Annotated in this window: 64 protein-coding genes and 1 tRNA gene (2 of these 65 only partly in view); 22 read left to right on the top strand and 43 right to left on the bottom strand. The window is 70.7% G+C overall.

The genetic code is table 11. The annotated features are described in order from the left end of the window. On the top strand, window positions 1–323 hold the 3' portion of the coding sequence (locus OG965_RS19975) for an NlpC/P60 family protein (protein WP_371656999.1). 694 nt of this gene lie to the left of the window's left edge; 323 of the gene's 1017 nt are visible here — the last part of the coding sequence; the start codon falls outside the window, past its left edge; its stop codon occupies window positions 321–323. Between the two features lie 237 nt (window positions 324–560). Then, on the top strand, window positions 561–2000 hold the full coding sequence (locus OG965_RS19980; RefSeq protein WP_371653450.1) for a PP2C family protein-serine/threonine phosphatase: 1440 nt from the start codon (window positions 561–563) through the stop codon (window positions 1998–2000). Window positions 2001–2024: 24 nt separating this feature from the next. Here OG965_RS19980 and OG965_RS19985 read toward each other — a convergent pair whose 3' ends face one another. The 6 genes from OG965_RS19985 to OG965_RS20010 form a co-directional block, all read right to left on the bottom strand. After that, window positions 2025–2372 carry a DUF2516 family protein gene (locus OG965_RS19985; RefSeq protein ID WP_371657000.1) on the bottom strand — a complete coding sequence of 116 codons (348 nt, stop codon included), beginning with the start codon at window positions 2370–2372 and terminating at the stop codon, window positions 2025–2027. Window positions 2373–2478: 106 nt separating this feature from the next. Next, window positions 2479–3096, bottom strand: a complete 618-nt coding sequence (locus tag OG965_RS19990) for a hypothetical protein (protein ID WP_371653451.1) — start codon at window positions 3094–3096, stop codon at window positions 2479–2481. A gap of 41 nt (window positions 3097–3137) precedes the next feature. Further along, window positions 3138–3575, bottom strand: coding sequence for a helix-turn-helix domain-containing protein (locus tag OG965_RS19995; protein ID WP_371653452.1), 438 nt, complete (start codon window positions 3573–3575; stop codon window positions 3138–3140). A 96-nt stretch (window positions 3576–3671) separates the two neighbouring features. Continuing rightward, complete coding sequence (locus OG965_RS20000) at window positions 3672–4235, bottom strand: YceI family protein (RefSeq protein WP_371653453.1); 564 nt, start codon at window positions 4233–4235, stop codon at window positions 3672–3674. Between the two features lie 136 nt (window positions 4236–4371). Next, window positions 4372–6432, bottom strand: coding sequence for an AAA family ATPase (locus OG965_RS20005; RefSeq protein WP_371653454.1), 2061 nt, complete (start codon window positions 6430–6432; stop codon window positions 4372–4374). A 107-nt stretch (window positions 6433–6539) separates the two neighbouring features. After that, complete coding sequence (locus OG965_RS20010) at window positions 6540–7148, bottom strand: TetR family transcriptional regulator (RefSeq protein ID WP_371653455.1); 609 nt, start codon at window positions 7146–7148, stop codon at window positions 6540–6542. Between the two features lie 111 nt (window positions 7149–7259). Between OG965_RS20010 and OG965_RS20015 the strand changes: the two genes are divergently transcribed. Then, the gene (locus OG965_RS20015) at window positions 7260–8234 is read left to right on the top strand and encodes a zinc-binding dehydrogenase (RefSeq protein WP_371653456.1); all 975 of its coding nucleotides are present in this window, start codon (window positions 7260–7262) and stop codon (window positions 8232–8234) included. Between the two features lie 43 nt (window positions 8235–8277). Here OG965_RS20015 and OG965_RS20020 read toward each other — a convergent pair whose 3' ends face one another. The 3 genes from OG965_RS20020 to OG965_RS20030 form a co-directional block, all read right to left on the bottom strand. After that, window positions 8278–9447 (bottom strand): phosphotransferase, encoded by a 1170-nt coding sequence (locus OG965_RS20020; protein ID WP_371653457.1) that lies wholly within the window; start codon window positions 9445–9447, stop codon window positions 8278–8280. 171 nt (window positions 9448–9618) lie between these two features. Next, window positions 9619–10314 (bottom strand): HAD family hydrolase, encoded by a 696-nt coding sequence (locus OG965_RS20025; protein WP_371653458.1) that lies wholly within the window; start codon window positions 10312–10314, stop codon window positions 9619–9621. Between the two features lie 80 nt (window positions 10315–10394). Further along, complete coding sequence (locus tag OG965_RS20030; RefSeq protein WP_371653459.1) at window positions 10395–11312, bottom strand: winged helix-turn-helix domain-containing protein; 918 nt, start codon at window positions 11310–11312, stop codon at window positions 10395–10397. Between the two features lie 154 nt (window positions 11313–11466). Here OG965_RS20030 and OG965_RS20035 point away from each other — a divergent pair, with 154 nt between their 5' ends. Next, entirely contained in the window at window positions 11467–11658 is a 192-nt protein-coding gene (locus OG965_RS20035) for a hypothetical protein (protein WP_371653460.1), read from the top strand. A gap of 39 nt (window positions 11659–11697) precedes the next feature. Here OG965_RS20035 and OG965_RS20040 read toward each other — a convergent pair whose 3' ends face one another. From OG965_RS20040 to OG965_RS20050, 3 genes are all read right to left on the bottom strand, one after another. After that, complete coding sequence (locus OG965_RS20040) at window positions 11698–12987, bottom strand: GNAT family N-acetyltransferase (protein WP_371653461.1); 1290 nt, start codon at window positions 12985–12987, stop codon at window positions 11698–11700. An 81-nt stretch (window positions 12988–13068) separates the two neighbouring features. Continuing rightward, window positions 13069–14025, bottom strand: coding sequence for an asparaginase (locus OG965_RS20045; protein ID WP_371653462.1), 957 nt, complete (start codon window positions 14023–14025; stop codon window positions 13069–13071). 60 nt (window positions 14026–14085) lie between these two features. Further along, window positions 14086–14694, bottom strand: a complete 609-nt coding sequence (locus tag OG965_RS20050; RefSeq protein WP_371653463.1) for an ABC transporter substrate-binding protein — start codon at window positions 14692–14694, stop codon at window positions 14086–14088. Window positions 14695–14837: 143 nt separating this feature from the next. On the opposite strand from OG965_RS20050, the gene dtd reads away from it, so the two are divergent. Continuing rightward, window positions 14838–15263 carry a D-aminoacyl-tRNA deacylase gene (gene dtd, locus OG965_RS20055; RefSeq protein ID WP_371653464.1) on the top strand — a complete coding sequence of 142 codons (426 nt, stop codon included), beginning with the start codon at window positions 14838–14840 and terminating at the stop codon, window positions 15261–15263. A 42-nt stretch (window positions 15264–15305) separates the two neighbouring features. Here dtd and OG965_RS20060 read toward each other — a convergent pair whose 3' ends face one another. The 6 genes from OG965_RS20060 to OG965_RS20085 all read right to left on the bottom strand — a co-directional run bounded on the left by OG965_RS20060 (window position 15306) and on the right by OG965_RS20085 (window position 20022). After that, window positions 15306–16271: a folate-binding protein YgfZ gene (locus tag OG965_RS20060; protein WP_371653465.1), complete on the bottom strand. Its 966-nt coding sequence runs from the start codon at window positions 16269–16271 to the stop codon at window positions 15306–15308. 10 nt (window positions 16272–16281) lie between these two features. Beyond that, a complete protein-coding gene (locus tag OG965_RS20065; RefSeq protein WP_371653466.1) occupies window positions 16282–16743 on the bottom strand; it encodes a Fur family transcriptional regulator in 462 nt (153 codons plus the stop codon). A gap of 75 nt (window positions 16744–16818) precedes the next feature. Further along, a complete protein-coding gene (locus OG965_RS20070) occupies window positions 16819–17391 on the bottom strand; it encodes an FABP family protein (protein WP_371653467.1) in 573 nt (190 codons plus the stop codon). A gap of 272 nt (window positions 17392–17663) precedes the next feature. Then, a complete protein-coding gene (locus OG965_RS20075) occupies window positions 17664–18533 on the bottom strand; it encodes a hypothetical protein (RefSeq protein ID WP_371653468.1) in 870 nt (289 codons plus the stop codon). Next, window positions 18530–19318: a hypothetical protein gene (locus OG965_RS20080; protein ID WP_371653469.1), complete on the bottom strand. Its 789-nt coding sequence runs from the start codon at window positions 19316–19318 to the stop codon at window positions 18530–18532. The genes OG965_RS20075 and OG965_RS20080 overlap by 4 nt, the downstream gene beginning before the upstream one ends. Beyond that, window positions 19315–20022 carry a hypothetical protein gene (locus tag OG965_RS20085; protein ID WP_371653470.1) on the bottom strand — a complete coding sequence of 236 codons (708 nt, stop codon included), beginning with the start codon at window positions 20020–20022 and terminating at the stop codon, window positions 19315–19317. The genes OG965_RS20080 and OG965_RS20085 overlap by 4 nt, the downstream gene beginning before the upstream one ends. A 128-nt stretch (window positions 20023–20150) precedes the next feature. Between OG965_RS20085 and OG965_RS20090 the strand changes: the two genes are divergently transcribed. Further along, complete coding sequence (locus tag OG965_RS20090) at window positions 20151–20516, top strand: DsrE family protein (RefSeq protein WP_371653471.1); 366 nt, start codon at window positions 20151–20153, stop codon at window positions 20514–20516. A 37-nt stretch (window positions 20517–20553) separates the two neighbouring features. On the opposite strand, the gene OG965_RS20095 is transcribed toward OG965_RS20090, so the two are convergent. The 9 genes from OG965_RS20095 to OG965_RS20135 all read right to left on the bottom strand — a co-directional run bounded on the left by OG965_RS20095 (window position 20554) and on the right by OG965_RS20135 (window position 27686). Then, the gene (locus tag OG965_RS20095; RefSeq protein ID WP_371653472.1) at window positions 20554–20811 is read right to left on the bottom strand and encodes a DUF3099 domain-containing protein; all 258 of its coding nucleotides are present in this window, start codon (window positions 20809–20811) and stop codon (window positions 20554–20556) included. Window positions 20812–20901: 90 nt separating this feature from the next. Further along, window positions 20902–22548: an IS200/IS605 family accessory protein TnpB-related protein gene (locus OG965_RS20100; protein ID WP_371653473.1), complete on the bottom strand. Its 1647-nt coding sequence runs from the start codon at window positions 22546–22548 to the stop codon at window positions 20902–20904. Window positions 22549–22798: 250 nt separating this feature from the next. After that, entirely contained in the window at window positions 22799–23086 is a 288-nt protein-coding gene (locus tag OG965_RS20105) for a DUF1416 domain-containing protein (protein WP_033324392.1), read from the bottom strand. A 42-nt stretch (window positions 23087–23128) separates the two neighbouring features. After that, a complete protein-coding gene (locus OG965_RS20110; RefSeq protein ID WP_371653474.1) occupies window positions 23129–23974 on the bottom strand; it encodes a sulfurtransferase in 846 nt (281 codons plus the stop codon). A gap of 167 nt (window positions 23975–24141) precedes the next feature. Next, entirely contained in the window at window positions 24142–24222 is an 81-nt protein-coding gene (locus tag OG965_RS20115) for a putative leader peptide (protein WP_359104787.1), read from the bottom strand. A 286-nt stretch (window positions 24223–24508) separates the two neighbouring features. Beyond that, on the bottom strand, window positions 24509–25258 hold the full coding sequence (locus tag OG965_RS20120) for a DUF2993 domain-containing protein (RefSeq protein ID WP_371653475.1): 750 nt from the start codon (window positions 25256–25258) through the stop codon (window positions 24509–24511). A gap of 54 nt (window positions 25259–25312) precedes the next feature. Next, a complete protein-coding gene (locus OG965_RS20125) occupies window positions 25313–26581 on the bottom strand; it encodes a hypothetical protein (protein WP_371653476.1) in 1269 nt (422 codons plus the stop codon). Between the two features lie 10 nt (window positions 26582–26591). Further along, a complete protein-coding gene (locus OG965_RS20130; protein WP_283142830.1) occupies window positions 26592–26846 on the bottom strand; it encodes a MoaD/ThiS family protein in 255 nt (84 codons plus the stop codon). Between the two features lie 33 nt (window positions 26847–26879). Then, window positions 26880–27686 (bottom strand): alpha/beta hydrolase, encoded by an 807-nt coding sequence (locus tag OG965_RS20135; RefSeq protein ID WP_371653477.1) that lies wholly within the window; start codon window positions 27684–27686, stop codon window positions 26880–26882. Between the two features lie 232 nt (window positions 27687–27918). Here OG965_RS20135 and OG965_RS20140 point away from each other — a divergent pair, with 232 nt between their 5' ends. Both OG965_RS20140 and OG965_RS20145 read left to right on the top strand, forming a co-directional pair. Next, window positions 27919–28731 (top strand): response regulator transcription factor, encoded by an 813-nt coding sequence (locus OG965_RS20140; protein ID WP_371653478.1) that lies wholly within the window; start codon window positions 27919–27921, stop codon window positions 28729–28731. A gap of 24 nt (window positions 28732–28755) precedes the next feature. Further along, window positions 28756–29775, top strand: a complete 1020-nt coding sequence (locus tag OG965_RS20145) for a LacI family DNA-binding transcriptional regulator (protein WP_371653479.1) — start codon at window positions 28756–28758, stop codon at window positions 29773–29775. 160 nt (window positions 29776–29935) lie between these two features. Here OG965_RS20145 and OG965_RS20150 read toward each other — a convergent pair whose 3' ends face one another. Then, the gene (locus OG965_RS20150; protein WP_371653480.1) at window positions 29936–30403 is read right to left on the bottom strand and encodes a RidA family protein; all 468 of its coding nucleotides are present in this window, start codon (window positions 30401–30403) and stop codon (window positions 29936–29938) included. Further along, window positions 30400–30561 (bottom strand): DUF4177 domain-containing protein, encoded by a 162-nt coding sequence (locus OG965_RS20155; protein ID WP_003975360.1) that lies wholly within the window; start codon window positions 30559–30561, stop codon window positions 30400–30402. The genes OG965_RS20150 and OG965_RS20155 overlap by 4 nt, the downstream gene beginning before the upstream one ends. Before the next feature lie 72 nt (window positions 30562–30633). Between OG965_RS20155 and OG965_RS20160 the strand changes: the two genes are divergently transcribed. Beyond that, window positions 30634–31596 carry an ArsA family ATPase gene (locus OG965_RS20160; RefSeq protein ID WP_371653481.1) on the top strand — a complete coding sequence of 321 codons (963 nt, stop codon included), beginning with the start codon at window positions 30634–30636 and terminating at the stop codon, window positions 31594–31596. Window positions 31597–31598: 2 nt separating this feature from the next. After that, complete coding sequence (locus OG965_RS20165; RefSeq protein WP_371657001.1) at window positions 31599–32879, top strand: ArsA family ATPase; 1281 nt, start codon at window positions 31599–31601, stop codon at window positions 32877–32879. 36 nt (window positions 32880–32915) lie between these two features. Here the strand turns inward: OG965_RS20165 and OG965_RS20170 are convergent, their stop codons facing one another. Further along, window positions 32916–33281 (bottom strand): WhiB family transcriptional regulator, encoded by a 366-nt coding sequence (locus tag OG965_RS20170; RefSeq protein WP_371653482.1) that lies wholly within the window; start codon window positions 33279–33281, stop codon window positions 32916–32918. A gap of 405 nt (window positions 33282–33686) precedes the next feature. On the opposite strand from OG965_RS20170, the gene OG965_RS20175 reads away from it, so the two are divergent. After that, window positions 33687–35945 (top strand): transglycosylase domain-containing protein, encoded by a 2259-nt coding sequence (locus OG965_RS20175; protein ID WP_371653483.1) that lies wholly within the window; start codon window positions 33687–33689, stop codon window positions 35943–35945. Between the two features lie 66 nt (window positions 35946–36011). Here OG965_RS20175 and OG965_RS20180 read toward each other — a convergent pair whose 3' ends face one another. Further along, a complete protein-coding gene (locus OG965_RS20180; protein WP_371653484.1) occupies window positions 36012–36476 on the bottom strand; it encodes a GatB/YqeY domain-containing protein in 465 nt (154 codons plus the stop codon). A gap of 157 nt (window positions 36477–36633) precedes the next feature. Here OG965_RS20180 and OG965_RS20185 point away from each other — a divergent pair, with 157 nt between their 5' ends. Together OG965_RS20185 and OG965_RS20190 are read left to right on the top strand one after the other, a co-directional pair. Next, the gene (locus OG965_RS20185; RefSeq protein WP_371653485.1) at window positions 36634–37575 is read left to right on the top strand and encodes a metallophosphoesterase; all 942 of its coding nucleotides are present in this window, start codon (window positions 36634–36636) and stop codon (window positions 37573–37575) included. Between the two features lie 78 nt (window positions 37576–37653). Beyond that, window positions 37654–37727: transfer RNA gene (locus OG965_RS20190), tRNA-Pro, on the top strand. Window positions 37728–37804: 77 nt separating this feature from the next. On the opposite strand, the gene xerC is transcribed toward OG965_RS20190, so the two are convergent. The 11 genes from xerC to OG965_RS20245 form a co-directional block, all read right to left on the bottom strand. Then, window positions 37805–39007, bottom strand: coding sequence for a tyrosine recombinase XerC (gene xerC / locus OG965_RS20195; protein WP_371653486.1), 1203 nt, complete (start codon window positions 39005–39007; stop codon window positions 37805–37807). Beyond that, window positions 39007–39195: a helix-turn-helix domain-containing protein gene (locus OG965_RS20200; RefSeq protein ID WP_371653487.1), complete on the bottom strand. Its 189-nt coding sequence runs from the start codon at window positions 39193–39195 to the stop codon at window positions 39007–39009. The genes xerC and OG965_RS20200 overlap by 1 nt, the downstream gene beginning before the upstream one ends. Further along, a complete protein-coding gene (repSA, locus tag OG965_RS20205; protein WP_371657002.1) occupies window positions 39192–40604 on the bottom strand; it encodes a replication initiator protein RepSA in 1413 nt (470 codons plus the stop codon). The genes OG965_RS20200 and repSA overlap by 4 nt, the downstream gene beginning before the upstream one ends. 5 nt (window positions 40605–40609) lie before the next feature. After that, a complete protein-coding gene (locus OG965_RS20210; RefSeq protein WP_371653488.1) occupies window positions 40610–40780 on the bottom strand; it encodes a hypothetical protein in 171 nt (56 codons plus the stop codon). A gap of 85 nt (window positions 40781–40865) precedes the next feature. Continuing rightward, the gene (locus OG965_RS20215) at window positions 40866–41171 is read right to left on the bottom strand and encodes a SpdD-like protein (protein WP_371653489.1); all 306 of its coding nucleotides are present in this window, start codon (window positions 41169–41171) and stop codon (window positions 40866–40868) included. A 22-nt stretch (window positions 41172–41193) separates the two neighbouring features. Next, window positions 41194–41349, bottom strand: a complete 156-nt coding sequence (locus OG965_RS20220) for a hypothetical protein (RefSeq protein ID WP_371653490.1) — start codon at window positions 41347–41349, stop codon at window positions 41194–41196. A gap of 16 nt (window positions 41350–41365) precedes the next feature. Beyond that, window positions 41366–41560, bottom strand: a complete 195-nt coding sequence (locus OG965_RS20225; RefSeq protein WP_371653491.1) for a mobile element transfer protein — start codon at window positions 41558–41560, stop codon at window positions 41366–41368. A 21-nt stretch (window positions 41561–41581) separates the two neighbouring features. Next, window positions 41582–42226: a DUF2637 domain-containing protein gene (locus tag OG965_RS20230; RefSeq protein WP_371653492.1), complete on the bottom strand. Its 645-nt coding sequence runs from the start codon at window positions 42224–42226 to the stop codon at window positions 41582–41584. Window positions 42227–42302: 76 nt separating this feature from the next. Next, window positions 42303–42476 carry a hypothetical protein gene (locus OG965_RS20235; RefSeq protein ID WP_371653493.1) on the bottom strand — a complete coding sequence of 58 codons (174 nt, stop codon included), beginning with the start codon at window positions 42474–42476 and terminating at the stop codon, window positions 42303–42305. Between the two features lie 85 nt (window positions 42477–42561). After that, entirely contained in the window at window positions 42562–43836 is a 1275-nt protein-coding gene (locus OG965_RS20240) for an FtsK/SpoIIIE domain-containing protein (protein ID WP_371657003.1), read from the bottom strand. An 83-nt stretch (window positions 43837–43919) separates the two neighbouring features. After that, window positions 43920–44276: a hypothetical protein gene (locus tag OG965_RS20245; protein ID WP_371653494.1), complete on the bottom strand. Its 357-nt coding sequence runs from the start codon at window positions 44274–44276 to the stop codon at window positions 43920–43922. Window positions 44277–44437: 161 nt separating this feature from the next. On the opposite strand from OG965_RS20245, the gene OG965_RS20250 reads away from it, so the two are divergent. The 3 genes from OG965_RS20250 to OG965_RS20260 all read left to right on the top strand — a co-directional run bounded on the left by OG965_RS20250 (window position 44438) and on the right by OG965_RS20260 (window position 46655). Next, on the top strand, window positions 44438–44758 hold the full coding sequence (locus tag OG965_RS20250) for a putative quinol monooxygenase (protein WP_371653495.1): 321 nt from the start codon (window positions 44438–44440) through the stop codon (window positions 44756–44758). After that, window positions 44755–45996: a helix-turn-helix domain-containing protein gene (locus tag OG965_RS20255; RefSeq protein WP_371653496.1), complete on the top strand. Its 1242-nt coding sequence runs from the start codon at window positions 44755–44757 to the stop codon at window positions 45994–45996. Before OG965_RS20250 ends, OG965_RS20255 begins: the two co-directional genes overlap by 4 nt. Window positions 45997–46331: 335 nt before the next feature. Then, complete coding sequence (locus tag OG965_RS20260) at window positions 46332–46655, top strand: hypothetical protein (protein ID WP_371653497.1); 324 nt, start codon at window positions 46332–46334, stop codon at window positions 46653–46655. Between the two features lie 722 nt (window positions 46656–47377). Here the strand turns inward: OG965_RS20260 and OG965_RS20265 are convergent. Continuing rightward, window positions 47378–47749: an STAS domain-containing protein gene (locus OG965_RS20265; protein ID WP_371653498.1), complete on the bottom strand. Its 372-nt coding sequence runs from the start codon at window positions 47747–47749 to the stop codon at window positions 47378–47380. 326 nt (window positions 47750–48075) lie between these two features. Between OG965_RS20265 and OG965_RS20270 the strand changes: the two genes are divergently transcribed. The 6 genes from OG965_RS20270 to OG965_RS20295 all read left to right on the top strand — a co-directional run. Continuing rightward, window positions 48076–48675, top strand: coding sequence for a chemotaxis protein CheB (locus OG965_RS20270; protein WP_371653499.1), 600 nt, complete (start codon window positions 48076–48078; stop codon window positions 48673–48675). A gap of 14 nt (window positions 48676–48689) precedes the next feature. Beyond that, entirely contained in the window at window positions 48690–50555 is a 1866-nt protein-coding gene (locus OG965_RS20275) for a CheR family methyltransferase (protein ID WP_371653500.1), read from the top strand. A 23-nt stretch (window positions 50556–50578) separates the two neighbouring features. Further along, window positions 50579–51433 (top strand): GAF and ANTAR domain-containing protein, encoded by an 855-nt coding sequence (locus OG965_RS20280; protein WP_371653501.1) that lies wholly within the window; start codon window positions 50579–50581, stop codon window positions 51431–51433. Between the two features lie 12 nt (window positions 51434–51445). After that, entirely contained in the window at window positions 51446–52183 is a 738-nt protein-coding gene (locus OG965_RS20285; protein ID WP_371653502.1) for an ANTAR domain-containing protein, read from the top strand. 165 nt (window positions 52184–52348) lie between these two features. Further along, window positions 52349–52507, top strand: coding sequence for a DUF5993 family protein (locus OG965_RS20290; protein ID WP_371653503.1), 159 nt, complete (start codon window positions 52349–52351; stop codon window positions 52505–52507). 1 nt (window position 52508) lies between these two features. Continuing rightward, window positions 52509–53124: the 5' portion of a disulfide bond formation protein B gene (locus OG965_RS20295; protein ID WP_371653504.1), read on the top strand. It continues 41 nt past the right edge of the window; only the first 616 of its 657 coding nucleotides appear in the window; it begins with the start codon at window positions 52509–52511; the stop codon falls past the right edge of the window.

A 53124-nucleotide genomic window follows, 5' to 3' on the forward strand; every position in this document is an offset into this window, starting at 1 on the left:
CGACCGACCAGATCGGCAAGCCGTACCTATGGGGAGCGGAGGGGCCGAAGTCGTACGACTGCTCGGGCCTGACCTCCCAGGCGTGGCTGGCGGCGGGCACGGGCATTCCGCGCACCTCGCAGGAGCAGTGGGCGCAGCTGCCGCATGTCGCCGTCAAGGACATGCGCCCGGGCGATCTCATCATCTACTTCTCGGACGCGACGCACGTCGGGATGTACGTCGGCGACGGCGCGATCGTGCACGCCCCCCGGCCGGGGCGGAACGTGACGGTCGCGGGTGCGGGCACGATGCCGATCCTGGGAGTCGTCCGCCCGGACAGGTGAGACGTCGGCCACCCGGACCGGTGAGACGTCGGTCACCCGGGCGGCGGAGGGCCTGCACCCGGGCGCGTGAGGCGTCATGCGCCCGGACAAGTGCGGCATGTGGCATATGCCATGAGCCATTTGCCGAACAGTCACCGAACGCCATTCCGCTGCGCGGTCCACTGACGCTAGGGTCCGGGACTGGCGGCAACGCAGCCCGGCGTTCCGCGGCGCGCCCTCGGGAGGAGGGAGACCGGAATGCCCGCACCGCATATGTGGTCCCCTCGCACGCCCCCGCCGGGACCGGGCGAACCGGCCCCGGTCGCCCCTGCTGCCCCGGGCCCCCTGACCCCGTCCGCCGGCCTTCCGGGGACGCGTGTGCCCGACGGACTGGTGGGCGCCGGCGGTCCCGATGCCCTCGCGGGCGCGGGTGGAGCGGTCGTGCCGACGGCGCCGGGTGCGCCCGGTACGAGCGGCACGGGGCTGGAGGTGGCTCCCCACGGCACCGCGCCGCAGGCAGCCGCGACCGCCGCCCTCAACCTCCTCGTCATCGAGGACGACCCCGGCGGCCCCTTCACCGTCTCCGAGCTGCTGCACACCGCCGGGACCCGGGTGCGGATCCGTACCGCGCGCAATCTCACCGAGGCCGAGCGGCTGCTCACCGATGACGTGAACTGCATCCTGCTCGACCTCGCGCTGCCCGGCCGCGACCCCGACGACGAGCTCGCCGCGCTGCGGCACCTGCTGCGGCTCGCGCCCCGGCACGCGGTCCTCGCCCTCACCGCCTCCACCCACGCCGAACGCGCCGCCGAGGCCGTCCGCGTCGGCGCGCAGGACTACCTCTTCCGCGACGAGCTGGACGGCAGACTGCTGAGCCGGGCCATCCGGTACGCGGTGGAGCGCAAGCGCGCCGACACGGCGCAGTACAAGCTCGCGGAGTCACGGCTGCGCGCCCAGGAGAACGCCCGCCTGGAGCGCGGGCTGCTCCCGACGCCGCTCCTGGACGGCTCCGACCTGCGGTTCGCCGCCCGCTACCGGCCGGGCCGGTCCCGCGCCCTGCTCGGCGGCGACTTCTACGACACGGTCCGCACCCCCGACGGCACCGTCCACGCGATGATCGGCGACGTCTGCGGCCACGGCCCCGACGAAGCCGCCCTCGGGGTCGAACTCCGCATCGCCTGGCGGACGTTGACGCTGGCGGGCCTGTGCGGCGACGCGCTCCTGACGACCCTTCAGCAGGTCCTGGAGCACGAGCGCGACGGCGACGAGATCTTCGCGACGCTCTGCACGGTCGACATCGCCCCGGACGGCCGGCGCGCCGAACTGAGCCTGGCGGGCCACCCGGCCCCGCTGATCGCCCGCCCGGGCAGCCCCGCGAGCCTGCTCGCGTACGAGAGCGGGGGCCCGGCGCTCGGGCTGCTCCCCCAGACCCGCTGGCCGCGCCGCCGGGTCGAACTGGGCGAGGCGTGGAGCCTGTTGATGTACACGGACGGTCTGATCGAGGGCCGCACCGGCGTCGGCAACCAGCGCCTGGGCCAGGAAGGCATGACCGACATGGTCAACCGTCTGCTGACGACGGGCCTGCGCGGCGAGTCACTCCTGGAGGCGGCGGTCACCGAGGCCCGCGAGCTCAACGGCGGTGAACTCACCGACGATGTGGCGGTGTTGCTGCTCGAAAGGGCACGGCCGGGCGACTGACCCGTACGTACGCGAACGGACGCGCTAGCGGCCGCCGTTGTACGGCCCGTACGGACCGTCGCTGCTCGATCCGCCGCTGCGGCCGCCGCGCCCGCGCCCGCGCCCGCCGCCGATCTGGCGCACCGCCGGGCGGACGTCCACGATGTAGACGATCACCGCCACCGCGCCGATGACCGGCAGGAACGAGAGCAGCGGGAACAGCACGCTGACCAGCAGCGCGATGGCCAGGATGATCAGCCAGAACGGCTTGGTCTGCTTGTCCACCGCACGGAACGCGTCCTCGCGGCGGAGGGCCGCATCCACGAGCGCGAACAGACTCAATGCGGTCAGGGCTGTACTCAGCAGCCACATGAACCCCGTGAATCCCTGCATCAGCACGGTCGTCCACCACCTTTCCCGGAATCGCTCCTACGCGGCCAAGGTACCCGTCAAACGAGGCGGACACCGAAAAGGTGCCCGCCGCCGCGACGGCACCCGCTCACTCCGAGGTCTTGGCCGAGGTCGTGGTCTTCTTGGCCGTGCTCTTGCGCGCGGTCGCCTTCTTGGCGGGCGCGGGCTTGGCCTCGGCGGAGGCGGACGCGTCGGACGGCTCGGCGGAGTCGGCGGCCGGGGCCTCGGCAGCGGGCTCCGGGTCCGGCTCGACGGCCTCGGCGACCTCCAAGATCTCCTCGGCGGCCTCGCCGCGCCACTCCTTGACGACCTCCTGGCCGCGCTCGGCCACCTTGTCGTACCCCTCACGGGCCTTGACCAGGGACTCGGCGGCGAAGCCGACCGCCTGGAGGGCGAGGTGCTGGACGGAGTCGCCCAGCTTCTTCACATCGCCGTCGAGCGCGCCGACGACCTCGTTCACCTTCGCGGTGACGGCGGCCTGGGCCTCCTTGGCCTGGGCGACGACCTTGTCCTGGACGACCTTGGGGTCGGTCTTGCGCACGGCCTCGATCCGCGCCGGGACCTCGGTCTGGATCCGCTCGACAAGCACCGGGATCTTCTCCGGGACCTTCGCGGCCTGCTTGGCGCCGAGGTCGAGCGCGCCGGCGACGAAGAAGAGGGGCTTGGGGTCGGTCAGGGCGTTACGCAGCTCATCGGTGACGGCCATGCTGGTTTCCTCCCGGATCAGTACGTCGATCAGTACGTGGCTCAGCTCTTGGGAGCCGATGGGGCATCGCCCGTGCCGTCGTCCTCGCCCCGGCCCTTGTCCCGGCTCGCGGCCGAAGCAGGTGCGTCCGCGTCGAGCCCGTTCTCCTTGCGGAAGGACTCGTAGATCTGGATCAGCACCTGCTTCTGCCGCTCGTCGAGCGAGGGGTCGGCGAGGATGACACTCCGTGTCCCGGCCGCTTCCGGCGCCCGTTCGTCGAGGATCCCGGCCTGCACGTACAGCGTCTCGGCGGAGATCCGCAGCGCCTTGGCGAGCTGCTGCAGGATGTCCGCGCTCGGCTTGCGCAGCCCGCGCTCGATCTGGCTCAGATACGGATTGGACACCCCGGCGGCATCCGCGAGCTGCCGCAACGAGAGCTGGGCGTTACGCCGCTGCTCGCGCAGGAACCCGCCGAGATTGCCGACGTTGAGTGATGCCATGCCTCGATACTGCCCCTTCCCTGCTAACTATTGCAAGCAGGTGCTTGCAATAGTGTGCAGCGCCACGTCGGTGCGCCCCCGATGCGGCGCGCCCCCTCAGGCCAGGGCCGCCTCGACATCCAGCGTGATCTTGATCGCGTCGCCGAGCATCGCGCCCGTCGCGCCGCCCGTCACCCCGAAGGCCTTGCGGCTGATCTGGGTGGTGGCGGTGAAGCCCGCGACCGGGCGGTCCTGGTAGCCCTTGCCGAAGCCGAGCAGCTCCAGTTCGAGAGTGACGGGGCAGGTGACGCCGTGGACGGTCAGTTCGCCGTCGGCCAGGAAGCCGTCGCCCTCGCCCGCACGGATCCCCGTCGAGCGGAAGGTCATCTCGGGGAACTCCGCCGCGTGCAGGAACTCCTCCGACCGTATGTGGTTGTCACGCTGTTCGTGCGCCGTGGAGACGGACGCGACCTGGATCGTCGCGACCACCGACGACTCCAGCGGGTTCTCGGCGAGTACGATCTCGCCGCTGAATTCGTCGAACCGGCCGCGTACGTTGGCGACGCCCAAGTGACGTACGGCGAAAGCGATTTCGGTGTGGACCGGGTCGATGACCCAGGTGCCCGGGGTGTATCCGGGCAGCGTGGCGGCCGTGGCGGTCGGCTCAGGAGAAGTGGTCATGACGGGTGAGGCCCCCCAGAAGGCGTGAGCGGACAGGTGTCGTGTGTGCCGAGCCTTGCTTGAACCCTCCACAACATAGTGAGTCGGCGTCCCTCGCGCACCCAACTGCCTTATCCCGCAGGGATGTTGAACACCCTCAACCGAGCGCGTCCGGCAGCGGCCTGCTGTGCAGGACCTCCAGCCGGGACACCGCCCTCGTCAGCACCACGTACAGCCGGTGCAGCCCCCGCTCCTCCGCCTCCGCGATCGCGGCCGGCTCCACGGCCACCACATGGTCGTACTCCAGGCCCTTCGCCACCGTCGCGGGCAGCACCGTCACCCGGGCCGCCGCCGTCAGGTCGTCCGCCTCCGCCGTCGCCACGCCCGCCGCCGCGAGGGCCGCGCGCAGCTCCGGCACGTCCGCGTCGGACGCGATCACGCCCACCGAGCCCTCTCGCGCGAGCGCCGCCCGTACGGAGTCCACGAGCGCGGACCGCACGTCCTCGACGCGCCGCAGCGCCAGTTCGCCGTCCCGGCGCAGCGAGCGGGACGGCGGTACGGCGACGTCGAGCGCCCCGAGCAGCCCGTTCGCCAGGGCCACGATCGCCGCCGGGACCCGGAAGCCGGTCGTCAGCGGGACCACCGGGGCATCCGGCTTGCCCAGGTGCGCCAGGTGCTCGGGCCAGTCGCGGGCCGCCCACGGGGTGGTGCCCTGCGCCAGGTCGCCGAGCACGGTCAGCGAGCCGAAGCCGGAGCGGCGGGCGACGGCCCGGCACTGCATCGGGGAGAGGTCCTGCGCCTCGTCGACGACGATGTGGCCGTATCCCTGCGGGCGTTCGACCAGTCCCGCGAGCTCGTCGAGCAGGACCTGGTCGGCCGCCGACCACTTGGCCGACTTGTACGAGCGCGGCGCCCGGCTCCACAGCAGCCGCTTCTGCTCCTCGGCGCCGAGCACGCCGTCGGCGGCCGCCGCCAGCGCGTCCGGGTCGGTGAAGAGCGCCGCCAGGACCTCCTCGGGCGTGACCTTCGGCCAGGCCGCGTCCACGAACGCGGAGACCGGGCGGGCCCGTGAAATCCGTTGCAGCCAGGTGTTGTTCATCGGCCCGGCCCGGCGCTCGGCCTCCAGCTGGATGACGCGGACGGCCCGGCTGCGGACCCGCTCGCGGCCCACGGCGTACGGGGGCGCCTCGGCCCGTACCTCCTCGACGATCTTCGCCAGCTCGCCGCCGGTCACCCGCCAGCGGTACGAGCCGTCGGGCACCTCGACCGGCTCGTACCGCCCGGCCGGGTCGTCCACGCGCGCGTAGAGCGCCCGGTGCAGCACCCGCGCCATCCGGGCGTCGTGCTTGACGGCCGCCGCGGCCGCGTCGTCGACCGCCCGGACGGGCCCGCGCGCGACCTCGTCGTCGACCGTCGACTGCCGGATGTCGATCTCGCCGAGGGCGGGCAGAACCTGGGCGATGTAGTGGAGGAAGGTCCGGTTGGGGCCGAGGACCAGGAGGCCGCCGCGCTGGATGCGCTGCGGATAGGTGTAGAGCAGATACGCGGCCCGGTGCAGCCCGACGGCCGTCTTGCCGGTGCCGGGGGCGCCCTGGACGCAGAGGGACCGGCCGAGCTCGGAGCGTACGAGGTCGTCCTGCTCGGGCTGGATGGTGGCGGCGATGTCGCGCATGGGGCCGACGCGGGGGCGCTCGATCTCGGCGGCGAGGATGCCGCCGGGGGCGCCGTTCTGCTCGTCGTTGTGCCCGGCCCCCAGCCGCTCGTCCTCCATGCTCGTGAGGTCCTCGGGGGCGCCGAGGCTGCCCGGGGCCCAGCCGAAGCGGCGGCGGACGGCGACACCCAGCGGGTCGCGGGCCCCGGCCTGGTAGAAGGTCCGCGAGACGGGCGCCCGCCAGTCGACGACCAGCGGCGGCGCCGAGGGGTGCTCGCTGATGCGGCGGCGGCCGATGTAGTAGCGCTGCCCGGCGTGGTCGCCGGACGCCCCACCGCCCTCGAAGTCGAGCCGCCCGAAGAACAGCGGACTGTCCGGCTCCTGCCGCAACTCCTTGGCCCAGCTGCGCAGTTGATAGCCGAGCACTTCGGCGTCCGCGCCGGAGGCGAACGCGTTCTCACCGATCACGACCCGGACGTCCGCACCCTCGACCATGCCGGTCAGGGCCGCGCGGCAGGCTTCGTGGTAGGTCCGTTCCTGACTGAGTTCGCGGTCGAGTGGCGTCATGGGATCCAGCGTAACGCAACTCGGTTACATTCTTTACTCAGTAACGAAATCGGAGAGTGGGGGGTCTCGGGGGCTTGGGCTCTTGTCAGCGGGGCCTTGGGGCCTTGTCAGGCGTAACGTCCGAGCCCGTCCCTCAGCTGCGCGAACGCCTCCTCGGCGGCCACGATCGCGTCCCCGTGCACCGCCTCGGCGCTCTCACCGGCCTGGATCCGCCGCCAGTTCTCGTCCGCGAGGATCCGCTGTACGGCGATGATCTGGCCGGCGGCGAGGCGCGCGCCGATGTCCGCGCCCAGGGCCGCCGCGAGCGCGCCCTCGGCGCGGCCCTGGTACGAGAACAGCCGCGCCACCAGGCTCGGCGTCCCGTAGAGCAGCCCGTGGTACGCGCGGACCCGCGGGTCGTCGTTCAGCCCCGTCACCGGGTCGCGGCCGTCGAGCCCGGCCAGGAAGTGGCGGCGCAGGGCGGGGAGCGGCGCGAGCCCCTCCGTGCGCCCCTGCGCGACCACCCGGGCGGCCTCGTCCTCATGGTCGGAGAACCGGTGCAGGGCCAGGTCCTCCTTGGCCGGGAAGTAGCGGAAGAGAGTCGGCTTGGAGATCCCGGCGGCGGCGGCCACCTCCGCGACCGGCACATTGTCGAAGCCCTTCTCCAGGAACAGGGCGATCGCCACGTCCGAGACGGCCTGGTACGTCTGCTGCTTCTTCTGCTCCCGCAAGCCCATGGGGGTGAGGGTACGGGGAGGCTGCGGGAGGGGCACTTGACCTCAACCCCACTTGAGGAAAAAGACTCCGATCAAGAACGTTTTCGCACACGACGGGGATGGGTGATCGGCATGCGCGTGACACAAGTGGAGGAGTTCGGCGGCCCGGAGGTACTGGTTCCGGCGGAGCTGCCGGACCCGGTGGCCGGGCCCGACGAGGTGATCGTCGCGGTCGACCACATCGACACGCTCTTCGTGCAGACGCAGATACGGGCGGGGGCGTTCGGGGAGTACTTCGACGTCAAGCCGCCGTACGTGCCCGGCGGCGGTGTCTCCGGCACGGTGGCCTCGACCGGCGCGGAGGTCGACCCGGCGGTGTGGGCGGGGCGCCGGGTGATCGCCGCAGTCGAGCCCGGCAGCTACGCCTCGCTGGCCGCCGTCCCCGTCGACCACCTCGTCCCGGTCCCCGACGGCCTCGGCCTGCGCGAGGCGGCGGCCCTGGTCCACGACGCCGTGACCGCACTGGCCCTCCTCGACCTCACGACCCTGAAGGCGGGCGAGACGGTCCTGATCACGGGGGCGTCGGGGGGCATGGGCACGCTCCTGGTGCAGCTGGCTCGGGCGCGGGGCGCGCGAGTGGTGGGGGTGGCGCGGGGCGCCGAAAAGGTGTTCCTGGTACGGGAGTTGGGCGCGCACGTGGTGGTGGACGCGGCGTCCCCCGACTGGCCCCGCCACGCCGCCGAGGCGCTCGGCGGCCCGGGCGCGGACGTGGTCCTGGACGGAGTGGGTGGGGCGTTGGGCGCGGCGGCGTTCCCGTTGACGGCGACCGGCGGCCGCTTCTCGGCCCACGGCGCCCCCACGGGCCACGGCTTCGCCGCGGTCCCGACCGACGAGGCCGACCGCCGCTCGATCACGGTGCTGGGGATCGCGGACGTCCAACTCACCCCTGCGCGCCGCGTGACCTTGGCAACCCGCGCCCTGGAGGAGGCCGCCGCGGGGCGCCTGCGCACGGTGATCGGGGCGGTGTACCCGCTGGAGCGGGCGGGGGAGGCGCATGCGGCTATTGAGGGGCGGGCGGTGGTGGGGAAGGTTTTGTTGAGCGTCTAGGGGCACGGGGAAACTGGTGGGGCCGCGCAGTCCGGCCTCGCCCCTACCCCCGCCGCCGCACTCGCTCCCGCAGCCACTCCCCGTACGCCGCCCGGATTTTTTCCTGCGTGGGGATCGCGGGCAGCCCAAGGGCGTCCTTCGCCGCGGCCAGTACCCGCTGGACCTTGCGGGCGGCCCGGGCCAGGCGCAGCCGGCCCGGGCCCGGTCCGGCGGCGGCCGCGCCCGTGCCCGCCGTCACCACTCCCGCCACCAGGGCCAGCGCCCCCGCGCCCACCAGCAGTGCCACGGCCGTGCGGATGACGTCGGTGTAGACGGACTGCGCCTGCTTGAACGCCAGCAGGTGTGGAAGGTCCCGCTCCCAGCCGTCGCAGCCACCGGGGCGCGCGGCCCCGACCGCTCCCCGCCACGCCTCCTTGACCCGCAGCGCATCGCACTCGGGGTAGTTCATGAGGTGCAGATGGGTGGCCAGGTCGTACAACGGGTCCCCGATCATGGCGAGTTCCCAGTCGATGAACCAGAGGTCGTCCCGCGAGTCGACGATCAGATTGCGCCGGTGCAGATCGCCGTGTACGAGGGAGAACGGCCGCGAGGCCAGTCCCCCGGCCCGCTCCCGCAGCCCATTCAGCGAAGTGGCCGAAACACCCAGCCTGTCGAATAGCGAACCGAACTCCCCGCTGTTCCTCTGGTAGACCTCGTGCTGCGTGAAGTCGATCAGCCCGCCGAGGAAGCCGCGCGTGTCCCCGTCCGGGACCCATGGCCGGGAATCGACCTCGGGAAGCGTTTTCAGGGCCAGCTCGCCGTGCTTGATGGCGGCCATCTGCCCGAATAATTCCCCAAGTTGACTGACGTGACGCCCGGAGAGGCGGCCGAGCCAGAATCGCCCGTCCCGGAGCGTGCGGCCCTCGACGAAGCCCTGAAGGAACACCCCCTCGGCGAATTCGGCGCATTCCGGAATGCGGGAGATGCGCCCCTTCAGCTCCATCAGCAACTGATCCTCGGAGGCGAAAGTGCGCCGGTCGAACCAGAGCAGACCCTCCCGGCGCACCCGCAGCTTTCCCCGGGCATAGACCTCGCCGAGCGGATTCCCTGGCGGCAGCACGATCGCGTATGCCTCGTGGTGGTGCCCCTGGAGCGGCCCGGTCACCCCCCGGACGCCGTTCCGGCTGAGCTCGACCGCGGCCCGGCGGGCCGGGGACGCCGTTTCGGTTGCCATCGTGTCGAGCCTTCGGGGTGCGGCGCGGATCGTGCCGCGGGGGACGAACAAGCTGGAGCGGGAGGTTACCGGGCCGCTGGGCCGGAATGGGCAGATCCGGCTGTTTTCACCGTGGGTGTCGCTCAGAACCTCTCCGTCCCACGTCTCCGCCGCACCTCGCCGCCGACGCCGTCACCTGCCCAAAAGCTCGCTGAGCGACTCCACGACCGGCACTCGTCCGTACCATCGGCGTTCACGATTCCGTTCGCCTGACGCGCGGCTTTCCCTGGGCTTTGGTACGAACGCGATGAACGGCACCCCCAGCCTGGCGGCGGCCCTCAGATCGTTCTTCGAGTCCCCGATCATGACGGACTCCTCCGGCTTGGACCCCGTCGAGTCGAGGGCGCGCAGCAACGAGTCCGGGTCCGGCTTCAGCTTGGCGATGTCCGGCACCCGGCCATGGATGTGCCCACCGAAACTCCCGGCCAGGTCCATCCGTCTGAGATACGCGACGACAGCCTCGGGCGAATTGTTCGTGGCAATGCCGAGCCGGGTCCGTACGGCAGCCAGCTCACGTATCAAGTCAACGGCGCCCTCCGTCGGTCGAGCCGACTCGGCGGCCCGCTCCTCCTGCTCGGTGAGACGTTTCTCCAGTTCCTCCACACAGGGGTCTCCCGGATAGCTCTGCTCTACCAGTCCGAGATATCCGAGGGGATCAGCCGTGAATTCACCGGGCGGAACGGCGACTTCGAGATCTTTTTCCAGCCAGGTGTGCAGGTCCTTCACCACAACGGACGCCTTGTGGTTGGCGAAGAGGCTGCACACCGGCCCGTCGAAGTCGAATATGACGCAATTCGCAGCATTGAGGAGATCATGCGGGTTGTCCACATCGCTCCATCCGTCGAGGAGAAGGCAGAATAGCGTCGCCCCGCCTCCCATACTGCCCTGCCTCCCCAACGCTCCATTCCTCAGCGCCCGAGGTCGAGGCGGGTGGTGATGGTCTTCCACAGGTTGTCGAACCACCGCTGGGACCGCTCCACGAACGCCGCATCCCGCGACCCTCCGCCGCGCAGGTACTGGAACAGCATCGACTCGTAACCCAGCGAGTCATAGATCTCCACCGATGTGTCGGCGATCCCCTGTTCGCGCTCGACGATGTCGTAGTAGCCGAAGAGCGCCTCGGAGCCGTTGAGCAGATACAGCTTGATCGGCGAGGTCAGCGGCAGCGCCTGGAACTCGATGTGGACGTCGATCTCCCCCTTCTCCCCCTCCTCCCCCTTGGGGATGCGCAGCGCCTCCAGGTTGTCCCGCAGGACGAGGCCCTGGGTGTTGCGCTGGCTCAGCCACCGTTCGTGGACCAGCCGGTCACCGTCCGCCGAGCGGTGTACGGGCCGGGGGAAGGCGAGGTTCATGTTCCGGTCGGGCAGCAGGATGCGTACATGGACCGAGTCCGGGCGGATCAGGCCCGCGTGGATCGCCCCCAGCGGTTCCCCCAGCGCCAGGTTGAGGGTCTCCGTCGTCAGGCACACCGCGTCGATCCGCACCTCCCGCGCACGGAACGCCTCCGCCACCCGGGGGCTGAGGACCGCCGCCGTGCGCTTCGGCTCCTCGTCCGACGGACGGGAGGCGGCCGGTACGGCGCTGGCGATCTTCGCCGGGGCGCCCTTGCGGCCCTCGGTGATCAGGCCCTCGCCGTGCAGCTGCTGCAGGGCCTGGCGCACCACCGTCCGCTCCACGCCGTAGTGCTCCACCAGCCAGGCCTGGGTGGGCAGTTTGGCGCCGACCTTGAGCTCGCCCGCGCGGATCCGGGCCCGCAGGGAGGCCGCCACGTCGTCGGACGTGTGCCTGGCGCTCCCGCTTGCCGTCACCTCAGGTTCCGAAGTCACATCTGAACGCTACAACTATCCGATAGCCAAGGGGAGTTGTTCCGGGTTGGTTTATGGGTCTTCAGATGGCGGGACAACTTCAGCAAGTTGTCCGCCAACTTGGTGAAGTTCGCGCGGAAGCTCCGCGCGGCGGACCTCTACGGGGAGGGACTCCATGCCTTTGATCGCGCTGTTCATCGCCTTAGCCGTCGTCGCCTCGGAGAGGCTGGTCCACCACAAGCTCGGGGCCGTGGGCACCGTGGGGGCCGTGGTGCTGTCCGTCGGCGTCCAGACCCACGACAACACCTTCATCGTCATCGGCGCGGCCGCGCTCCTGGCCGCACTGATCCCGCAGGCGGACAAGTGATCCGGGACCGCCGGGGCGGCACCGCCCCGGCCGCCGCCCTCAGAACATGTCCGGGCACCAAGCCCGCCGCGACGTCCGCAAGAGGGCGTCCGCCCGGGCCGCTGCCCCCGCCGTCTCCTCGGCGGCCCGGCCCAGCGCGGCCAGTCGTACCGCCGACTCGTCTCCCAGGTACAGCGCCCCCAACTCCCGTATGTCCAGAGCGAGATCGGCCCGCCCGGTCGTCGGGGTGCACTGCGCGCCGGACTCGTCCGCGTCCAGGCGGTAGCGGCCCGACGCGAAGCCGGACACGTCCGTGACCTCCAGGACCAGGGTGCCCGAGGACGCGTACGTACGTGCCTCAAGGGCCCGTACGACGTCCAGCACCCGCAGCCACAGGAAGTCCGCGTGCGTCACCATCCGGGCCGCGCGCGGGTCCGGGAGGAGCAGCGGGAGCAGGTCGTCGGGGGCGCGGTAGCCCGTGCGGACCTTGGTTATCCAGTCGACCGAGCAGATGAAGTGCCACAGGGCGCGCTCGGCGGCCGGGGTCAGCCCGAGCAGTCCGCGTACCGTCGCCGTGTTCAGCGGCTGCTTGGCGTCCGTCCACGTCTCGTCCGCGTGGTACGCCGCCAGGCCCTCCACCTCGCCCGCCGCCGAGCGGTACACCGCCCAGAACGGCTCGGTCCACGGCTGGTCGTCCCGCCGGGCCGCGCCCGTACTCAGGTCCCACCAGCGGGCGTTCCGGCTCACCGCGCCGGGCTGCCCGGCCCGGAAGCGCTCGAAGAGTTCGGGGCCCAGCTTGCGTACGTCCTCGGCGTCGGCCAGCTCGATGCGGCCGCCGTCGTCCGGGCCCGACCAGCGCGGGTCCAGGCCCGCCCGGCCCGTGTCGACCTCCCACTCGGCGGTCCAGGTGGCGGGGCCGAACCCGTACCGCCCGTAGATCGGGTACTCGGCGGCGATCAGCGTCGCCGCCACCTCGCCGCGCTCCTTCGCCGCCGCCAGGTCGTTCGCCATCATCCGGCTGAGCAGGCCGCGCCTGCGGTGGGTCGGGGAGACCGTGACGTTGGTGACCGCGCTGGTGGGGACGGCCGCGCCGCCCACCACGGTCAGCTCCTGCGCGAACGAGCGGAAGGTCGCCACACAGCGGCCGTTGTCGAACACGCCCTGCGTACGGGCCAGATCGCTGTTGGCCAGCCGGGACGTCGCATCCCTCTCGCCCACCACCGGCGGCCGCAGGAAGCCTGTGTTGACGGCCTTGAGCCAGTCCACGAACTCGGCTTCGGAGACGGTACGGAGGTCGAGGGAGGGGGTGGCGGGGTGGGCGGAGGCGGCGTCGCGGCGGCTCGGGCTCATCCCGCCACGCTAGGCAGGCCCTCGCCCGGCTGTCGCCCGAATTTCCGCGCCCCCGCCGCCCTTGGAACGCCGCCCAGACCGCTAGAACGCCGCCCGGACCTCGCCCACCCGCTCCGCCCCGCCCAGCAGCGGCGCGCTGCCGATGCGGTCGACCACCGGGGCGTCCACGCCGAGCAGGCGCAGGGCGCGGGCCAGGACCGGGCCGAGGGCGCGCGCGGCGCCGTCGTCGACCTTGAAGGCGAGCGCGCGGCCGTCCGGCAGCGCCACCGCCTGGACCGCCTCCGCGCCCATCTTCGACAGCACCCCGGGCACCTCGCGCATCAGCCAGGTGTCGGGGCGGCGGGTGCCCGCCACGTACTCGGGGTGCGCACGCATCGCGTCCGCCACCCGGCGCTCCGGCGTGCCGGGCTCGGCGAGCACGAACGTACGGAACGCGCGTGCCAGGCCCGTCAGGCTGATCGCCATCAGCGGCGCCCCGCAGCCGTCCGTGCCGACCGACGCGACCGGCTCGCCCGCCGCCGCCTCCACGCCGTCGTGGACCAGCCGCTGGAGCGGGTGCGCCGGGTCCAGGTAGGTCGCCTCGTCCCAGCCGTTGAGGCGGCAGGCGGCGAGCATGGCCGCGTGCTTGCCGGAGCAGTTCATGGTGACCCGGTCGCGGACGTGGCCCGCCGCCAGGTAGGTCTCAGCCTCGGCCGGGTCGAGCGGCAGGTCGGGCGGCGTCTGGAGGTCGTCCGGGGTCAGCCCGTGCTCGGCGAGCATCTTGCGGACGAGGTCGAGGTGGAAGCCCTCGCCCGAGTGGCTGGCGGCGGCGAGCGCGAGGCGCTCCCCGGCGAGGTCGAGCCCGGCCCGCAGCACGGCGGCGGCCTGCATGGGCTTGTTGCTGGAGCGCGGGAAGACGGGCGCCGCCGGGTCGCCGAGCGCGAGCTCCACGCTGCCGTCGGCCGCCAGCACCACCAGCGAGCCCCGATGATGGCCCTCGACGAAACCGGAACGTACGACTTCGGCGAGGACCGGGGGTATGAGGGTGTCGGTGGTCATGGCGGGCCTTCCGGGCATGGACCCGCCTCGTAACCATCGAAGTGACCTTCGAATCGGTGGTCAGATGAGCAGGTCGTCTACTTGTGCTTCGCCTTCACGGTACCTGCGGGCGATCTCCGCACTGCAATCGTCGGCAGTCCGCTGGAGGTGCTGGCGGCGCCGCGAGACCTGCTGCTCGTAGCGGATCAGCCGCCCCATCGCGGTGTGCAGCTCATCGTCCGTACGGGCGTCGAGGTCGGAGAGCTGGACCTCCGCGTCCATCTCGGCCGCCAGCCGCCGGTACTCGGCGCTGCGCGGCGTGGAGAGCGTGACGTGGCGGGCGGAGGCGCGGTGCAGGGAGGGCGCGTCCGCCAGGATCTCGGAGAGCCGCTCCACCACGGGCGTGTGCGGTCCGGTGCGCCGGGCCAGCTCGGCCCGCAGGATGTCGATACGCCCGTGCAGCAGCCGCCGCACATAGCTGAGGTCGGCCTCGTCGCTCTGCGACCGGCGCCGCAGGGTCCGTAGCGCCGGCAGTCGCAGTGCGGTCAGATCGTGGTCTTTCGGTACGGGCAGATGGTCACCGGCACGCTGTACGGGCGGTCGCGAGACGGCCGCCCGCGCGGCCGGCGGACTCGTCCGGATCAGCGAAACGGGGCCGGGCGACTGCTGCCCGGCGCCAGGAGTGCTCATGTGTCTTACCGTCCCCTCGACCGGTGCGGGATAGGGCGCACCGACTGTCAGCATCGTGCCACTCCCAGTGGCGCATATGCAGACACACACCACCCGTTCGGCCCCAGTCGGACCGGATTGGTGCGTGGAATAGGTTGGGTCCCATGCGAGCGGTGGTACAGAGGGTCGACGGCGCGAGCGTCGTCGTGGCGGGCGAGACGGTCGGCGAGATCACCGGCGAGGGCCTGTGCGTCCTGGTCGGGGTCACCCACGGGGACACCCCCGAGAAGGCCGCGCAGCTGGCCAGGAAGCTGTGGTCGGTGCGGATCCTGGAGGGCGAGAAGTCCTGCTCGGACGTGAACGCCCCGCTCCTGGTGATCTCCCAGTTCACCCTCTACGGCGACGCCCGCAAGGGCCGCCGCCCCACCTGGAACGCGGCGGCCCCCGGCGAGGTGGCCGAGCCCCTGGTGGACGAGGTGGTGGCCCGGCTGAGGGCGCTGGGGGCGACCGTGGAGACGGGCAGGTTCGGCGCGGACATGAGGGTGTCGCTGACGAACCACGGGCCGTTCACGGTGGTGGTGGAGGTGTAACCGCCCCTCCCCCTTCCCGCACCCCGCTGGCCCGGCCGCGGGCTACGGCTCGACCACGACCTCCTGGGCCGCCGCGGTCCCGCCCGCCAGCAGCTCCGCGTCCACCGCCACGTTCCGCTTCACCAGCGCCAGCGCGATCGGGCCCAGCTCGTGGTGGCGGGCCGACGTCGTGATGAAGCCGATCTGGCGGCCCTCCTCGCCGTCCGCCGCGACCCGCAGCGGCGTCCCGTGCCCCGGCAGCAGCACCTCGCTGCCGTCCAGGTGCAGGAAGACAAGGCGGCGCGGCGGCTTCCCCAGGTTGTGGACGCGCGCGACCGTCTCCTGGCCCCGGTAGCAGCCCTTCTGGAGGTGCACGGCGGTGCCGATCCAGCCCAGCTCGTGCGGGAGGGTGCGGTGGTCGGTCTCCAGGCCGAGCCGCGGCCGGTGCACCTCCACCCGGAGCGCCTCGTACGCCAGGATCCCGATCGCGGGCCCGTGCTCGGCGGCGAACGCCTCCAGCTCCTCGCGCGGCAGGAACAGGTCCCGCCCGTGCGGAGCCTCCCGTACCACCGTGCCCGAAGGCACTTCGGTGATCGACCCGGCCGGCAGGTGCACCACCGCGAAGTCCGCGGTGCGGTCGGCGACTTCGACGCGGTAGAAGAACTTCATCGACTCCAGGTACGCGACGAGGTCGTCCCGCGTACCGGGCTCGATGTGCGCCCACACCGTCGTACCGTCGTCGACGAGGTAGAGGGCGTGCTCGATGTGCCCGTGCGCGGAGAGGATCAGCGCCTCGGTGGCGACGCCCGGCCGCAGGTCGCTGACGTGCTGGGTCAGCAGCAGGTGCAGCCAGCTCAGCCGGTCCTCGCCGGTGACGGTGATGACACCGCGGTGCGAGAGGTCGACGAGGCCGGTGCCGGCGGCGAGGGCGCGCTGCTCACGGAACAGGTCGCCGTAGTGCGCGGCGACCCCGTCGTCGGGCCCCTCGGCGGGGACGGCGCCGGGCAGGGACAGCAGAGGGCTCTTCATACGGGCAAGCCTACGACGCGGTACTTGGACCGTTGCTTGAGTCGTCGCTTGAGGCGTTCTTGGCGCAGTTCTGGCACTGCCCGAAGATCGCGAAGTGCTTCATGTCCGTCGTGAAGCCGAACGTCGAGCAGAGCTTCGCGGTGAACTCGGACGCCACCTCCACATCCGCCTCGATCACCGACGTACAGTCCCGGCAGACCAGGTGGATGTGGTGATGGCGGTCCGCCAGGTGGTACGTCGGAGCGCCGTGTCCCAGATGGGCGTGCGAGACCAGATCCAGCTCCTCCAGGAGCTCCAGGGTCCGGTACACGGTGGAGATGTTCACGCCGCCCGCCGTCTTCCTCACCTCGGTGAGGATGTCGTCGGGCGTCGCGTGTTCCAGTACGTCGACGGCCTCCAGCACGAGCTGGCGCTGGGGGGTCAGCCGGTACCCGCGCTTGCGGAGGTCGCTCTGCCAGTCGGTGGTCACCACACGCCCAGTGTAGGAGCCACCCCGGGATTACCGGCTCCGAGAACGGATCTCGTACTTCCGAAACGGACGGATCCCCTACTTGAAGAAGGCGATCCCGTCGTCCGGCAGGTCACCCAGGCCCCGGGCCATCGCCGCGACCTCCTCGGGCGTGACGACCTTCTTGAGGTGCGCGGACATGTACGGACGGAGCTCGACCTCGGGGGTGGCCTTCTCGCCGACCCACATCAGATCGCTCTTCACATACCCGTAGAGACGCTTGCCGCCGGTGTACGGACCGGAGGCGGCGGTGCGCGCCACGGCGTCCGTCACCAGGTCGATCTGCGGCTTCTGGTGGGCGAGCTCGCCGTACCAGACCTCGACGACGCCCTGGTCACGGACCATGACGATCTCGACCTTGCGGTTCTTGTCGATGCGCCAGAAGCCGGACTCGGTCTCCAGCGGCTTCACCTTGTTGCCCTCGGCGTCGAGGATCCAGGAGTGCGACACGTACTCCAGGAAGTCCCGGCCGTCGTGGCTGAAGGTGACGGACTGGCCGAAATTGGCCTTCTCGGCGCCCGGGAAGTCGGTCACGCCCACGCCCTCCCAGGTACCGAGGAGGAAGGCGAGGGGGACGAGGTCCGGGTTCAGGTCGGACGGGATCTCGATCATGAGGCTTCGATCAGTCTTTCGTTACGTCTGCGGCTGGGGCGCGGGTCAGCGCTGGCCCTGGTACAGCTTCTTCACGGCCAGACCGGCGAAGGCGAGGACACCGACGCAGACCAGGACCAGCAGGGTTTCGAAGAAAGCCTCAAGCACGGGGTGCTCCTCGGATGAGCGTGTGGGCAGTAAAGGGCCGCCCCCCAGCCTAATGGGTTGAGCCACGGCCTTCTCTGTGAGGTGCGCCGCCGCGGGGGCGCGGCGTATCTCACCGGGCCCGGCGGTCAGCCGAGCAGCTGGTTCTGCAGGACGACGGTCTGCTCGAAGGGGACTGCCGGGGCGGTACCGGGACGGGAGTGGACGACGACGGCGAGGACGTCTCCGGCGAGCACGTACGCCTGGCGCACCTGCTCCTTCCCGTACGGCTCGACCTCGTTGTACGGGTACCGCGAGGTCCCCTCGACCTGGGCCTCCATCGGGAACGACGTGTCCAGCTCGGCGTAGTGGGCGCCGAGAACCGCGTGGTACGGCGTGCTGTAACGGGTCACGTCCCGCGACTGCACCCGCTCGGCCAGCGCGTGGGTGTCGAACTGGAGCAGGAAGATCCTGCTCCGGGTGCCGTCGGGCATCACCCAGCCCCGGGCCGCGATGTGGCGCAGCCCGTTGTCGACGAGCGACTGCCCAAAGACCGCCCGGTCCTCCTTCTCGTACTGCGCGAGGAACACCGCCGTCGGCAGCCAGCCGTCGTCGCCCCTCAGTGCCGGGTCGGGCCTGGCCCCCTCGGGGGCGGGCAGCACCAGCGCACGCAGATCGGCGTAGTGGGTCTGCGCGGTGTTGGAGGCCGCGAGCGGCCGGGGCGCGCCCGGGGGCAGCGGCGGCAGCGCGATCCCGGGATAGCGCCAGCGCCCGTCCGACTCGGTGGAGAGCCCCGGAACATCGGTACGGGTGCGGTCCACGACGGCGTACGCGGTGCCGGCGCCGAAGGAGACGAAGGCGAGCAGGGCGGCCGTCCACCGGAGTGCGGCGCGGGTGCGGGGCGGCGTGATGGGTTCCGGCTGGGGGCCGGGCTCCGGCTGGTCGTCGATGACGGGCTGCGGGTCGGGCTCCGGCTGCTCGTCGGTCGTCGGCTGCGGGTCTGTCCTGTGCTCGGTCACACCGACTCCCCGGACGTGCCGATCCGGTCCAGCTGCTCGCTCAGCAGCAGGGCTACGCCCTTGGCGTTCAACGGCTTGGGGCTCTCCGCGACGACGCCGACCAGCACCTCGCCCCGGTAGGCCGAACAGATCATCATGTCGAGCTTCTCGTCCTTCTCGTCGGGGCCCAGGAAGCACCGGGCGTCCTTGTGCCCCTTGACCTCCGGGCCCTTGCGCATGATGCCCACGGAGTCGAAGAGCGCCGTCTGGAACTCGGAGAGCCGGCGTACAGCCCGGGTGTCCTCCATCCGGGAGAGCACGATCTGGACCGTGAACGCGGAAGCGGCGGCGACGTTCGAGACGGGCGCGTCGTCGGTACTGCTGTAGCTGCGCATCGCCATGCCCTTGATGCGCTCCTTGTCGATCTGCCGCTCCAGCTTCTCCCGCTGGGCGCCCGGCAGGGTGCGCAGCGACTCCTTGCGCAGCGCCACCGCCTGGGCGCCGGTCAGATCGGCGTCGGCGCCGAAGCCGTCGATGTCGGGGCCCCGGCTGTACCCGTCGGTGCCGTACGGGACCAGCATCCGCCCGAGCTCCGAGGCGGACTTCCCGGCCTCGTCACCGGTGTCCTTGATGTCACCGCCGGCCTTGCGTTCGCTCGCCGGGAAGGTCCAGTCCGGGGCGCCGGGCGCGCGGTCGGCCCGGTCCACCACGACGGCGGTGGCACCCACCCCACCCGCGACCACGACGAAGAGCGCCCCGCCCACCGCGAGAGCGACGCCCCGCCGTCTTCCGCTGCTCCCGTTCACATCCGCTCCCACTGCCGCTGCGCCAGGTCCAGCGCCTTCTGCGCCGCGATCGGCTCGTCGCTGTCGAGCCACAGCTCCATGAAGACGTTCCCGCGCCGCGCGAAGGCCTCGGCACGGTGGCGGCCGCCGGAGTCGAGGTCGCCGCCGGTGTACACGCGCCCGTTGCCCGAGCCGAGGATCGCCGCGCTGTGACCGGCTTCCTTGGTCGCCCACCTCTCCGCGCTCTCCAGAGCACCCTGCGACGCGACCACGCGCTCGTCCCGGAACTGGACGAGCCGGATCGTCACGCCGAGGCTCCCCTCGCGCCAGTCCGCCACGGCCGCGCGCCGGAACTCCTCGCTCAGCAGATTGCGGAACTCCTCGTCCGGTTCGGTGTAGTACTCCGCGTACTCGGACATGGGCAGCCAGCCGTCGTGGCCCGCCGGACGGTCGACGTCCGACGCTCCGGCGGGCCGCTTCAGCAGCATGTTCCGCAGATCGCCGTCCGACGCGGCCTTGCGGTCCTGGGCGGCGGAGAGCGGCGCGGGCGCCTTGCCCTTCGCCTGCGCGAGTACGGGCTGCGAGAGCGGCGGCAGCGGGGTCGGCGCCCTGCCCGCCTGAACCGTGTATCCGGTGCACAGCCCGGCCACCACGCCCAGCACCGCGCCCCCCGCGATCAGCAGCGGCGTCCGCCCGCGCCGCCGCGCCCCCCGTGTCGTACCCACTGCCCCGTCCACTGCCGTATCCAAAAGGGTCCCCCCACGAGACCTCGGTACGGGCCCGATCACCCGCACACAGAACTGACCCGCCGCCTTCGGGAGGGGTTGTGCGGGTGCGCATTACAGTTCGGCATATGGCGAAGAAGCTCGTACTCAAGGTGACCGCCGGGGCCGACGCCCCCGAGCGGTGTTCGCAGGCGTTCACCGTGGCGGCGGTCGCCGTCGCCAGCGGCGTCGAGGTCTCGCTCTGGCTGACCGGCGAGTCGTCGTGGTTCGCGCTGCCGGGCCGGGCCGCCGAGTTCGAGCTCCCGCACGCGGCGCCGCTGCCGGACCTGATCGACGGGATCCTGACGGGCGGCGGCACGATCACCGTCTGCACCCAGTGCGCGGCCCGCCGCGACATCACCGAGAAGGACCTGATCGAGGGCGCGCGGATCGCGGGCGCGCAGGTCTTCGTCCAGGAGGCGATGGCGGAGGAGACGCAGGCGCTGGTCTACTGAGCGCTCCGCCGAGCCTTCCGCCGGTGGGCCGCTGCCGCTAGTACTTCTTCTTGCCGTCCAGCTCGTCCCACCACTCGTCGGACTTCTGGTCCCCGGACGGGTCGTCCCACCAGCGGTCGTCCGGGCCGCGCCGGTTCGCGACCATCGCCGCGACCGGCGGGATCACCATGGCGACCACGCACATGGCGACCGCGGCCGGAACCGACCACAGCCGCACGAAGCTCCAGGCGGACACGAACAGGACCAGGCATCCGCCCATCAGCCAGAAGTACTCGCGCCGGCGCCGAGCCAACATAAGTCCAGCGTACGACCATGTCCGCCGGGCGGAAACGGGCCCGGACGGCACGAAGGACCGCACCCGTGCCAGGTAAGCGTCCAACCGTTCCTACTCACTCGGCGGGAGCGGCACCTGGACCCAGGTCCGCTCCTCGGCGGCCCGCCCCGAACGGTCCTGGGCGGACTGGGCCCCTGCCTCCAGCCGTCGGCGAGGTGCATCACGTGCACCGTCCTCCGGCCGGGCGCGGGCCCTGGGAGCGCGGTGGGGGCCGGGCCTGGTGGGGAGCGCGGGCGGGCGATGGTCTTCCGTACCGGTCCCACCACACGCCTTCGCGTGCCGTGAGACGGCTTCCGTCTGCCTGCGGGATACGGTTTTCTCAGCCCTGCGCCGCGCGCCCAGCCCTTGGCCGCGCCTCCCGATCACGACAGCGGAAGCGTCGTGCCGGGACGTCTTGTGTCTCGTGGTGCTGGTGGGCCCGCGCCAGTGCTGAACACCCCAGCGGCTGGTGTAAGCGGGATCCACGACGATCACCGCGAGCCCGGCCCGGTGAGCCATGGCCACCAACCGGGCCACGAACCGGGCGGTCGGCATCCCTGCCACCAGCGAGCGGAACCTCCGGCCGCTCCGCCCCTTCCCGCCGCAGGTCTCTCGGTCCGTCGTGAAGCCGAGGTCCTCGACGACCAAGGCAGTCGCCCCGTGCTGCCGCGCCAGCCGGATCAGCCCACTGCAGGCATGCCGGACCTGGGCATCTCGGTGTGTCGCCCTGCCCTTGTAGTCGACATCGATCCGGTCCGGGCGTCCGACGGGATTGCCGTGCCGGTCCAGCCGCCAGGCAGCGAGATGGTCCGCGTTGTGGTCGACGCCGAGCACCCCGCCGGTCAATGCCCCCATGAGCAGACCTTCATCGCCGACACCCCCGGAAAGCTCGGCTCTCCTCGGGGTGAAAGCGGCCGTCAGACAGCACCGGCCGTTCGCGAAGCGGACGGTGTAACCCACCGAACGCCTGGCATTGACTTGCGCCCGCCACTCGGGTTCCCGATAGCCGAAACGGACCCGCGCGTCGAGACGGTAGCGACCGAACCGGTCGCAGTGGGCGCTGTACCGAGCAGCGAGCTCGGGCGGCAGCTTGATCAGCACAACGCCGTCCGGAGCGATCTGGATGCTCTCGTTGCCGAAGGTCTTGCCGCTCTCGCCATCGGCCTCGATCCTCGTACGCGACTCCGACCAGCGTCGCCGCCACTCCTCCACCGACAGACCGGCTTCCGGCAGATGCATCCGGCTGCGCAGCAAATCCTTGCCGCCGCGCACCACACGAATCCGACCGGCTGCCCGCTCGGCTGCCACCGCCGTCGCACGCGCTCGGAGGTGCTGGAGCCGCTGTTGCTTGGCCGCCCGGATCCGCTGGGTGGGGTATCCCGGCACGCGCGTGGCCACATCGCAGGTACCGACCGGCACCGCCAGCCGCGCAACGATCCGAGCGACGGCGGTATTGAGGGACTCCAGATGGGCAGCCTGAGCGCGGCGGGCCAGCTCCCACTGCTCATTGGAGCCCCGGGTGATGGTCCCCGCCCAGCGGGATGAAGTCAGCGCGGTCAGCCCCCGCTTGCGGCGCGCGAAGTCCTCTCGGGTGTGGGCGGTCCCGAGCGCGACCCTTTCGGCCAGGTCCCTCGCCGCCAACTGCGACAAGAGGAAGCCCAGCTCGCGGAGGACGTTCGCGTCGCGCGGCGAGAGGCGCAACCGGGTCTTGACGGTCACGGTTCCCGAGGGAACCGCGAGCCGAGGCGGGGTCAGCACGCGCAGGCCCGATGCCGAACGAGTCACCACGCTTGCCACCCCCGGTCGTCGAGCCCGTCGAACAACTCAACGAGCCGCAGGCGATCAGGTCACCCGTCCGGCCGAAGAACTTCAGTTCCCGTCCTGGCCCAGACGGCACGAAGGACCGCACCCGCCGAAAGCGTCCAACCCCAGTGGTGCGGCCCTCCGGCCGGTAAATCGGTGCCCGTCGTCACACGGCGATCGCGACCTCCGCCAGCCCGCCCGTCTGCGCCACGACCGTGCGGTCCGCGGTGCCGCCGGGGACCAGGGCCCGGACGGTCCACGTGCCCTCGGCCGCGTAGAAGCGGAACTGGCCCGTCGCCGAGGTCGGGACCTCGGCGGTGAACTCGCCGGTCGAGTCCAGGAGGCGGACGTAGCCGACCACGGGCTCGCCGTCCTTCGTCACCTGGCCCTGGATGGTGGTCTCACCGGGCTTGATCGTCGAGGCGTCGGGGCCGCCTGCCTTCGCTCCACACATGGTTTTTCCTTACGGTCTGCAGTCTGAGGGGGCTGTGCGGGGTTACTTGTTGACGCCGAGCTCGATCGGCACGCCGACGAGGGAGCCGTACTCGGTCCACGAGCCGTCGTAGTTCTTGACGTTCTGGACGCCGAGCAGCTCGTGCAGCACGAACCACGTCAGGGCCGAGCGCTCGCCGATGCGGCAGTACGCGATGGTGTCCTTGGCCAGGTCGACCTGCTCCGCCGCGTACAGCTCCTTGAGAGCGTCGTCCGACTTGAAGGTGCCGTCGTCGTTGGCGTTCTTCGACCACGGGATGTTGCGGGCGGACGGGACGTGGCCCGGGCGCTGCGACTGCTCCTGCGGGAGGTGGGCCGGGGCGAGCAGCTTGCCGCTGAACTCGTCGGGGGAGCGCACGTCGACCAGGTTCTGCGCGCCGATGGCCGCCACCACGTCGTCGCGGAAGGCGCGGATCGCGCTGTTCTGCGCCTTGGCCTTGTACGCGGTGGCCGGGCGGGCCGGCACCTGCGAGCCGTCGACGAGGTCGCGCGAGTCCAGCTCCCACTTCTTGCGGCCGCCGTCGAGCAGCTTGACGCTGTCGTGGCCGTAGAGCTTGAAGTACCAGTAGGCGTACGAGGCGAACCAGTTGTTGTTGCCGCCGTAGAGGACGACGGTGGTGTCGTTCGCGATGCCCTTCGCCGACAGGAGCTTCTCGAAGCCCTCCTGGTCGATGAAGTCACGGCGGACCGGGTCCTGGAGGTCCTTGGTCCAGTCGATCCGGATCGCGTTCTTGATGTGGTTCTTCTCGTACGCCGAGGTGTCCTCGTCGACCTCGACGATGGCGACCTTGGGGTCTTCGATGTGGGCCTCGACCCAGTCGGCGTCTACCAGGACGTCGCTGCGGCTCATGCGGTTCTCCTCCGGGGCAGGTGCGGCGGGCGGTGCGGGGTGCGGGTGCGTACGCCGAGCGAGCGGGCGCGGCGTTGCCCAGACACGGGGGGTGGCCCTGAATACGGTTCAAAGGGCCCGGGGAACACGGGAGTTGCCGTCTCTTCGCAGAGAGGGGCGGGTCCCGCTCAGACGTGGCGACAGAGCATGGCGGCGACGCGGCACAGGTCGACTGCCCGCCGCTTCGTGAGATCCGCCTGTCGCTTCATGCGTCCGATCGTAGGGACGGACAGGCGGCCATGTCACCGGTGTGTCGTATTTTGAGACACGATCATCCGAATGGTGGGACGAGATCGGCTGGAAAGCCTCTCCCGGCGGTGTCCGGGCGGCTCCCCGCCGCCCACCATCTGCCCAGCGGACGCCGCTGTCTCAGCATGCGGTTACGACCCGTCTCGGACCTGCCCGTCCCGGCCCCGGTCCTGCCCGACCCGGTCCTGCCCAGCCCGGTCCTGGCCGGCGCGGCCACCGCCGTACGCCCAGGGGCCGCGGGGCCGGCTACCCCGCCAGGGAAACGTTCGTGCCCGTCCCCGAGAACCGCAGCCCGTCCTTCGTCGCCGTCACCTTGTCCAGCTTGATGCCGGACGGCAGGCCCTCGATCTTGAGGTCGTAGTCGACCGCCTTGCGCAGCTTCTCGTCGAAACCGGCCACCGGCAGCTTCGGCAGCTCCTCGGAGCGGACCTTGACGGTGGCGCCGCCGTCCGTGGTGACCGTGCTGTACGCGCTGACCGTGCGGCCCGCGAGCAGCACCTTGAGGCTCGCGGGGACCTGGACGCCCGCGCCCTCCAGCAGGTCGGCGAGCTGCCCGCTCACCTGGACCTGGCCCTTGGCGGCCCGCTCCGGCCCGGCGTAGCCGACCGTGGCGCCCTTGGGCGCGGACTTCGTGAGGTCGGCGTAGGAGATACGGGCCGAGCCGTCCGCCCGTGCCGCCGTGGCGGACGAGTAGCTGCTGTTGACCTTCACGTCGTGCAGCTTGGCGTGGACCTCGGTGACGTTGACCGAGTGGCCGTCCGCCGAGGCGGTGACCCCGCCCAGCTTGACGTCGACCTCGTCGAACTCCTTGCCCATCGCCTGGGTGAGGAAGGGGAAGCCACTGATCGAGACGTCGGGGGTCTCCCTCAGCCCCTGACTGCTCTTGATCTTGTCGGCCACCTTCGACTCGACGACGTTCACCGCGATGCGGTCCGCGGCGACGAAGAGGCCGCCGAGAACCACCGCGACGATGAGCCATATCCGAAGTGCGCGCATTGCGTACGAGTCCCCCCACACTGGTCGTTGACGCTGCGAGCCTAACCTCCGGAATTACCCGATCACTCGACCGATCAGATACAAAGCGGGAACAGCCGCGGTGAGCGGCAGCGCCACTCCGGCCGTCATATGGACGAAGCGCGACGGGTAGTCATAACTGGCCACCCGCAGCCCGATCAGCGCGCACACCCCGGCCGCGAGCCCGAGCAGCGCGCCCGAGGAACCCACGTCCGTCAGCTGCCCGGCGACGATCCCGCCGCCCGCGGCCGCGAGCAGCGCGACCACGACGGAGACCGGCCCCGGCAACGGCAGCGCGCGGGCCGGGACGGCGACGGCCACCGCGGCCGCGCCCACCGCAACGGCGTGCGGGATCGCCGCGAGATATCCGGCGGCCAGGATCGCGAGGGCCGACGAGGCCACGGTCGCCATCAGGCCGTACATCCGCTCGTCCGGGTCCGCGTGGCTGCGCAGCTGGAGCACCAGCGTGAGCAGCACCCACACCCCGAGCGTGCCCAGGATCGCCGCGGGCGCGTGCTCGTCGCCGACGGCGAGCAGCGCGGCGTCCGCGACCAGCCCGCCGAGGAAGGCGAGCGCGATGCCCTGCCGGGCGGGCCACATCCCGTTGAGCCGGAACCAGCCCGCGGCCGTGACGGCCTGGAGCAGCACCAGCGGCACCACCAGCGCGTACTGCCCGATGCCGGACGCGGCCGCGAGCAGCAGGCCGAGGACGGCGGTGAGCGCGGCGGGCTGCATCCCCGGCGCGATGACCGGCGAGCGCCCCTCGGCGCGGGCCCGCTGGGCGTCGGTGATCCGGGTGTTGCCGACGGTGGTGGGCGGGCTGTAGGCGGGGCCGTCGCTCTCCGCGGGCGCGGCGGGCACGGGTTCGTAGGCCGCCGTCTCCGGAGGCAGCGGAGCGGACCCCGTCTGCGGCGGCAGGTACGCGGTGTCGGCGGCGGGCGGCGCGTACGCCTGCGCGTACTGCTGCTGGACGGGCTGCTGGACCTGCTGGTGGACCGGCTGCTGCTGCACGGGCTGCGGCTGGACCGTGGGCTGGTACTGGGTGTCCCAGGTCTGGCCCTCCCACGTCTGCGTGTACTGCTGCTGCTCCTGGTACGACGGATCGTGCGGGAACTGCTGCGCGGGCTGCTGCGGCTGCTGGTGCTGGACCGGCTGCTGCTGGAGAGGTTGCCCGTACTGGTCGTACTGCTGGTGCTGCTGGTACGCGTCGTACTGCTGCTGGTACTGCTGCTGGACCGGCTGTCCGTACTGGTCGAAGCGCGGATACTGCTCGTCGTACGGATGCGGGTACTGCTGATCGCTCATGACGTGGGGGTCACCCTCCTGCGAACGGCGGGAGCACCTCGACCGTGCCGCCCTCGGCAAGCCGTACGGTCTCATGTTCGCGCGTCCCGACGGGGTCACCGTCGACCAGGAACGAGCACCTGAGCAGTACGCGGGTCAGCTCGCCGGGGTGGCGCTCGCGCACCGCGTCGAGCGCCTCGGCCAGCGTGGCCGCCGCATACGGCTCCTCCGCGACACCGGCGGCGGACTTGGCCGCGGCCCAGAAGCGGATGGTTCCCGCTGCCATGGCGACCCTCCTTTCGTCGTCCCCCATGATGGGCTACGCCACCGACAGCCACTGCGCGATCCGGCGCAGCAGCACCTCGTCGGCCGCGTTCTCCGCGTGCCCCATGCCCTCCTCCAGCCACAACTGCGCAGGTCCGGCGGCCGCCAGCATCCTGGGGTGGTCGAGCGGGAAGTACGGGTCGCGGTCGCCGTGGACGATCAGGAGCGGGGTCGGCGCGATCAGCGGGACCGCCTCCACCGGCGAGAGCGGCACCGGGCACCACTGCGCGGAGTCGATCCGGGTGGCGAAGCCGAGCCGGCCGACCAGGCGTCCGGCGGGCCGGGTCACCAGCCAGTGCAGCCGCCGCATGGGGGCCGTGCCCCGGTAGTACCAACGGGCCGGCGCACTGACGGAGACGACTCCGTCCGTCCGCGCCTCCGTGAGCCCCTTGTGCATCGCCGCGTGCCGCAGCACCACCGAGCCGCCCATCGAGAAGCCGACGGTGACCACGCGCGCGTAGCCGAGTGATCTCGCCCACTCCACGGCCGCCGCCAGGTCGAGCACCTCGCGGTCGCCGACCGTGGAGCGCCCGCCGGAGCCGCCGTGGCCCCGGAACGAGAACGTGACCACGCCCGCGTACTGGGCGAACACCTCCGCCGCCCGCCGCACCGCCGGGCGCCCCGCCGACCCCGTGAAGCCGTGCGCGACCACGACCGCGGTGTCCGTCCGGCCCGCCGCGCAGGGGTCGTGGACCGCCTCGATGCGCACGCCGTCCGAGGTGCGAAGAGTTGCGCGCCGCGGTCCTCTAGTGATCGAGGAAACATCCACAGTGTGAAATCGCCCCTCTGCCCCGGAACTCATGTGGGCTATTCTGCTGGGCAGAGGATCCGGGCAGCGTAGCCCCCGGGTCCTTTTGCGTTTCCTGGTCGTTGTTACGAGCAGGTGAACAAAGGCTCTCAGGGCGCGGGAGCCTTGGCGTAAAGCAGTGCCGTAAACGTCCTCGCAGGGACCGAGGAGGAACCGACGTTATGGGCGAGCAGACCGTGCACGATCATCCGAAGAAGCCGACGACGACCCGGGCAGGTGAGGCGCGATGAGCTCGTTGCTGCTCCTGACCAACGCCCTCCAGCCGTCCACGGAGGTGCTTCCCGCGCTCGGCCTGCTGCTGCACAACGTGCGGGTGGCCCCCGCCGAGGGCCCGGCCCTGGTGGACACCCCCGGCGCCGACGTGATCCTCGTCGACGGCCGCCGCGACCTGCCGCAGGTCCGCTCCCTCTGCCAGCTGCTGCGCTCCACCGGCCCCGGCTGCCCGCTGATCCTGGTGGTCACCGAGGGCGGTCTGGCCGCCGTCACCGCCGACTGGGGCATCGACGACGTACTCCTGGACACCGCGGGCCCCGCGGAGGTCGAGGCGCGGCTGCGGCTGGCCATGGGCCGCCAGCAGATCACCTCGGACGACTCCCCCATGGAGATCCGCAACGGCGATCTCTCCGTGGACGAGGCGACGTACAGCGCCAAGCTCAAGGGCCGGGTCCTGGATCTGACCTTCAAGGAGTTCGAGCTCCTGAAGTACCTGGCGCAGCACCCCGGCCGGGTCTTCACGCGCGCGCAGCTGCTGCAGGAGGTCTGGGGGTACGACTACTTCGGCGGTACGCGGACGGTCGACGTCCACGTACGGCGGCTGCGGGCGAAGCTCGGCCCCGAGCACGAGTCGCTGATCGGCACCGTCCGGAATGTCGGGTACCGGTTCGTCACCCCCGAGAAGGTCGAGCGGGCGGCGGAAGAAGCCAAGGCCAAGGCGGCCGAGGAGGCCAGGGCGAAGGCCGCCGCCGGATCCGTGGCCTCCCCACCGGTCCCGGCCGTCGCGGAGCCGGAGGAAGCCTCCGTACGCCCTGCCCAGAGGTAGGTCACCCCGCGTAGACTCCCGCTCGTGGCCAAGGTGACGCGGGATGATGTGGCGAGACTGGCGGGTACGTCGACCGCGGTCGTCAGCTATGTCATCAACAACGGACCGAGGCCGGTCGCCCCGGCCACGCGCGAGCGGGTACTCGCCGCGATCAAGGAGCTGGGCTACCGGCCCGACCGGGTTGCCCAGGCGATGGCGTCCCGGCGCACGGACCTCATAGGCATGATCGTCCCGGACGCGCGCCAGCCGTTCTTCGCGGAGATGGCGCACGCGGTGGAGCAGGCGGCGGCCGAGCGCGGAAAAATGGTCCTGGTCGGCAACTCCGACTATCTGGACGACCGCGAGGTCCACTATCTGCGGGCGTTCCTCGGTATGCGGGTCGCCGGTCTGATCCTGGTCAGCCAGGGTCCCAGCGAGCGCGCGGCGGCCGAGATCGACGCCTGGGACGCGCGCGTGGTGCTCCTCCACGAACGGCCGGAGGCGATCGACGACGTGGCCGTCGTCACGGACGACATCGGCGGGGCCCAGCTGGCCACCCGCCACCTCCTCGAACACGGCCACGCGTACGTGGCGTGCCTCGGCGGGGTCGAGTCGACCCCGGCGGTCGGCGACCCGGTGGCCGACCACGTGGAGGGCTGGCGGCGGGCGATGCTGGAGTCCGGACGGCCGACCGAGGGGCGCCTCTTCCAGGCCCCGTACAACCGGTACGACGCGTACAAGGTCGCGCTGGAGATCCTCGCCGGGCCCGACCGGCCGCCGGCGATCTTCTGCTCCACCGACGACCAGGCGATCGGCGTACTGCGGGCGGCTCGTGAGCTGCGCATCGACGTGCCCGGTGAGCTGGCGGTCGCGGGCTTCGACGACGTGAAGGAGGCGGGCCTCACGGACCCGCCCCTCACCACGGTCGCCTCAGACCGCCCCGCGATGGCCCGCGCGGCGGTGGACCTGGTCCTGGACGACGCGCTCCGCGTGGCGGGTTCCCGGCGGGAACGCCTGAAGCAGTTCCCGTCGCGCTTGGTGATCCGCCGGTCCTGCGGGTGCTGAGCCCGGTCTTTGTCTGCGGGTGTGTGGGTGGCTGGTCGCGCAGTTCCCCGCGCCCCTAAGAATGCCGCTCCGCGGCATCCCCCGGGGCGCCCCGAAGGGGCGCATTTAAGGGGCGCGGGGAACTGCGCGCTCAGCCACCCACGGTCCGCAGACGAACGGGCTAGTCGACCAGCTCGACCTGGATCTCGACCTCGACCGGCGCGTCCAGCGGGAGGACCGCGACGCCGACCGCGCTGCGGGCGTGCACACCCTTGTCGCCCAGGACCGCCCCGAGCAGCTCGCTCGCGCCGTTGATGACGCCCGGCTGCCCGGTGAAGTCGCTCGCGGAGGCCACGAACCCGACGACCTTCACCACGCGCGCGATGCGATCGAGGTCACCCGCGACCGACTTCACGGCCGCGAGGGCGTTCAGCGCACAAATACGCGCCGCGTCCTTCGCCTCCTCGGCCGTCACCTCCGCACCGACCTTGCCGGTCAGTGTGAGCTTGCCCTCGACGATCGGCAGCTGCCCGGACGTGTACACGTACACACCGGAGCGCACGGCCGGCTGGTACGCGGCCAGCGGCGGTACGACCTCCGGCAGGGTCAGGCCGAGTTCGGCCAGCTTCGCCTCAACCGAACCGCTCATGCCTGCTTCTCCCGCTTCAGGTAGGCCACCAGCTGCTCGGGGTTGTTCGGCCCGGGAACGACCTGGACCAGCTCCCAGCCGTCCTCGCCCCAGGTGTCCAGAATCTGCTTGGTCGCGTGCACGAGAAGGGGCACGGTCGCGTATTCCCACTTGGTCATGGGGCCGACTGTAGCCGCTGCCGGAGGCAGCCTCATGCGTAGGCCGCCGGGGGACTGGTTAGGCTCGATGGCGTGAGCAGGCTCCAGGTCGTCAGCGGCAAGGGCGGCACCGGCAAGACCACGGTCGCCGCTGCCCTAGCGCTCGCCCTCGCGACGGAGGGCAAGCGCACGCTCCTCGTCGAGGTCGAGGGCAGACAGGGCATCGCACAGCTCTTCGAGACGGAAGCCTTTCCGTACGAGGAGCGGAAGATCGCCGTGGCGCCGGGCGGCGGGGAGGTGCACGCGCTGGCGATCGACGCGGAGCGGGCCCTGCTCGACTACCTCCAGATGTTCTACAAGCTGGGCTCGGCGGGCCGCGCCCTGAAGAAGCTCGGCGCCATCGACTTCGCCACCACCATCGCCCCGGGCGTCCGTGACGTCCTGCTGACCGGCAAGGCGTGCGAAGCCGTCAGGCGTAAGGACAGGCAGGGGCGGTACGCGTACGACCATGTGGTCATGGACGCGCCGCCCACCGGGCGGATCACCCGCTTCCTCAACGTCAACGACGAGGTCGCCGGGCTCGCCAAGATCGGCCCGATACACAATCAGGCGCAGGCCGTGATGCGGGTGCTCAAGTCCCCCGAGACGGCCGTGCACCTGGTGACGCTCCTGGAGGAGATGCCGGTCCAGGAGACCGCCGACGGGATCGCCGAGCTGCGCGCCGCCGACCTGCCGACCGGCGCGGTCATCGTGAACATGGTCCGCCCGCACCTGCTCGACGAGGAGGCGGTCCGGGGCGTCACCGGCGACCGGCGCAAGGAGGTCGCCAAGGCGCTCACCCGCGCCGGGGTCACCGGCTCGGCCAAGCTGGTCACGCCGCTGCTCCAGGAGGCCGCCGAGCACGCCGAGCGGGTGGAGCTGGAGCGCGAACAGCGGGCGGTGGTGGGCGAGTTGGGGCTGCCTGTGCACGAACTGCCCCTGATCGGTGAGGGAATGGATCTGGCTGGGCTCTACCGCCTGGCCGCCGAACTGCGGAACTCCGGGGTGGGCAAGTGAGCATGGACGCGGCCGCGCCGCTCGGCATCGATCCCCTGCTCGACGACCCGAAGACGCGGATCGTGGTGTGCTGCGGATCCGGCGGGGTGGGCAAGACCACGACGGCGGCGGCGCTGGGGCTGCGGGCCGCCGAGCGCGGCCGCAAGGTGGTCGTGCTGACCATCGACCCGGCCCGCCGGCTCGCCCAGTCGATGGGCATCGACTCCCTCGACAACACCCCGCGCCGGGTCAAGGACGTCGAGGGCGACGGCGAGCTGCACGCCATGATGCTCGACATGAAGCGGACCTTCGACGAGATCGTCGAGGCGCACGCGGACCCCGAGCGATCCCGGGCGATCCTCTCCAACCCCTTCTACCAGTCCCTGTCGGCCGGCTTCGCGGGCACGCAGGAGTACATGGCGATGGAGAAGCTGGGCCAGCTGCGGGCCCGCGACGAGTGGGACCTGATCGTCGTGGACACCCCGCCGTCGCGCTCGGCGCTCGACTTCCTGGATGCGCCGAAGCGGCTGGGGTCGTTCCTGGACGGCAAGTTCATCCGGCTGTTGATGGCCCCCGCCAAGATGGGCGGCCGGGCCGGGATGAAGTTCCTCAACGTCGGCATGTCGATGATGACCGGCACGCTCGGCAAACTCCTCGGCGGCCAGCTGCTGCGGGACGTCCAGACGTTCGTGGCGGCGATGGACACGATGTTCGGCGGGTTCCGCACCCGCGCCGACGCCACCTACCGGCTGCTCCAGGCGCCCGGCACCGCGTTCCTCGTGGTCGCGGCACCGGAGCGGGACGCGCTGCGCGAGGCCGCGTACTTCGTGGAGCGGCTGGCGGCCGACTCGATGCCGCTGGCGGGTCTGGTGCTCAACCGGGTGCACGGCAGCGGCGCGGCCCGGCTGTCGGCCGAGCGGGCGCTCGCGGCGGCGGAGCACCTGGACGAGGACCGGGGCGAGGGCCGTGGGGAAAATCTTGTCGACGGCCGCATTGTCGATCAGGGGTCCGGGAAGGCTGAGGATCGTGGCACCGGTGGTTCCTCTCCCGAAGCTCCCTCCCCCACCGGATCCGAAGACGGCGTGTCGGTCGACCGGCTGACCGCCGGTCTCCTGCGCCTGCACGCCGAGCGGATGCAGGTGCTCGCCCGCGAACGGCGCACGCGCGACCGCTTCACCGCGCTCCACCCCGAAGTCCCGGTGGCCGAAGTGGCCGCCCTGCCCGGCGACGTACACGATCTCGCCGGGCTCCGGGCCATCGGGGAGCGGCTCGCGGCCCAGGAAGAGACGGCCGGAGCACTCTGATACGTCTGGTTACGTACACGTCGTACGTGCGTGGGCTTACCCCACGGCCGCGTACGTCTCATCCATGGCGTGCCGGTAGGCGTACGCCTCCTCGTCGTCCATGCCCACGGGCAGGATGCCCGTGCTGCGCTCGTACTCCGTACGCGCCGTCTCCAGCAGACGGCGCCAGGACGTGACGGTGGGTCGTCGGCGCAGCAGTGCGCGGCGCTCCCGTTCCGTCATTCCGCCCCACACGCCGAATTCGACGCGGTTGTCCAGTGCGTCCGCGAGGCACTCGGTCCGCACCGGACATCCGGTGCACACCGCCTTCGCCCTGTTCTGAGCCGCACCCTGTACGAACAGTTCGTCCGGATCGGTAGTGCGGCAGGCTGCCTGCGCACTCCAGTCGGTTACCCAGCCCATGCCGGCGCCGTCCTCTCCCGAATCGAGGCTCCCCCACGGCGGCAGAGGCATATTCACCGCTGCCAGTTGAGGACGTTACGGAAGGTGGGCACAGCGCAACACCCCCTTCGGGCCCAATCTTGAATGGCCCGAACGGACTATGCGTACGCGGCAGATCACCCAACGGAGTGAGCTGGGGACAAACGTGAGGAACCCGACCAAGCGGGACGTTCCAGTTGAGCCACAACGGACGCCAGATGACGCATGAGGCGTAAACGGGCGGCGAATCCGGACGGCCGCCCTCTTGCGAGAGCCGAACAGCTATAAACATCGACTTGATGCGCAACCGCACTGCTGTGACAGTTGAGAGCAGCTTAGGCCAGAGCATTGACCCGTGTCCGGCGAATCAGAACGTAGGCTGCCCCCATGGCAAAGAAGCGCTCGGGCGGTGGTCTGACCGGGACCCAGCAGGCCGCCAAGTTCGTCGGGGTGAGTGTGCTCTCCGGAGCCGTGCTCGCGGGCATCGCGCTGCCGGCGTTCGGCGCGCTGGGGCTCGCGGCCAAGGGCACGGTCGAGGGGTTCGACGAGATCCCCGCCAATCTGAAGACCCCGCCGCTGAGTCAGCGCACCTCGATCCTGGACTCCCAGGGCGGTCAGATCGCGACGGTGTACTCGCGCGACCGCACGGTGGTCCCGCTCGCGGACATCTCGCCGTACATGCAGAAGGCGATCGTCGCGATCGAGGACTCGCGCTTCTACGAGCACGGCGCGATCGACCTCAAGGGCGTGCTGCGCGCGCTCAACAAGAACGCCACGTCGGGCGGGGTCGCCCAGGGCGCGTCCACCCTCACCCAGCAGTACGTGAAGAACGTCTTCGTGGAGGAGGCCGGCGACGACCCCGACAAGGTCGCCGAGGCCACCCAGCAGACGCTCGGCCGCAAGGTCAAGGAGCTCAAGTACGCGATCCAGGTCGAGGAGGAGCTCGGCAAGAAGAAGATCCTGGAGAACTACCTCAACATCACGTTCTTCGGGCAGCAGGCGTACGGCGTCGAGGCCGCCGCCAAGCGCTACTTCTCCAAGTCGGCCAAGGACCTGAAGCTGGAGGAGGCCGCCATGCTGGCGGGCATCGTCCAGTCGCCGAGCCGGTACGACCCGGTCAACGACGCGCAGGAGGCCAAGAAGCGCCGCGACACGGTCCTGCAGCGGATGGCCGACATGAAGGACGTCTCGCAGGCCGAGGCGGACCGCGCCAAGGCCGCCCCGATCAAGCTGAAGGTCTCCAAGCCGAAGAACGGCTGCATCACGGCCGTCAGCGGCGCGGGCTTCTTCTGTGACTACGTGCGCGAGGTCTTCCTCTCCGACCCGGTCTTCGGCAAGACCAAGGAGGAGCGGGCCAAGCTGTGGAACCAGGGCGGTCTGACGGTCCGTACGACCCTGGACCCGCAGGCCCAGCAGTCCACCCAGGCGTCCATCAAGGACCACGTCTACCAGTCGGACAAGGTCGCCACCGCCGTGACGCTGGTCCAGCCCGGCACCGGCAAGATCATGGCGATGGGCCAGTCGCGGCCGTACGGCTTCGGCAACCACGAGACACAGATCAACTTCTCGGTGAACAAGCAGATGGGCGGCTCGAACTACGGCTTCCCGGTCGGTTCGACGTTCAAGCCGTTCCTGGCCGCCGCCGCGATCGAGGGCGGCAAGCCGCCGACGCAGCAGTACCCGTCGCCGTACGAGATGGACTACCCGGCGACCGTCCAGACGTGCGGCGGCAAGCCGTGGGTGAACGTCCGCGACGAGCACCTGGAGAACGAGAACGAGGCCGAGCACGGGCCGTACCCGCTGAAGACGGCGATGGAGAAGTCCGTCAACACGTACTTCGTGCAGATGCTCGGCGAGATCGGTATGTGCCCGGTTTCGCAGATGACCGACAAGCTGCACGTGGTGCAGGGCAACGGCGCGAAGCTCCCGATGGTGCCGTCCGCGCTGACGCTGGGCTCCACCGGTATCTCCCCGCTGAACATGGCGAGCGCGTACGCGGCCTTCGCCAACCGGGGCACGTACTGCACCCCGGTCGCCATCGAGTCGATCAAGAAGCCGGACGGCACGGCGCTGCCGGTGCCGAAGTCCTCGTGCAGCCAGGCGATGTCCCAGAACACGGCGGACAGCGTCAACACGCTGCTGCGCGGCGTGACCGACTCCGGTACGGGTGCGCTGGCCGGTCTGTCGGACCGCGACAACGCGGGCAAGACCGGTACCACCGACCAGCGCAAGAACGCCTGGTTCGTCGGCTACACGCCGAACATGTCGGGCGCGGTGTGGGTCGGCAGCCCGTCGCAGAGCGTCGAGATGGAGAACATCACGATCGGCGGCGTGTACAAGGAGAAGGTGTACGGCGGTGAGGTCCCCGGACCGATCTGGAAGGACGCCATGACGGGCGCCCTCTCCGGCCTGCCGGCCCCCAACTTCGTGCGGGTCGACATCCCCGACCCGCAGCAGCCCAAGGACCCGCCGGCGGGCGACGCGGGCGACAACGCCAAGGGCAAGGGCAAGGGCGGCAAGAAGCACCGCCCCGGCGACAACAAGCCGGGCGGCGGCATCACGATCCCGCCGAACCCCGACATCTCCATCCCCCCGGGAGTGATCGGCGGGGCGACTGACGGGGCGATCGGCGGGAACTGGCCGTAGGCCTGGTACGACGAAGGGGCGCCCGGGATCACCCGGGCGCCCCTTTCGCGTCTGTTCGTGGGGGCGTCAGCCCGCCAGGAGGCGCTTCACGGTCGCCGCGACGCGGCCCCCGTCCGCCAGCCCCGCCACCTTCGGCTTCACGATCTTCATCACGGCGCCCATGGCCTGCGGCCCCGCCGCGCCCGCGGCCTTCGCCTCCTCGACGGCCTGACCGACGATCGCGGTCAGCTCGTCGTCGGACAGCTGCTTGGGCAGGTACGCGTCGAGGATCTCGCCCTCGGCCCGCTCCTTCGCGGCCGACTCGGCCCGGCCGCCCTGCTCGAACGCCTCGGCCGCCTCACGCCGCTTCTTCGCCTCCTTGGCGATCACCTGCAGCACCTCGTCGTCGGAGAGCTCGCGCGCGCTCTTGCCCGCGACCTCCTCCTTGGCGATGGCGGTGAGGGTCAGTCGCAGCGTCGACGAGCGCATCTCGTCGCGCGCCTTCATGGCGGTGGTGAGGTGTTCCTTGAGCGTGGCCTTGAGCGTGGTCATGCGCCCCAGTGTGGCAGGTGGCGCCCCCGGGGCGCGTGCCACTTTCGCGCCGGGAGCACGGGGACGGGCGTGCGCGGGGCGCGGCCGGGGGCGTACGAGAGGCCGGCGAGCCACCCGCGAAGGCCGTAGGCATACGTACGTCTGCAACGATGGACGCATGCGCGCGCGATACGGGATTCCTTTGAAGACAACGGCGGCGATCACGGCGATCGGCGCGGCCGGTATCGCCTATGCGGCCGGCTTCGAAGCCCGGTCCTTCCGGCTCCGCCGGGTGACGGTGCCGGTGCTCCCGAGCGGCGCGCGGCCGCTGCGCGTACTCCAGGTCTCGGACATCCACATGGTCGGCGGCCAGCGCAAGAAGCAAGCCTGGCTGCAGTCGCTGGCGGGGCTGCGGCCGGACTTCGTGGTCAACACGGGCGACAACCTGTCGGACCCGGAGGGCGTACCGGAGGTCCTGGACGCGCTGGGCCCGCTGATGGACTTCCCCGGGGTGTACGTCTTCGGCTCCAACGACTACTACGGCCCGAAGCTGCGCAACCCGGCCCGCTACCTGCTGGAGAAGGTCCAGGGCAGGCACGGCCTGAACGGCAACGCGCCCGCGGTCGGCGTCGTCCACAACCCGTGGGAGGACCTCCGGGACGCGTTCGACGCGGCGGGCTGGATCGGCCTCAGCAACACGCGCGGCCGGCTGAAGCTGGAGGGGGGCTTCGAGCTCGCGTTCACGGGCCTGGACGACCCGCACATCAAGCGGGACCGGTACGCGAAGGTGGAGGGGGGCCCGGAGAAGGACGCGGACCTGTCGATCGCGGTGGTCCACGCCCCGTACATCCGCTCCCTCGACGCCTTCACCGCCGACGGCTACCCCCTGATCCTGGCCGGCCACACCCACGGCGGCCAGCTGTGCGTCCCCTTCTACGGGGCCCTGGTCACCAACTGCGACCTGGACACGGACCGGGTGAAGGGCCTCTCCACCCACGAGGCGAACGGCAACCGCGCCCACCTGCACGTCTCGGCGGGCTGCGGCACGAACCGCTACACCCCGGTCCGCTTCGCCTGCCCCCCGGAGGCGACACTGCTGACCCTGACGCCCCGCCCCTGACGGCCCCCCGAAACCGGATTTCGTCTCCGGCCGCCGGTGGGCTAAAGTAAACGACGTCGCCGCGACAACCGGTGACATCGGGGTGTAGCGCAGCTTGGCAGCGCGCTTCGTTCGGGACGAAGAGGTCGTGGGTTCAAATCCCGCCACCCCGACAGCTAAGTACAAGGCCAAAGGCCCTTTCCCTTCGGGGAGAGGGCCTCTGTCTGTTGCTGCGTGTCTAACTGCGTGACTATCGCTCCGGAGGCGGGGGCGTGCCGAAGATCCCGTCCATAGCCGTCGCTCCGGTCTGGATCACCGGACGGATCTGCTTCCGGTAGACCTCCTCCGTCACGGCCGTGCTGGAGTGGCCGACAAGCCGGGAGATCTCTTCGAGTGGGATGCCCCCGTCGGAGAGGATCGAGACGAAGGACGTGCGCGTCTCCCTGGTGGTCCACTTCTCCGGCTCGATCACGTGGGGCTCAATATCCATGCCGGGCATCTGCGCGGCACGCGCGAGGACCTTACGGAGCTCCCGCCGGACGTTCGCAGCATCCAGTTCGGTACCAACCGCCGATGTGAAGACGAGCCCGGTCTCCTGCCACTGATCACCGGCCGCGACACGCTGCCAGCCTTGACGCTCCCGCTGGATCTTCAGCGCGTCGATGGCCCGGCCGGGCAGCGCCAGCGTCCGGCGGGACTTCCTGGTCTTCGTGTCGCCGGACCTGCGGACCGAGCGCCACACGGCGATGTGCGGGGGGATCTCCGGGCTAGCGGTCGGGTCTCCGTCCAGATCAACGTGATCCCAACGGAGAGGACGCATCTCTTCGGTACGCCCGCCGGTGAGGAGCGAGACCACGAAGTAGGCGTAGAGCGGGGAGTCCTCAGCGGCGGTGAGTACGGCTTCCGCCTGCTTCAGCGTGAAGGACTTGGATGGCCGACCAGGGCGCCCCTCCGGGACCGAGCACAGCTCCACGACATTGCGCTTCACCTTGTCCCGCGCCATGGCCCGCCGGACCGCACGGTTCAGACAGGAGCGGATGGCTTCCAGCGAACGCGTGCTGAGCACCTTGGCCTTGTTCGCGAGCCACCTGTCCACGTCATCGGCGCTGAGGTCCCTGAGCTTGCGGGCACCCAAGGCGGGGATCACGTGGGTGTCGCAGAGAATCGTGTTCGTCTCGACCGTTCCCCTGTCGCGGCCAGGCAGCCCGTACGTGAGCCAGTCCGTCACCGCGTCCTTGACCGTGTAGCCGGTGGGCGCGATCGCGAGACCGTCCTCGTAGTCCCGCAGCACCTCTTTCAACTTGGCCTTGGCTGCCGTCTTGGTGACGCCACTGGCCCGCTTCACGATCCGCTTGCCGCTCGGGTCGAACCCGAGGCTGGCCGTGGCGATCCAGCGTTGGCGCTTGTCGTCCCAGTGGAGACCGCCGTCGCCCCGGCTGCGTCGCTTGGTCATCAGGCTGCCTCTTCCAGGCGGGCACTGATGTAGGCCGCCACGGAGCTTTCGGGGATACGGCGGGCGCGGCCCTCGGTAATGGAGACAAGGCGCCTCGTACGTATCAGCTCGTAGACCTTGGTGCGCCCGAGCCTCAACCGCGTCATGGTCTCCTGGACGGTCAGCAACTGACCAGCAGCAGTGGTCATACCGCGCCCCCTTCCAGGGCGAGTTGGTCGTTCAAGGCTTCGCGTGCTGTCTCGCGGTTGAGCTGGAGGCCGCGGGCGATGGAGGCGGCGAGGACGGACTCGCCGGGGGTGTGGCCGTGTCCGGCGTACTGCCAGTCGGCCAGGACCAGGACACTGTCCGACTCTCGGTCGTCGAGGCCGAGGGCGTCGCGTTCTTGGGCGGCGCGGTAGTCGGCACGGGCCTGGCGCAGGGCGCCGAGGGTGGTGGAGTAGCGGCGGGACTTGGAGCTGAAGTGGCCCCGGAAGCCGAGCATGTGTGCCCAGGCCCACAGACGCCGGTCCGGGTAGAGCGGATCGAGGATCTTGCACGCCTCGATGAGCCGACGGGCGTGGTCGGGGACGCCATGGCGGTCGAGTTCAGCGAGCTCGCCGATGCGGCGGTCCAGGGTGCCGGTGTTCTCGGCGGCCTTGGTGGCGTACTTCGCGACGTAGGAGGCAACGGCCTGTTCGGTGATGTCGGAGCCGTCACCGAAGGCGGTGATGGGCCGGACGTCGAGCTGTCGCCCCCACCGGAAGGTACGGGCAGGCTCGTCATCGGACTCAGGGACGCTGACGCTCGTGTACGCGTGGCAGGCGGCAGCACGGATCGCGTCGGTGAGGAGCGTCGTAGTGGCCCAGGACGGCGGCGGGCTGTCCGAGCCGCCGGGTCCGTCGAGCCGGATCACGGCGTGGAAGTGGATCGCACCGCGCTTCTGGAACTCGGCGACCTTGCCGTACGACAGTCGAGCAGCGTCGGCGAAGTCGCGTTGGGTGAGTCCGGCATGGCGGGCGATCTCACGGCGTAAGCGGGTGGTGAAGCGCATCCACAGGTCGCCCGCGTGGTTGTTGAAGAGCACCGCCCCGGCGTAGTCGTACGTCGCCGGGTCGAGTGCGGTACCGAGCGCCGGGTCGTCGTCGGCGTGGCGGGCGCCGCAGCGGCACAGGCCGTGGTCGGGCCGGTTGTGGACCGGGCCGAAGGACGGGGCGGTCAGCGTGGCGAACACGCGGGGGTGATCGCGGACGGCGGCGGGGACGTCGCGGCGGTCGTCACCGGCGAGTCCGGCCCGGATCAGGTGATAGGTGTCCCCCGCGTAGGTCCAGGCGCAGGAAGGGCAGCGGGAGACGCGGCGGTTGCCGCACGCGACCCGCAGCCGACCGCCGGGCTCGGCCTCAGTGCTGTAGCGGTGCAGGGTCTCGCCGGTGGTGCGGTCCTTGGTGATCGTCCAGCCGGTGAGGTGGATCGGTTCGGAGCAGCCGCCGGTGCGGCGGATCTGGTCTTGCCAGCGCTCGAAGCCGGGTTCAGCGGCGACGCGCAGCAGGTCGGCCAGGGCCAGAGGGTTCAGGCCCCCGGCCGCCGCCACATCGGCGACAGCGGCCGGGGACACGGGCAGACGGGTCACCAGCGCCGCCCCCACTTCGGACTACCGGTGCCGTGGCAGGCCCGGCACGACACGGTGATGGTGCGCAGGTGCCCGTGCCGGTTGCGGCCGCCGGTGGTGACGGCGACGGTGGCGAAGCCGTCGCAGTCGGGGCAGATCCGCGCCGCCGGACGCGTGCGGTCGGTCATGATGAGGGTTCCTTCCGGTTGAGAGATCGGGTGGGACATGGGCCCGGGCGGCGGAAACCTGGCAGTGGAGGCCGCCCGGGGCCGGTCAGCGGCGCTTGGTCTCGGAGGCGATGAGCGAGCGCACCACGAGCGCGCACACCGCGACCGAGGCGGCGGTAACGGCGACCGCCAGGAGCATGGAGACGAGCACCGCGCCGACGACCAGGACGACGGCGGTGCCCCCGCCGACGAGGGCGATCACGGCGCCCGGGGTGAGCTGGACCGTGGGCCGGGACGGCGCCGACGCCAGCGGCACGGGCGTCGGGGTGTGGGCCGACGGGACCGGGGCGGGAACCGGCGGGGTGACCACGCCGGTGGGCGCGGGGTTGGTGGGGATCTTCGGGCTGAACATGTCGTTCTCCTTTCGGCGCGGGCTACTTGATGGCGGTGTTGACGACGGGGGCCAGGGCGCTGTCGGCGATGAGGTAGCCGCCGAGCAGCAGTACGGCGACGAGCCAGGCGGGCGGGCGAGTCAGCTTGATGCCGAGGTAGCCGACCACCAGGAGGGCGAACCAGAGCGGGACGTCCATGACGCGGGGTCTCCGATCAGTCGGTGATACGGCAGCGGTGGGTACGGGCGGCGAGCTGGGCGGCGGAGGGGCTGGAGTAGTCGGCGGACCAGCCGCACCGGTCGGCGGTGCACACGGCGGCGTGTTTGGTACGGCCGTGGCGGTCGCGGTGGGTGCCGATCTGCACGGGGCCGATCCGCATCACGGAGTGGAAGTGATCACGGGCAGGCATGGCGGTGGTTCTCCTTCCGGGTCAGGTGAGTTGGGCAGCGATCGCAGCCGCCATGGGCGCGGGAACGCCGAGGCGGGCGCGCAGCGTGTCGGCATCGATCCGGGCGCCGGTGCGGGCGTGGTGGTCGGCGGCGACCTTGCGGGCGTGATCCACCAGGGCAGCGGGAACCTCTGCGGCCGGGGCAGCCGGGAGCGCCGGGGCGTCGTCGGCGGCCAGAGCCGCAGCAGGTGTGGGGTCTGGCTCGACCGCTTCGGGGGCCGGGGCTGCGGGCGTCGGCGGAACCGGCAGCCGGTCCTCGGTCGGGTTCGGGGAGTGGGTCAGGAGCGTGCCGCCAAGGAAGGCGAGCGCGGGCCATCCGGCGACGCCGAAGCGGAGCCAGGCGGGCGGGTTGGCCAGGTCGAGGAATCCGGCGGTGGCGACGTTGGCGCCGAGGGAGGCAACGAGGGCGATCAGGAACCAGCACCAGGCCAGCCGCGACGGACCGCTGTTGCGCAGCCGACGCCAGGCGGCGACCAGGAGCAGGTCCACGCTGACCGGGTAGGCCCACGCTTTCCATCCGGTCTGCCCGGCAGCCGACGCCAGGTCGTGCAGGTGGGCGAAGGACAGCGAACCGGCGATCACGGCCTGTACGAGGACGGCGTCCGGGCGGCGGATTGAGCGGTTCATGGTCTTCACCTCCTTCGTGGGGTTGGAGCCGGAGCCGGGCGGGGCGCGAGGTCCAGCCGCCCGGTCCCGGCGGTGATCAGCTAGTGGGTGCGTGGCCTGAGCCGAAGCAGTTCAGGCAGAAGCCGTTCTGCTGGCCGACGACCCGGCGCTTGCGGCCGACGCGGACCGTGATCGGGACCTCTCCGCTGCCCTTGCACACCCGGCACGGCTTGGGCTTGGGCGTCCGCGCGGGGATCTTGCGTGTGGCCATGGCTAGCGCCTCCATCCGGTTTCGGGCATGGAGCGGGTAGGGACCTGGCGCGAGGCAGTCGCGCCGACCGTTGGAGCGGGGAAGATCAGGCAGCGGCCGGAGCACTCTTCGACAGCGGAACCGGGACCGGGGCCAGGTGCGGCAGTACGGGCCGGAACGGGGCGAGGGCAGGCAAATCCGGGGTGCGGTCGGCGTGCCGGTTGCAGATGTTCACGGCCTGTCGCAGCGAGGTGTGCGGGGCGCGGATACGGGACCAGCCGCCAGCGGAGTCACCCGCCACAGCGACGCCGGGCATGTCCGTGGGGATGTTGATCGCGGCGAGGACGGCGTCCGGGGCGATGTCCCCGAAGGCCATGTTCGCCGACGACTCGTCATTGACGCGGTGGGCGGTGCGGCCGGTGAGCTGGGCGCGCAGCATGGTGATGTTCTTGCCGAGTTCGGAGCCGAAGCGCTGGCCGCAGATCTCCAGATAGATCCCGGCGGCCCGGCCGAGCTGGGCGAGGCGGGCCAGCGCGGTGATGATCCGGTCCCGGCGCTTCTCCTGTTCCTTGGTCGCGAACAGAGCGAGTTCGGCGACCTCATCGACCAGCAGCACGACCGGGACCGGACGCAGCGCCTCGGGCAAGTCCCAGATGTCGGTAGCGATCTCCGCATCCGGCACGTCGGCCGTGATCCGCTGCTCGGCACGGATCAGTTGGTAGACGCCCTCCATGTGCTCCACGAGCGCGTCGAGGAGGTCGGCGGCGGTGTCGGGGTTGTCGGCCAGCGCCGAGAACCGGCGAGCCAGCGGGAACAGTTCGACGCCCTGCTTGCAGTCGATGCCGACCAAGGCCACCTCGTGCGAGGCCAGCGCGGCCACCAGGTTGCGTTGGTACACGGACTTCCCGGACTCGGTGGCACCCAGCGTCAGGGCGTGCGGGACGGCCCGGTAGTCGCGGTAGTGCACGGCTCCGTCCGCGCGCAGGGCGACGGGGACCCGCATCGGCGTGTGGTCGGCCGCCACGGGCATCTGGACGTGCTTGAGCACGTCGTAGCCCGTCATCCGCAACTCGACCACACCGGAGCGCAGTTCCCGGGAGGAGACGCCGTACATCGCGAAGGAATGACGCAGCCGATCCGTGGCCGCAGCGATGTCGAAGGCGTCCTGACCGGGGCGGAGCTTGAGCCGCAGGGCGAGCCCGGTCCGGGTCGGCCGCAGCCGCACGATGCGGGGAGCACGCGAGTTGGGCGCCGGGCGGTTCGCCATGCGGGCCAGCGCCAGCCGCCAGCGGGACGGCGGGACCGTCAGGCCGCAGGCATCCATGACCGAGGCGTACCGGACCAGGACCCGCATCGTGGCGAAGGTGACCCCGAAGGTCATCCAGTACCAGGCGGGGCGCCGCCACCGCAGAAGACCCGCGACGGCGACGACCACCAGGAGCACGATCACTAACCCGGTCACAGTCAGGCCGCCTTGGGCTTCGTGGCGCCCGCGACCAGCGACGTGATGGCGACCGCGCGGAACGCGATGCCGTGCCGCTTCTGGCCGTTGAACTCGTTCTCCCACGGTCGGCCGACCAGGCCCGTGAGGCCGACGGGGGTCCCCATGACCAGCTCGCCGGTGATACCGGGCTCCGGAACGGTGACGGACAGGATCTCGACCTCGCCGTTGGCCGCGAACATCACGTCCACGGTCATCAGCGTGGCGCCGGTGTCGGCGTCGGTGGCGATCTCGCCGGAACGCCGGTCCTTGACCTTGGGCTGCGGGGGCTTGGCCACCATCACGGAGGCGGCGGAAGTGTCGACGGGGATCTGACGCATCAGTGCGTCTCCTTCTCGTAGCGGGGACGCCACCTTGATCACACCAGGTAGCAGCTTCACTACGACCATACTCACAGAGTTTCTGCGAGTCAAGAGATTCTGCTACTCGCAGTACGTCTGTGTTCCTGGGAGACTGGCTGCGACCGAGAGGAGCAGTACGCATGAGCGACGGATTCGGCCTGGTAGTGCGGTTCACGCTGCACGACGAGCGCGCGGCAGCAGCGTTCGACGAGCTGTGCGCAAGCACCCTGGAGGGCATCAAGACATCCGAGCCGGGGACGTTGACGTACGTCTCCCACGCTCCGGAGGGCGAGCCCCTGGTCCGTGTGTTCTACGAGCTGTACGCAGACCGCGCAGCGTTCGAAGCCCACGAAGAGCAGCCCCACACCAAGCACTTCCTTGCCGAGCGGGCTCAGTACCTCGCTGGCGTCGAGGTGACCTTCCTCGACGTGATCGCCGGGAAGGTGGCAGCACAGCAGTGAGTACCGAGGAGCAGCGCGTCTTTGGTGCGCGAGTCGCCGACCTGCGCAAGCAGCGCGGCATGACACAGAGCGAGTTGGCGGCGGCGATCGGCCGTACGGCGAGTTGGCTGTCCCAGGTCGAACGCGGCATCCAGCCGGTCAATCGGCTCGACGTACTGCGCCTGCTCGCCGACGGCTTGGGCGTGCCGCTCCAGGTCCTCCAGCCCGAGGCTCCGCCGACAGCAGATCCTGAGCCCGCCGCCACGGCGACCGAGACCAACGACCTGGACCAGGCCCGCCTGGTTTTGTCTGGGCATCCGGCGCTGAATGTGCTCCTCAGCCCGCGCGAGGACTTCCGGCCAAGCACTCTGACCGACCTGCGGTCCGCTGCCGAGCGCATCTGGGATCTGACCCACACCGACCAGTTCGCCGAGTTGAGCGCGTCCCTGGGGCCGTTGATCCCCCGGCTGGAGCGTGCGGCCCGAACGGCGCCCGAGGAGTACCGAGCCGAGCTGCACTCGTTGCTGGCCCGGACGTACCAGGCTCTCGCAGCGGCGTTCGTCCGGCAGAACGAGGCGGACGCGGCGTGGGTCGCGGCCGACCGAGCCATCCGCGAAGCGGAGCTGTCCGGCGACCCGCTCGGGGTCTTTGCTGGGATCTACCGACTCGCCCACGCCTTTGTCCGGCTGAAGCATCTGGACCAGGCGGAGCACGCCGCCACGTCGGCGGTGAACGCCCTCCAGCGCGATGTGGAGCACCACGAGCCCACTCCCCCGCACTTGTCCGTGCTCGGCTCCCTGCACCTGATGCTGGCGCTGGTTCACGCCCGGTCCGGCGAACGTGGAGCGGCACGCAAGCAGATCGAGGCGGCTCGCGCAGTGGCGCGCCAGCTCGGCGAGGACCGGAACGACTTCAACTTGGAGTTCGGGCCGACGAACGTCGAGATCCAGGCCGTGTCCACTGCGGTGGACTTGGGCGACGCGGGCGAGGCCCTCGACATCGCCAAAGGGCTAGATGCGAGCGCGTTGTCCATCGAGCGGCAGGCCCGCCTACTGCTTGATCTCGGACGCGCGCACACCCAGCGCCGCCACTTCGGGGACGCGCTCGACTGTCTGCTCAGGGCCGAGGAGTTGGCACCCGAGATGATCCACACGCACATCGCGGCGCGCGAGGTCACCCGCGAACTGATGCTGGTCGCGGGCCGGGCCGCCTCGGACGATCTGCGGGCGCTGGCCGACCGTACGGATGCTCTCGGATGAGTGTGGGAAGGACACGGCGCCGGACCGGTTCGGCCTGAGCCCGGCGCGATAGAACTTTCCCTACTTCATCAAGGCCCGCGCACGGCGCGGGCGCGCCGCTCTTCGGCGCGGACCGCTCGCCCTGTCTCCGCCAGCGGCGGCCCGCGCCAAGCGGCGCGCTGGCGACTGCGGGCAGAAGTGGGAGAACCCCGCCGTGGCTGGGGCGGTCGGCTCCACGGCTTTACCCACCTCCCCGGTTCGGGTCCCGCGTTGAGCAAGACCAGGGGGCCACTCGGACACATCAGCGGGCAGGCCAAGGCTGCCCGAGTCGCTGGCAAGCGTATGGCCCCCTGATCATGCTCAACCCCAAACCGGGCAGGACACCGGCCAAAGCCGCTCCGCCGACCTCACGCCGGTGGCAAACTGATCCTGTCGCTGAGCTGAGCCCGGCATTGCTGGGTTCCGCACTGCTGGTGTTCGTCGCGTTCGTCTGCCGTCTCCCCTCGCACCAGGTCGCATCGACAGCGAAGCAGGCAAAGGGAGGCAAGATGGACAAGGAAAAGAAGGCCCGTTCCCGGGGCTGGTGGGGTTCGGTTCGCTCGGTAGTCGCTGGTCTCAGTGAGGGCAGCATCGGAGCGCTGATCTTCGAAATTCTGACGGGCCAAGTAGTGACGGGCTGAGCCCAGCGCCACGGACCACCCACCAGGCCGCACGAGGTGAGTGTCTAACTGCGTGACAACGCCGACGCACAGCAGCGAACAACCGTGGACGTCAGCGAACCGTCAGTGCAGGTGAAAGCCATTCCGGCCGCAGGTTGATCCCCTGTCCCAGTTGCTTCGGGACGAAGAGGTCGTGGGTTCAAATCCCGCCACCCCGACAGCTGTAACACCAGGTCAGGGCCTGATCCGCTTAGCGGGTCAGGCCCTGAGTGGTTTCCGGGGGTCCCACGGGGGCGCCGGCTGGGGAAGCCGGCTCTCCTGTGGGGCCACCCGCCGCCCGAGAGCTTCAACAAGAGCGGCGAGAAGAAGGCGGCCGTCGCCGTGCGTTGGCGACGGCCGCCTGCGCGCGGAGGTGCCCCCCTTGTCACGGGATCCGCGCGCGCGGATCGTCCTCGCAGCCATTGGGGCATCGCGGGAGTGTGGCCCCAACTCGAACAGACCGGGAGGACGTGGGCCGGAGTCCGTTCACGTCCCTCGCGGGACAGGGGCTGCGGCCACTTGACGGATGTGTCTCTCCCGACCCGGGGACACGGGGTCGGAGACGGCCCACTGCACAGGCCAGTACTGCTGCCTCGATGAGGACTGAGTCTCTTGCCCAGCAGCCTAGGGCGAGTTGCGCGGAAGGCAACAGCCCACGATTCGGCCTGTCCGGCGGGAACCCGGCTCTCCGCGCACATCCGGCCTCAGTTCACGGACGTACGGCTGCCGAGCGCCTCGTCCAGGGTGCCCGTCACGGCGAAGACCCGGTCGAGCCGCACGATCCTGAGCAGCCTGCGGATGCCGGGGCGGGGGCCGGCGAGCGTCAGGCGTCCGCCCCGTTCCTCGACGCGTCGCCGTGCACGGCACAGCAGCCCCAGCCCGCAGCAGTCCAGGAACTCGACGGGGCCGAGATCGACCACGACGTCGGAGTTCGGGCGGCCTGTGACCGTGTCCAGCTCGGCGGTGACACGGAGGACGACGGCTATGTCGATCTCACCGAGCAGTTGGACGACGGTTCGCCCTTCCGTCTCGTAGATACGGATCTGCTGGGCAGAGGAAAGGGGCTCCCGGGACATCGCGCCATCTCCATGGGTTTCGCGAGAGGCCCGCCTCGATGGCGAAGCGGGCGGCAATGGAGTTCCACGGCCACCGGGAGCACGGGTGACGACAGGGGCGACTCTAGGCCGCCCCAGGTCAGGAACAGGCCACCCCTTCGAACAGAAACGCTTCACCTCGGAGGCGTTCCGTCATTCGGGTGTATTTTTGCGGATGACCTTGATGAGGAGCCCAAAGGGTGCCATCAGACCAGGCAGTCACTCCGGAAAATGCCGACCGTAAGCCTGGGCGCCGGTCGCCCGTTTCAGCTCCTCACCGGCCGGTCCCGTTCCGCTACGCTCAAGATGTGACGCGCGACAGGCCACCCGCAGATCGTTTCAGCCTCCTCGCCATCGCATCGTCCGCGGGCGGCATCCAAGCACTGAGCACGGTGCTCGGGGAGCTGGGCCCCGACCTACCGGTGCCGGTGCTGGTGGTCCAGCACCTCGACCCCCGACACCGCACGGTGCTCGCCCAGGTCCTCGCCCGCCGGACCGCGCTGCACGTCAAGCTCGCGGAGGCGGACGAGCACGTGCGCCCCGGCACCGTCTACATCGCCCCTCCCGGCCGGCACCTCCTCATCGGCGCCGACGGCGTCCTGAGCCTGTCCAACGCCGAGCTCGTCCACTTCGTACGCCCGTCCGCCGACCTTCTCTTCGAATCGGTCGCCGGTGCCTACGGGCCGGAGGCGATCGCCTGCGTGCTCACCGGGACCGGCCAGGACGGGGCCACCGGGGTCGACGCCGTAAAGTCGCGCGGCGGTACGGTCATCGCCCAGGATCCGCGGACCGCGGAGTTCACGGGGATGCCTCAGTCGGCCGTGGACACGGGAGCGGTGGACTTCGTGCTACCTCTTGAGGAGATCGCCGCGGTCGTACGCGGACTTGTCGAAGCCGAGAGGCAGTGAGCCGAGAGGCAGTGATGGGCGAACCGCGGGACGCCGAAGGCAACGAAGCGCTGGAGGAACTGCTCGTCTTCATCCGGGAAGCCCGCGGTTTCGACTTCACGGGCTACAAGCGCTCGACGCTGGCCCGGCGCATCCGCAAGCGGATGACGGACGTCGGCACCCGCTCGTACCCGGACTACCAGGATCTCCTGGAGACCGACACGGACGAGTTCAGCGCCCTCTTCAACACGATCCTGATCAATGTCACCTCCTTCTACCGCGACCCGGAGGCGTGGGCCCTCCTCCAGCACGAGGTCGTTCCCGAGCTGCTCACCACCCTCGATCCGGAGCAGGAGATCAGGGTGTGGAGCGCGGGCTGCTCCAGCGGCGAGGAGGCGTACTCCATGATCATGATGTTCTCGGAGGCGCTCGGCATCGAGGAGTGCCGGCGCCGCGTCAAGATCTACGCCACGGACGTCGACGAGGAAGCGCTGCGCGAAGCCCGTTCCGGGCTGTACACGCCGAAGTCGCTGGAACCGCTCTCCGCGGAGATGCGGGAGAAGTACTTCGAGCAGAACAGCGCGCAGTTCAGCTTCCGCCCCGACCTGCGACGTCGGGTGATCTTCGGGCGGCACGACATCACCCGTGACGCCCCGATCTCCCGGCTCGACCTGCTCGTGTGCCGGAACACGTTGATGTACTTCAATGTCGAGGCCCAGACGCAGATCGTCGACCGTTTCCATTTCGCCCTGCGCCCCAGCGGCTTCCTCTTCCTCGGCAAGGCCGAGATGCTGCTGAACGACAGCGAGCGGTTCGAAGTGGTGAACATGCGTCAGCGTGTCTTCCAGCGGCGGGCCGGCAGCAAAGGACCGACCTACCATCCGGCCCCCTTGAAGATCAGGACGTCCCCCGGCGCCGAGGTGCACTCGGTGGCGCGCGCCCGCCAGTTGCGCGACCTGGTACTCGACGCCGGACCCACCCCGTTGATCGCCCTCGACAGCGACGGAACCGTCGTAGCGATCAACAATCAGGCCAGGATCCAGCTCAGCCTGGCCACCGGCGACATCGGCCGCCCCTTCCAGGACCTGGAGGTCTCCTACCGGCCGGTCGAACTCCGTTCCCTGATCGACCAGTCCATGCACGAGCGCCGGACCCTGCGGGTCAACCGGGTCGAGCGCCGGACGGGCGAGGACCTCCAGTACTGCGACATCCTCATCCAGCCGCTCTCCGGACCCAGCGGGCTGCACGTCGCCACCGTGATCTCGTTCACCGACGTGACCGTCGCCACGCATCTGAAGGCCGAGGTCAAAAGAGTCCGGGAGGAGCTGGAGACGGCGTACGAGGAACTCCAGTCAACCAACGAGGAGCTGGAGACCACCAACGAGGAACTCCAGTCCAGCATCGAGGAACTGGAGACGACGAACGAGGAACTCCAGTCAACCAACGAAGAGTTGGAGACCACCAACGAGGAACTCCAGTCCGGCAACGAGGAACTGGAGACGATGAACGAGGAGATGCGCATCCGCACGGACGAACTGGACGAGGCCAGAGCGTTCCTGGAGGCGGTTCTGACGAGCATCGCGGCGGGCGTGGTGGTCCTGGGCAAGGACCTGAAGGTCAAGAGCTGGAACCGGGGCGCCGTCGACCTGTGGGGGCTGCGCGCCGACGAGGTGCTGGACCAGGCCTTCTTCGACCTGGACTTCGGACTGCCCACCAAGGAGCTGCGGTCCGTCGTGGAACGGTGCATGGAAACCCGCCGGCGCTCCGGACCGATCGGTGTGGAGGCCCTGAGCCGCATCGGCCGGCCCATCACCTGCGACGTGTTCTTCTCCCCGTTCGGCGGGAACCACGGCGGCGTCGTCCTGATGATGGAAGAGAGCCGAAGCGATTCCTCCGACTGACCCCGCGGCGTAGCCTCGGACTCATGGACCCGCAGGGGCGTATGGAGGACCTCGATCTGGCAGCAATGGCACAGCGACGCGCCGCGCTGGCCCGTGACCGGGCGGACCGGGCGGAGGCGGCCGCCGAGCGGCACGAACTACTGGCGGCCAAACCCGGCCGGGAGTTCCACACCCAGATCGCAAGAACGCAGCGCAGAACCGCCGAGTGCCATCGCGCCTCGGCCCGCCTCCAGGACAGCTTCGCCCTCCGCGCCACGGTCTGGGCCGGAGGGCAGGGCCCCCGGCCGCAGTTCATGACGGTGGTCGCCGAGGCGTGCGGTACCGGCAGCGCGGCGATCGCGCTGCTCGACACCGGGCAGAACCAGCTCGCGGTCGCCGCGTCCGACCGGCTGTCCCGTGCGGCTCAGGACCTGGAGTACGTTCTCGGCGAGGGTCCGGGCCAGGACGCGGCGGCGGGACACCGCCCGGTGCATGTGTCCGGGCCCGAGATCGAGGCGCGCTGGCCGGGGTACGGGCCTTCCCTGGTCTCGCTGGGCATCGCCTCGGTGGCCGCCGTACCGCTGCAGACGCAGGACAACTGCATCGGGTCGCTGACGGCTTTCGACCCGCGGCCCGCGGAGGCGAGACCCGCCCGTCTCGCCGAGGTCGCCGAGGCCCTCATCCGCATCGTGCTGCTGGACCCCGACGCCGACCCTGACCTCTACGGCGGAACCGACATGCGAGCCACCGTGCATCAGGCGGCCGGCATGGTGTCCGCACAGGTCGGCTGCTCCGTCGCGGACGCGCTGGCACTCATCAAAGCCCGGGCGTTCGCGGAGGACGTATCCCCCGACACCATCGCCCGGCAAGTCGTGCACGGAGACCGGAAACTCATCTGAGGAAGAGGTGTCATGACGTCCGAACAGCGCCTGGCCGACGCGTTCCTGGCCCTGGCCGGCAGCACGGCGGACGGTTCGTCGGACTTACCCGGGCCACTGTCCGTCCTGGCACAGCGTGCCCCGGCCCTGCTCGGCGCCCGCGCCGCGACCGTGGTGTTCGCCCCCGAGGGCTACGGCGCGGCACACGTGGCGGGCTCCGACCCCCAGTCGCTCCGCCTGGAACACGAGGCCGTCGGGTGGCGAGAGGGCCCCGGGCACGACTGCCACCGGGCCGACGCGGGGCCCTGGGCCCAGGCGGCTCTCGACAGCCGTCCCACCAGGCAGCGGTGGCCGCACTACACCCCACGGGCGCTGAGGCTGGGCTACACCCACGTCGTGGCCATCCCCCTGCGCGAACCCGCCGGAACGAGCGGTGCGCTCATCCTGCTGTCCTGCGCACAGCACGCCTTCTCCCCGACGACGCTGTTCCTCGGCCGGTCGCTCGCGGACTTCACCGCCGTCATCCTGGAACGCGCCCGCGAGGCCGCCCGCAGCCAGACCCTCACCACCCAGCTGGAACACGCGTTGACCAGCCGCGTGGTCATCGAACAGGCCAAGGGCGTGCTCGCGAGCCGCCGGGCCGTGCCCCTGGACGAAGCCTTCGACCTTCTGCGCAAACACGCCCGTTCACGTCAGCGACCGGTGCGGGACGTGGCCCATGAGGTCGTCGAGGGACGGGCGGATCCTGATCTGACCGACCCCACGCCGTGACACCTAATGGGAAGTGAAGGGGTAGCCCGTCATCTCACGTTGCCGTCGGTTGAGGGGCGCGCCTTGCTTCTGGCGGACGGTCCCGTACCCCCTCCCGAGGCACCCCCGAGCGCGTCCCCCCGTCACCTCCCCCCTCCCCCGCGCCCCGCCCGCTAGCTTCCGGCCATGGACACGCTGATCTTCGGGGGGCTGCTGGTCGTCGTCGTGGGGATCTGGCGGCGGGGGGTGGTGGGGCCCGGTGCGTGGTGGGTGGTGTTTGTCGCCGTGTGTTTTCTGCTCGCGCATCACATCACCAGCGGGCTCGGGCTGGGGCTGAGTTACTGAGATGGCCGCCGACAGTGGTACGCCGAGCACGTCCCCCGTACCCCTCGTGATCGACGAGCGGCGCGGGGTGCTCGGGCAGGTGCAGTACTGGTTCGCCTGTCTCTTCGCCGTCGGGTGGACCGGGGTCGTGTGCGGCGGGCTCGCCGTCCAGTTCGCGGACTGGGAGTATCCCTGCCCGCTCTGCATGGTGCAGCGGATGTTCATGCTGCTGGCCGCGCTCGGGGCCGCGTACGTCGTACGGCAGGGGATGACCGGCAGGGTGTCCGGGAGCGACTACATGACCGGGTGGGGGCTCGCCCTCGTCGCTTGTGTGGGCGGCGGGTTCACCTCGTGGCGGCAGACCATGCTGCACATCCTGCCCGGCGACAAGGGGTACGGGAGCCCCGTCCTCGGGCTGCATCTGTACGTCTGGGCCTGGGTCCTCTTCATCGCGTCGGTCATCGCCGTCGGCGTCGTCCTCGCCTTCGCGCCCGTCACCGCCGACCGCGTCCTTCCCGGCTCGCCCCACCGTGCCGTCGGGCGGTGTGTTCTGGCCTTCGTCGCGCTCGTCATCGCCGTGAACCTCGTCGCCGTGTTTCTGCTGGAAGGGTTCCACTGGTTCCTTCCTGACGACCCGC

Origin of the sequence: Streptomyces sp. NBC_00224, from assembly GCF_041435195.1 — a bacterium.
Lineage (GTDB): Bacteria > Actinomycetota > Actinomycetes > Streptomycetales > Streptomycetaceae > Streptomyces.

Coding starts and splice junctions, on each gene's coding strand:
- OG965_RS19980 (WP_371653450.1), top strand. CDS start 561: ATGCCCGCACCGCATATGTGGTCCCCTCGCACGCCCCCGCCGGGACCG.
- OG965_RS19985 (WP_371657000.1), bottom strand. CDS start 2,372: ATGCAGGGATTCACGGGGTTCATGTGGCTGCTGAGTACAGCCCTGACC.
- OG965_RS19990 (WP_371653451.1), bottom strand. CDS start 3,096: ATGGCCGTCACCGATGAGCTGCGTAACGCCCTGACCGACCCCAAGCCC.
- OG965_RS19995 (WP_371653452.1), bottom strand. CDS start 3,575: ATGGCATCACTCAACGTCGGCAATCTCGGCGGGTTCCTGCGCGAGCAG.
- OG965_RS20000 (WP_371653453.1), bottom strand. CDS start 4,235: ATGACCACTTCTCCTGAGCCGACCGCCACGGCCGCCACGCTGCCCGGA.
- OG965_RS20005 (WP_371653454.1), bottom strand. CDS start 6,432: ATGACGCCACTCGACCGCGAACTCAGTCAGGAACGGACCTACCACGAA.
- OG965_RS20010 (WP_371653455.1), bottom strand. CDS start 7,148: ATGGGCTTGCGGGAGCAGAAGAAGCAGCAGACGTACCAGGCCGTCTCG.
- OG965_RS20015 (WP_371653456.1), top strand. CDS start 7,260: ATGCGCGTGACACAAGTGGAGGAGTTCGGCGGCCCGGAGGTACTGGTT.
- OG965_RS20020 (WP_371653457.1), bottom strand. CDS start 9,447: ATGGCAACCGAAACGGCGTCCCCGGCCCGCCGGGCCGCGGTCGAGCTC.
- OG965_RS20035 (WP_371653460.1), top strand. CDS start 11,467: ATGCCTTTGATCGCGCTGTTCATCGCCTTAGCCGTCGTCGCCTCGGAG.
- OG965_RS20040 (WP_371653461.1), bottom strand. CDS start 12,987: ATGAGCCCGAGCCGCCGCGACGCCGCCTCCGCCCACCCCGCCACCCCC.
- OG965_RS20045 (WP_371653462.1), bottom strand. CDS start 14,025: ATGACCACCGACACCCTCATACCCCCGGTCCTCGCCGAAGTCGTACGT.
- OG965_RS20050 (WP_371653463.1), bottom strand. CDS start 14,694: ATGAGCACTCCTGGCGCCGGGCAGCAGTCGCCCGGCCCCGTTTCGCTG.
- dtd (WP_371653464.1), top strand. CDS start 14,838: ATGCGAGCGGTGGTACAGAGGGTCGACGGCGCGAGCGTCGTCGTGGCG.
- OG965_RS20060 (WP_371653465.1), bottom strand. CDS start 16,271: ATGAAGAGCCCTCTGCTGTCCCTGCCCGGCGCCGTCCCCGCCGAGGGG.
- OG965_RS20070 (WP_371653467.1), bottom strand. CDS start 17,391: ATGATCGAGATCCCGTCCGACCTGAACCCGGACCTCGTCCCCCTCGCC.
- OG965_RS20090 (WP_371653471.1), top strand. CDS start 20,151: ATGGCGAAGAAGCTCGTACTCAAGGTGACCGCCGGGGCCGACGCCCCC.
- OG965_RS20095 (WP_371653472.1), bottom strand. CDS start 20,811: ATGTTGGCTCGGCGCCGGCGCGAGTACTTCTGGCTGATGGGCGGATGC.
- OG965_RS20105 (WP_033324392.1), bottom strand. CDS start 23,086: ATGTGTGGAGCGAAGGCAGGCGGCCCCGACGCCTCGACGATCAAGCCC.
- OG965_RS20110 (WP_371653474.1), bottom strand. CDS start 23,974: ATGAGCCGCAGCGACGTCCTGGTAGACGCCGACTGGGTCGAGGCCCAC.
- OG965_RS20115 (WP_359104787.1), bottom strand. CDS start 24,222: ATGAAGCGACAGGCGGATCTCACGAAGCGGCGGGCAGTCGACCTGTGC.
- OG965_RS20120 (WP_371653475.1), bottom strand. CDS start 25,258: ATGCGCGCACTTCGGATATGGCTCATCGTCGCGGTGGTTCTCGGCGGC.
- OG965_RS20125 (WP_371653476.1), bottom strand. CDS start 26,581: ATGAGCGATCAGCAGTACCCGCATCCGTACGACGAGCAGTATCCGCGC.
- OG965_RS20130 (WP_283142830.1), bottom strand. CDS start 26,846: ATGGCAGCGGGAACCATCCGCTTCTGGGCCGCGGCCAAGTCCGCCGCC.
- OG965_RS20135 (WP_371653477.1), bottom strand. CDS start 27,686: ATGAGTTCCGGGGCAGAGGGGCGATTTCACACTGTGGATGTTTCCTCG.
- OG965_RS20140 (WP_371653478.1), top strand. CDS start 27,919: ATGAGCTCGTTGCTGCTCCTGACCAACGCCCTCCAGCCGTCCACGGAG.
- OG965_RS20150 (WP_371653480.1), bottom strand. CDS start 30,403: ATGAGCGGTTCGGTTGAGGCGAAGCTGGCCGAACTCGGCCTGACCCTG.
- OG965_RS20155 (WP_003975360.1), bottom strand. CDS start 30,561: ATGACCAAGTGGGAATACGCGACCGTGCCCCTTCTCGTGCACGCGACC.
- OG965_RS20165 (WP_371657001.1), top strand. CDS start 31,599: ATGGACGCGGCCGCGCCGCTCGGCATCGATCCCCTGCTCGACGACCCG.
- OG965_RS20170 (WP_371653482.1), bottom strand. CDS start 33,281: ATGGGCTGGGTAACCGACTGGAGTGCGCAGGCAGCCTGCCGCACTACC.
- OG965_RS20175 (WP_371653483.1), top strand. CDS start 33,687: ATGGCAAAGAAGCGCTCGGGCGGTGGTCTGACCGGGACCCAGCAGGCC.
- OG965_RS20180 (WP_371653484.1), bottom strand. CDS start 36,476: ATGACCACGCTCAAGGCCACGCTCAAGGAACACCTCACCACCGCCATG.
- OG965_RS20185 (WP_371653485.1), top strand. CDS start 36,634: ATGCGCGCGCGATACGGGATTCCTTTGAAGACAACGGCGGCGATCACG.
- xerC (WP_371653486.1), bottom strand. CDS start 39,007: ATGACCAAGCGACGCAGCCGGGGCGACGGCGGTCTCCACTGGGACGAC.
- OG965_RS20200 (WP_371653487.1), bottom strand. CDS start 39,195: ATGACCACTGCTGCTGGTCAGTTGCTGACCGTCCAGGAGACCATGACG.
- OG965_RS20210 (WP_371653488.1), bottom strand. CDS start 40,780: ATGACCGACCGCACGCGTCCGGCGGCGCGGATCTGCCCCGACTGCGAC.
- OG965_RS20215 (WP_371653489.1), bottom strand. CDS start 41,171: ATGTTCAGCCCGAAGATCCCCACCAACCCCGCGCCCACCGGCGTGGTC.
- OG965_RS20220 (WP_371653490.1), bottom strand. CDS start 41,349: ATGGACGTCCCGCTCTGGTTCGCCCTCCTGGTGGTCGGCTACCTCGGC.
- OG965_RS20225 (WP_371653491.1), bottom strand. CDS start 41,560: ATGCCTGCCCGTGATCACTTCCACTCCGTGATGCGGATCGGCCCCGTG.
- OG965_RS20230 (WP_371653492.1), bottom strand. CDS start 42,226: ATGAACCGCTCAATCCGCCGCCCGGACGCCGTCCTCGTACAGGCCGTG.
- OG965_RS20235 (WP_371653493.1), bottom strand. CDS start 42,476: ATGGCCACACGCAAGATCCCCGCGCGGACGCCCAAGCCCAAGCCGTGC.
- OG965_RS20240 (WP_371657003.1), bottom strand. CDS start 43,836: ATGACCTTCGGGGTCACCTTCGCCACGATGCGGGTCCTGGTCCGGTAC.
- OG965_RS20245 (WP_371653494.1), bottom strand. CDS start 44,276: ATGCGTCAGATCCCCGTCGACACTTCCGCCGCCTCCGTGATGGTGGCC.
- OG965_RS20250 (WP_371653495.1), top strand. CDS start 44,438: ATGAGCGACGGATTCGGCCTGGTAGTGCGGTTCACGCTGCACGACGAG.
- OG965_RS20260 (WP_371653497.1), top strand. CDS start 46,332: ATGCTCAACCCCAAACCGGGCAGGACACCGGCCAAAGCCGCTCCGCCG.
- OG965_RS20265 (WP_371653498.1), bottom strand. CDS start 47,749: ATGTCCCGGGAGCCCCTTTCCTCTGCCCAGCAGATCCGTATCTACGAG.
- OG965_RS20275 (WP_371653500.1), top strand. CDS start 48,690: ATGGGCGAACCGCGGGACGCCGAAGGCAACGAAGCGCTGGAGGAACTG.
- OG965_RS20280 (WP_371653501.1), top strand. CDS start 50,579: ATGGACCCGCAGGGGCGTATGGAGGACCTCGATCTGGCAGCAATGGCA.
- OG965_RS20285 (WP_371653502.1), top strand. CDS start 51,446: ATGACGTCCGAACAGCGCCTGGCCGACGCGTTCCTGGCCCTGGCCGGC.
- OG965_RS20290 (WP_371653503.1), top strand. CDS start 52,349: ATGGACACGCTGATCTTCGGGGGGCTGCTGGTCGTCGTCGTGGGGATC.